The sequence below is a fragment of the Variovorax sp. GW821-FHT09D04 genome, assembly GCF_059416405.1.
The window spans coordinates 458,462-515,571 of record NZ_JBWKPA010000003.1 but is presented as its reverse complement, the minus strand read 5'-3'; the positions used below and the strand labels follow the sequence as shown (position 1 = coordinate 515,571).

The following is a 57,110-nucleotide window of genomic DNA, read 5'->3' as shown; positions in this document are numbered from 1 at the left end:
TCATCGACGGTTTCATGATCCAGGGCGGCGGCTTCACCGCCGACCTGCAGCAAAAGCCCACGCGCCCGCCGATCCCGCTCGAAGCCAACAACGGCCTGAAGAACGACAAGTACACGATCGCGATGGCCCGCACCGGCAACCCCAATTCGGCCACCTCGCAGTTCTTCATCAACGTGAAGAACAACGACTCGCTCAACGCGCCCAACCCCGACGGCTACGGCTACACCGTGTTCGGCAAGGTCATCGCCGGCACCGACGTGGTCGACAAGATCCGCGCCGTGCAGACCGGCAACAAGGGCGGCATGCAGAACGTGCCCGTCGAAACCCTCACCATCAAGTCCGCCACGCTGGCGAAGTAATCCCGTTTCCGAAGAAGGAGCTAACTCATGAGCAACCCCCAAGTCGAACTGCACATCAAGAACTACGGCGTCATCACGCTCGAACTCGACGGCGTGAAGGCACCGAAGTCGACCGCCAACTTCATCGAGTACGTGAAGAAGGGCCACTACGACAACACGGTGTTCCACCGCGTGATCCCCGGCTTCATGGTGCAAGGCGGCGGTTTCGAGCCCGGCATGAAGCAAAAGCCCACCGGCGCCGAGATCGAGAACGAAGCCAACAACGGCCTCAAGAACGCCAACTACACCGTGGCCATGGCCCGCACGAGCGCACCGCACTCGGCCACCGCCCAGTTCTTCATCAACGTGGCCGACAACGGCTTCCTGAACCACACCGCCCCCTCGGCCCAGGGCTGGGGCTACGCGGTGTTCGGCAAGGTCACGGGCGGCACCGATGTCGTCGACAAGATCAAGGCCGTGAAGACGGGCCGCAAGGGCTTCCATGACGACGTGCCCCTCGAGGACGTCGTGATCGAAAAGGCAGTCGTTACTGTCGAGTGATGCACTTCAGGCACGGCGCAGCGGCATGACCCCGGTGGCGAACCCGGCTTTCTCCGAGCTGGTGGCGCCGCCCGCGTGGCGCACCGTCGACCTGATTTCCGACCTGCACCTGCAGGCCAGCGAGCTGGCCACCTTCGAGGCCTGGCAGGGCTACCTGCAGACCACGCCGGCCGATGCGCTGGTGATCCTCGGCGACCTGTTCGAGGTGTGGGTGGGCGACGATGCCGCCGACCAGCCCGGCTTCGAGGCGCAGTGCGTCGAGTTGCTGCAGCGCACGGCGCAGCGCATGCCCGTGTTCTTCATGCACGGCAACCGCGACTTCCTCGTCGGCAAGGCCTTTGCCGCGCAATGCGGCCTGACGCTGCTCGACGACCCCACGGTGCTGGTGCTGCACGGCGAACGCTGGCTGCTGAGCCATGGCGACGCCCTCTGCCTCGAAGACACCGACTACCTCCAGTTTCGCGCCCAGGTGCGCACGCCCGAATGGCAGGCCGCGTTCCTCGCGCGCCCGCTGGAAGAGCGCCGCGCCCTCGCCCGCGCCATCCGCGCACAGAGCGAAGACCGCAAGCGCGATCCCTCGACCCTCTGGGCCGACGTGGACGCCGACGCTGCCCGCCAATGGCTGCAGCACGCGGGCGCCAGCGCGCTGATCCATGGCCACACCCACCGCCCCGCCGTCCACGACCTGGGCCACGGCCTGCGTCGCATCGTGCTGAGCGACTGGGACGCCGCCGCGCACCCGCCGCGCGCGCAGCTGCTGTGCCTGTCGGCCGCCGGCGCGCAGCGCGTCGACCTGCGGTAAGCACACCGAACACCGATGTTCAAGTGGCTGCGCCGGCTGCGCGCCCTGCCCCCGATTCCCGACGCCGCCTGGCGCGCCACGCTCACGCGCTACGCCTTCCTGGGCGAATTGCCGCCCGCGCAGCAGCAACAACTACGCACGCTCGCGGCCGAGTTCCTGCGGGACAAGGAATTCCATGGCACGCAGGGCTTCGTCATCACCGACGAGGTGGCGCTGGCCATCGCGGCGCAGGCCGTGCTGCCGGTGCTGCACCTGAAGGACGGGCTCGACTGGTACGACGATTTCGTCGGCATCGTGGTGCACCCGTCCGAGGTGGTGGCGCCGCGCAAGGTCGTCGATGACGCGCTGGTCGTGCACGAGTACGAAGAGGTCGTCGCCGGCGAGGCGATGGACCAGGGCCCCGTCATGCTCAGCTGGCAGGACGTGCTCGCGAGCAGCGTCAGCAGCGAGGGCGGCTACAACGTCGTGATCCACGAGTTCGCCCACAAGATCGACATGCGCAACGGCATCGCCGACGGCTGCCCGCCGCTGCCGGCCGGCTTCATGGGCCGGCGCAGTGCGCGCGAGGCCCGCGCGGCCTGGATGGCCGTGCTGCAGCCGGCCTACGACGACTTCCGCGAAAAGACCATCCTCGCCGAACGCTTCGGCGCCGAGCCGCCCTGGCTCGACGATTACGGTGCCACCTCGATCAGCGAGTTCTTCGCGGTGGCCTGCGAGGCCTACTTCGTGAACCGGCCGAACTTCGCGCGGGACTTCCCGGCAGTGCTGGTTCTCTTCGATGCGTTCTTTCGGCCTGCGCAGGCCTGACCGCCCCTCACATCTGGTTTCCTTGCTTGCGCGCGCGATCGCGGTCCGCCTACCTCGTCCTGAGTAGGCGCTGATCGGGAGCGCCTTGCCTTTGCAGGCCCCCGGCGTAGCATCGCTGCGGCCATCGCCCTCCACAGCGTCGCTGCGCGCCCGATGACCTGGAGCGTCGCCATCGGGGGCGGCGTTGCTTCATGTGATTCGTCCCCCGCGGATAACAACACAGGAGCAGAAAATGGTGACCTATATCGGCATGCTGAGCTTCACGGACAAGGGCATCCAGAGCGTCAAGGAAACCACCAAACGCGCTGCCGCCGCCAAGGAAACCGCCCAGAAGCTCGGCGTCAACATGCGCGAGATCTTCTGGACCATGGGCGACTGCGATGTGGTCTGCGTGCTGGAGTCCGAGGACGAGCAGGCGCTCTGTGCATTCAGTCTGGCCATCGCCATGCAGGGCAATGTGCGCACGCGCTCCCTGCGCGCCTATACCGCCGGAGAAATGGACAAGATCCTGGCCAAATTGCCTTGAGCCGGGACGGGTCGACACACATGAAAAAGCCCGCACGCGGCGGGCTCCTTCTCATGAACGCGCGCGGACGCCTTACTTGCGCAGCAAGGCCTTCAGTGCGTTCTGCAGACGGCGCGCAGTGGCGGCGTCGTGCGCGGCGGCGAGCACCTTGCCGGCATCCTGACCCCAGGTCTGGGCCGGCGTCGGATCGCCACGCTTCGTCAGCAGCTTGAGCTGCAGCGCGCGACGTGCGTCGAGTTGCTCGGCGGGCGTCGGCACTTCGGCGGCCATCTCCAGGCGCAGCAGTGCTTCGGCGGCATCGCTCGCGCCGGCCGTCGGTGCGGCACCCACGGCCTGCGACCATTGGGTGCGCACGGCCGGCGTCACGGCACGGCCCAGTTCCTGCACGCTGGGCAGGCGGGCGGCATCGCGCTGCTCCCAGGCGCCGAGCACCTGCGTGAGCGCTTCGCCGTGGGCCTGCGCGGCCAGCTTGCGCAGCGCCATGTCGGCACGCTCGAGCGCTTCGCGCTGCGCGCGGAAGGCGGCATCGCCCAGGCGCGGGCCGCGGTCTTCGCGCGGCGGACGGTCGCCGAAACGGCCACCGCCCGGCGCGCCGCGATCGCCACCACGGGCATCAGGACGCGGGCCGCCGCGGTCGTTCGGACGGCCGGGGCCGCCGGCACCGGGACGGCCACCGTCGCGGCGATCACCGAAGCGGCCCGTGCCGCGAGCGGCCGGTGCGGCTTCGGCCTTCTTGCTGCTGGGCCGGTCGTCGCCACGCATGGCGACCACGGGCTTGGGTGCGGGCTTCGGCGGCGCGGCCGGAGCGACGCTCGCAGCCTCGCCGGCTTCGTGCGCGGCGCTGTCGCTGCGGGCCGAAGCATCGGCGCCGTCTGCGGGAGCGACCAGGTCGGGCGCGTCGGCCACTGCTGCCGCGGGTGCGGACGGCGTGGCTTCGGCATCGCTCGAACCCGGCGTCTGCTCGGCGCTTTCGCCGAACTCGGCAGCGGCCTGGCCGGGGGCTTCGACACCGGTCGCGCCGACCGAGGGGCCGTCGCTCGTGGTGGCGGGTGCCGGTGCGGGCACTTCACCGCGCAGTGCAGCTTCGAGGCCGGCGATGGCGGCGCGGATCTTCTGTGCGTCGCCGCCGGCATTGGCCGCGTCGAGCGCCTTGGAGGCTTCGAGCACATGGCGGTCGTGCTCGCTCATGGCGGCCGATGCCTTTTCGCGCTCGACCGTCTTGCGGTTGAAGGCTTCGTCGATGGGTGCGCGGAACGCGTCCCACAGCTTCTGTTCGTGGCGGCGGTCGAGCGGCACGCTCTGCGCCTCGTGCTGCCAGCGCTGTTGCAGCGCCTTCACGGCATCGATGCGCAGCATCGGCTGGGCGCCCAGCTCGGTGGCTTCGGCGATCATGGCCTGGCGACGTTCGACGCTGGCCTTCTGCGCCGTTTCGAACGGGGCACGGGCGGCGCCGAAAGCTTCATTCCACAGCGGCTGCAGCTCGGCGAACACCTTCTCGCCCACGTGGCCGGCATCGCGCCAGCGGTCGGCGAACTGGTGCAGCGCGCGGTTGTGCGCCTTCAGGTCGGTGGCGCCGGCATGCGCGGCGGCCCAGGCCTTGACCTCTTCGATCAGCGCGACACGCAGGGCGCGGTGTTCGGCGGCATCGGCGCGCACCTTCTCGAGCCAGGCCTCGACGACCTTGTGGGCTTCGTTGCAGGCTTCGTCGAAACGCTTCCACAGCGCGTGGTTCGGCACGCCGCCCTGGTCGGCCTGCTTCCACTGGTCGCGCAGGGCGCGCAGGGTTTCCTGCATCTTGCGGCCACCGAGGGCCTGGCCTTCGGGGCGCTTGAGCAGGCCTTCGGCCTTGGCGACGAGGTCTTCGCGCACCTTGTCGGCGCTCCAGCGCTGCCAGCCTTCGAGTTCGCCGGCGGCGACCAGTGCGGCATGCACGCGGGCTTCGAGCGGCGCGTCGACCAGCTTGCCATGTTCCTTGAGCACGGCGCGCAGCGCGGCGGCGGCGCCGGCGCTGGCCTTGCCGTGGCCTTCGGCGGTTTCCTGTTCGAGCTTGGCGAGGGCGGCCTGCACGGCGTCTTGCGCCGCGGCGCGCACGGCCGGGTCGACCTTGGGTGCGGCGGGACGGGCGGGCGCGGCGGGCTTGGGCGCAACCACTTCGCCGCGTGCCGCGCGCAGTTCGTCGGCCCAGACGGGCACCGGCGGCAGCGGCGCGGCGGCATCGGCCGCGGCGGCAACGGCCTGCGCCAGCGCGCCGTGGAACGAATCGGACACCACGAGCAGCTGCGACTTGGAGGCTTCGAGCTGGGGTGCGAACTTGGCGTCGAGGCTGTTCCAGTTGGCATCGGCCACGATGTCGGCGGCTTGCTGCTGCCAGTGGGTCACGTCGGCGCGCAGCGATTCCTCGGCGGCCTGGGCGTCCTTCCAGCCCTTGGTGGACAGCACTTCGAAGCGCTGCGCCAGCAGGACGGCAGCTTCGCGGTGGACCTGCGCACGGTGCTGCAGGTCTTCGATGCCCTTGACGCGCTCGGCCAGCTGGGCCTTCAGCCCGGCCAGCGGTTCGCGCGACAGCGGCGCGCCGGCCTTGGCGGCGTCACGCTGCCAGGCCAGTGCGTCGGCGATGTTGAGCTTGGACTGCGCCAGCAGCGTTTCGGCCTTCTGCGCCCATTCGGCGGCGATGGCTTCCTGGCCCTTGGCGCGTTTGATTTCGTCGAGCTTTTCGCGCAGCAGGCGCGCGGCGCCCTTGTCGCGGCCGCTCAACTCCTTGAAGACCTCTTGCATCTGCTCGGACGAAGGGTTGCCCGCGAGCCAGTCGCGGATGCGCGCGGCGCGCTCGCCCGAGGTCGGCGCGGTGAAGGCGCCGCCGGTGAGCGTGTCGAGGGCCTGGAGGTCGTGTGGCTTGGAAGAAGTAGAGGTCACTGCGCGAAATCGTTGTCTTGGTAGAGAAAGCGAAGGCGCCGGCAAAGGCCGGCGCACATCGACATTTTCACCCAGTTGGCGAACAGCCCGCCGAATTCCGTGTCGGAACTGCGGCGCGCACCGTTCGGCGGGCTGAAAAGGGCCCGCAAGATATATGGCAAGGCGAGGCGAAAAGCCAAGCCCCGCCGGCTATTTCATGGTCAGGCTCAGCTCGGCGCCGGGCTTCCAGTCGCTGCCGCTGGCCGTGGTGCGCACGGCCCCCAGGAACAGGCGCTCGCTCGGCAGCTTCTGCGCCAGCAGGTAGTCGCGCACCACGGCGCCGCGCTCGACGGCGAGCTGGCGCATCGATTCCTCGTCGACCGGCACGCTGGCCAGCAGCAGGTTTTCCATTTCCTTCACCGGCAGGTCCTTGGCCAGGCCGACCATGTTGCGCGGCTTGGTGATGTCGGAGCGCTTGTAGACGGCCGTGAGCAGCTCCGGGTACTCGGCATCGGTCACCGGCGCCACCTCGGTGCCGGTCTGGCCGCCGCGCACCGCGACACGGCGCTTCTCGGCCTGGGTCAGCTGGCGCAGGCGCTGGCGCTGGTAGGCGTCGCGCTCCTTCTCGAGGCTGGAGGTACCCACCACCGTCATCTGCAGCGTCGGCCGCTCGGTCAGGGCCTTCACGACCTTGTCCAGGCTTTCTTTCGCGCCGCTGCTGAGCGTGGAACTGCCAGGCTCGAAGGTGATGGCGCTCGAGTCGCCGCTGCCGCCACCGCCCAGGCCGCCGGTCAGCAGGCTGAACGGCGCGGTCACGGCCTTGACGATCAGGTTGACCACGGCCTTGAAGATCAGCGGGCCGATGCTGAACTGCGGATCGTTGAGCGAGCCGCGCAGCGGCAGGTCGACATCGATCACGCCGTTGCGGTCGGCCAGCAAGGTCACGGCCAGGCGCACGGGCAGGCTGTTGGGCGCGCCGGCCACCTCGTCGCCGAACTTCAGCTGGTTGAGCACCAGCTTGTTGGTGGCGGTGAGCTGGCCGTCGGGCGCGATCTTGTAATTGACGTCCATGCTCATCTTGCCGCGCTCGATGCCGTGGCCCGCGTAACGCACCGAATACGGCGACAGCGGCGCCAGGTCGAGGTCGCGCATCTTGGCGGTGATGTCAAGTTCGAGCGGCTTGGCCAGCGGGTTGAGCTTGCCGGTGATTTCCAGCGCCGCGGTCTGCTGCGCCTTGCCGCGCAGCTCGAGGTCGGCCAGCGCCGGTCGACCGCCCTGCCCGTTCGGCGGGTTCGACGAGAAGGAACTGAGCTTGCCGGTCAGCTCGCTCAGGTCGGCCGAGTAGTTGGGCTTGACGAACAGGTCGGTGAAGTCGATCTTGCCGTTGACCAGGCTCATCGGACCGAAGTTGATGACGGGCGCCGGGCCGCTATCGGCCGCAGGCGCGGCAGCCACGACGGGTGCGGACGCAGCCGGCGCAGGCTCGGGCGCGCCGCCGACCATGGCTTCGGCCGACACCGGCGCACCGCCCGAAGCCCGCTGTGGCGCCGAGGCGGCCGGCGCGCGGGTCGTGGTGGTCGTGCCACCCGGGCCCTTCTTGGTGCTGGCTTCGGTGGCGGCGGCCGCGGCGGCCTTCGAGGCTTCCTCGCCCTTCTTGGTCAGGCTCAGCAGGTTCAGGCGGCCGGTGGGGTCGACGATCACGCGGGCGAAGAAGTCGGTCAGCGTGGTTTCGCGCACGTCCACGGTCGGGGCCGCGTTGGGTGCGAGGCTGACCTGCAGGCCGCGCAGGCTCAGGGTCTTCCAGCTCAGCAGCTGGCTGTTGTTGCGGTCGAAGCCAGGCGACTGGGTCAGCGAGACGCTGTTGGCGCGGAAGTCGTCCAGCGCGGTGTCGCCGGCCAGCTTCAGGCTCATGCCGGCCGGCGCGCTCGCGTAGCGCACCGTCCCGCGGTAGTTCGCGAAGGCGCGGCGGATGTCCACATTGAGCGCGTCGGCGTAGTAGGCCTTGAAGGCATGCGCCGGGAAGGACGCCACCTCGAGCCGCCCCTCGGCCGCCAGCGGCTTGAGCACGATGTTGCCCTTGTAGTCGAAGCGTCCCGGGTCCGCGCGGCGGCCCGCGCCGATGCGGCCCGATACCTGCAGCGGCGAGACGGTGTTGGTGTCGGGTGCGATCTTCTGGGCCAGCAGCTTGAAGGCCGTGACCTCGATCGCCACCGGCGCCGAGCCGGCCTTGTCCGCATAGGACAGGCTGCCGTTGTCGACCGCCAGCGTGCCCAGGGTCAGCGCCCAGGGCTTGGTGTTGGCACTATTCGGGCGCGCCGCGCCGGCGTCGGCCGGCTTGGGCGCCGCCACCTTGGCGCCGCCGGCCGGGGTCTTGAGCCAGCGCTCGAACATCCAGCGCTTCTCGTTGTCGCGCTCGACGCTCACCTTCGGGTTGGTCGCGGTGAACGACGCGATGTTCAAGGTGTGCTTGGTCATGTCGACCTCGGCGTCGACCAGTTCGAAGCGCCCGACGCTGGCCAGCGCGGTCTTGGCCTGGGTCAGCGCCAGGCCGTCGGCCGCCAGGCGGCGCGCCTTGAACTTCAGGTCGGGCTGGGCCCAGGACACATCGATCTGGCCGCTGAGCTTGCCGTCGAGCGTGGGCTCCAGGCTCTGCGCCAGGTACGGCGCGGCCAGCGACAGCGGCAGCGCCTCGACCTCGGTCTGCACGTCAGCGACCTTGTCGGTGGCATTGCCCTTGAACTTCAGCGTGGCGCCCGCGACGGCGGTGCTGCCGTCGAACTGCGCGGGCTTTTCCATGGGCCAGGTGACGGCCGTGAGGTTGATGCCGAGGTCGGTGAGGTCGATGGCCGCGGCGGGCTTGACGGTTTCGTCGCGCCAGCCGACACGGCCGCCGTCGAGCGCGATCTTGTCGACCTGCACCTTGAGCTTGGGCTTCTCGACGGCCGGATTGCCGCCCGGGGCGCTGGCGGCGGGCGCGGGCAGCGGCGCCGCCTTTTCGGCCGCGCCGGTCGCCGGGTCGGTGGCCATCAGGTTGAGCTGGCCGGCGGCGTCGCGCGCCACCACCAGCTGCGGCTTGGTCAGCGCGACCTCGCTCAGGTGGAACACCGACTCCAGCGGTCGCACGTCGGCCAGTGCCAGCTTGAGCGAGTCGAAGCCCAGCAGGTCGCGACCGCGCGCGTCGCCCAGCTTGGCGCCATGGGCCTCGACCGTGCCGGTGATCTTCAGTCCGATGGTGCTGGTCTGCTGGAAATCGATCTTCAGGTCGGCATCCAGGCTGCCGGCCTGCAGCTTCACCGGCAGGCCGCCGGGGATGTAGCCCAGGTAGGGCACGAGGTCGAGCCCCTTGAACTGCACGTGGGCGTCGGTCTTGCGGCTTTGCGCGAACGGGGTCGTGAAGGCGGCCGAGTCGAACTGGCTGCCGTTGAGCGCAAAGGCCAGCTTGGGCTCGGTCGTGATCTCGCGCTTGGAGGCGAGGTTGCTCAGGAACGGCACGTTCAGCATGAAGCCGCGCAGCTCGTGCCGGCGCTTGACGGTCTGGTCGTCAAAGTCGACAGCGCCGTCCTTGATCGAGATGTTGTAGATCGCGAAGCGCGCGGGCTCGGCCTTCGGATCGGGCGGCGGGCCCGAGGCCAGCTTGGCCAGGATGTCGTCGATGTCGTACTTGCCATCGGCCAGGTGCGTGAGCAGCACCGCGGGCGCCTCGACCGTCACCGCGTCGATCACCGGCGCAAGGCGGAACAGCGATTGCAGTTCGGCGTCGGCATAGATGCGCTTGATGGCCACCTGCGGCTGCTTGCCGTCGGCGGTGGCGATGCGCAGGTCATTCAGTGCGAGCTCGAGCGTCCAGGGCTTGAAGTCGATCTTGCCGACGGTGACCTGCCGGCCCAGCTTTTCGCTCGCGATCTTCTGGAGCTGGCTCTTGGCGATCGGCGGCACCGCCAGCCACGCGATGACCCAGAGGGCCAACACCACCAGCAACGCGACAACCCCACGCCGCACCCATTTGTTCTGTTTGATCGAAGCAGCATCCATCCGCAGAAGTGTGCCGCAAACAGACGCCAACAAAGTCTGCGGAAACGTGAATGCGTTCCCTTTTGGCGAGGCATTGCGATGCCCACGCGCCCCTCGACAGGATCGGTAGGCCGAAAGTGTGAGCCCCACAAACAAGAAAGCCCGGTGAGTCAACGAAGTGTCTTGTCACCGGGCTTGATGGCGGGCTCAAAACCCATGCCATCGATTCGCGCGACCGGAAGTAATGGTTCCCGCCGTGCTGGCAGCAAGAGATTGCCGCCGTGGAGTCCTCCATCGTTCGAGTCCTTGACTTGCACCTCGGACTGCCTGACTTCGGAAAAACGCCTGAAACCTCAGGCCCGTCCAGATTAGGCGTCCCACCCTTCCTTTGCAAATCCCTTTTTCCAAGGGATTTCCCGTAGGCCCGCTCCCCTTGGCAGCCCCTCGGACGGGGGGATTCTTCAAGCACTTATTAACATATGAAACCAAATCCTTATGCTTGACCGTGTATTTAGCCACGATAGAATCCCGCCTGCCCTTGCTGCCGGACGCAGCAGGGCCTCCCTGAATCCGCTGCCGAATTCCACCGGCGTGATCAGGCCGCCGCGCTCCCTACCCCACACCCCCTCCATGCGCGGAGCCTGATTCGTACATACCAATCCAAGCGCCGCTGCCTTCATCCACCGCCCTTTCAGGCGCTGCATGCCAGGTGCCGCACAGAAAGGAAAAAAGCGATGAGCAAGGCGTTTGATGCCACAGCCCGCGGGCTACGGACCTTCGTGTCCGATGTGGCAGACGGCTTTTTTGAAATCACCCACAACGGGTTTGCGCTGGTCGGCCTGGCCATCGTGTTCGCGGCCCTCGCCCTCGTGGCGCGTCCCGACCTGCGCAAGACCGGCGAGGAACAACTGATGGGCTGGCTGCAGTCGCGCAAGCCCGCGCCCGAACCCACCGACCTCGAACCGACCGCCATCGAGCGCACCACGGCCGCAAGCCCCGACGAGCTGCCCAAGCAGCAGGCGGCGGTGGCCTACTGGCTCAGCAAGAAGTACCGCGTCGCGGCCGAACCGCTGAGCGTGCTGGTCTCCGAGGCCTACCAGATCGGCAAGCGCACCAAGCTCGACCCCACGCTGATCCTGGCCATCATGGCCATCGAGTCCAGCTTCAATCCGTTCGCGCAAAGCCACGTCGGTGCCCAGGGCCTGATGCAGGTCATGACGCGCGTGCACGGCGACAAGTACGAAAGCGCGGGCGGCACGCTCACCGCCTTCGACCCCGTGACCAACATGCGCGTCGGCGTGAAGGTGCTGCAGGAATGCATCGCCCGCGCCGGCTCGCTCGAAGGCGGCCTGCGCTACTACGTGGGCGCCGCCAACCTCGACGACGACGGCGGCTATGCCGCCAAGGTGCTGGCCGAACACGAGCGCCTGCGCCAGGTCGCCGCCGGCCGTGCGCCCTCGACGATGGTCGTGCCGCCGCCGACCACGGCGCGCGCACAGCCGATCCCGGTCGTGGCACCGGCCAAGCCGGCTGGCGAAGAGCCTGCCACCGGCAGCGAGCCGGCCAAGGTCGCCCTGCTCTCCGCAGTTTCCTGAGGCCTTGCCGGCCCTCCCGGCCCGGATGCGTGCGGGCCTGCGCTACACTCGGCCTGTACGCGACTGGCGATAGGCGCAGCACCCTGAAAAAGGTGCCACGCGCTGACGTGGAATACCACTGGGAAGCGTGCCGCCTGACCACAACAGGCGTTCAGCCGTTCGCCTGGGCAGCCCTTGTTTGGTTGAACAAGGACCTCGTCTTCAAAGGACTGCCATGTACCAACGCAATATCCTGGTCGAACAGACCGATCCCGAAATCTGGGCCGCCATTCAAGCCGAAAACGCGCGCCAGGAACATCACATCGAGCTGATCGCCAGCGAGAACTACGCCTCGCCGGCCGTCATGGCCGCCCAGGGCTCGCAGCTCACTAATAAATACGCCGAAGGCTACCCGGGCAAGCGCTACTACGGCGGCTGCGAGCACGTCGACGTGGCCGAGCAACTGGCCATCGACCGCGTCAAGCAGATCTTCGGTGCCGATGCCGCCAACGTGCAGCCGCATTGCGGCGCCTCGGCGAACGAAGCCGTGATGCTCGCCTTCCTGAAGCCCGGCGACACCATCATGGGCATGAGCCTGGCCGAAGGCGGTCACCTGACCCACGGCATGCCTCTCAACATGAGCGGCAAGTGGTTCAACGTGGTGAGCTACGGCCTGGACGCCAACGAAGCCATCGACTACGACGCGATGGAACGCAAGGCGCATGAGCACATGCCCAAGCTGATCATCGCGGGCGCCTCGGCCTACTCGCTGCACATCGACTTCGAGCGCTTCGCCAAGGTCGCCAAGGACGTCGGCGCGATCTTCATGGTCGACATCGCCCACTACGCCGGCCTCGTGGCTGCGGGCGTGTACCCCAACCCGGTGCCGCACGCCGACATCGTGACCTCGACCACGCACAAGAGCCTGCGCGGCCCGCGCGGCGGCATCATCCTGATGAAGTCGCAGCACGAGAAGGCGATCAACAGCGCCATCTTCCCCGGCCTGCAAGGCGGCCCGCTGATGCACGTGATTGCCGCCAAGGCCGTCGCGTTCAAGGAGGCCCTGACGCCCGAGTTCAAGGCCTACCAGCAACAGGTGGTCAAGAACGCCCAGATCGTGGCCGACACCCTCACCGCGCGCGGCCTGCGCATCGTGAGCGGACGCACCGAAAGCCACGTCATGCTGGTCGACCTGCGCTCCAAGGGCATCACCGGCAAGGAAGCCGAAGCCGTGCTGGGCGCCGCCCACATGACGATCAACAAGAACGCGATCCCCAACGACCCGGAAAAGCCGATGGTCACCAGCGGCGTGCGCATCGGCACCCCCGCCATGACCACGCGCGGCTTCAAGGACGAAGAGGCCCGCATCACGGCGAATCTGGTGGCCGACGTGCTCGAGAACCCGCGCGATGCGGCGAACATCGACGCGGTGCGCGCCAAGGTCCACGCCTTGACGAGCCGCTTCCCTGTCTACCGTTGATTTCGTAAATAGAAGAAGAGAAGCACTGGCCGCATGAAATGCCCTTTTTGCGGTCATCTCGAAACGCAGGTCGTCGAGACCCGCGTTTCGGAAGACGCCGACTTCGTCCGCAGGCGCCGCCAGTGCAGCGCCTGCGACAAGCGCTTCACCACGTATGAGCGCCCGGACGTCAATTTCCCCGTCGTGGTCAAGAAGGACGGCAGCCGCGCCGACTTCGACTCGACCAAGGTCCGCGCCTCGATGATGCTGGCGCTGCGCAAGCGCCCGGTGAGCATCGAGCAGATCGACAACGCCCTGCTGCGCATCGAACAGAAGCTGCTGGCCAGCGGCCTGCGCGAAATCGATTCGACGAAAGTCGGCGAACTCGTGATGCGCGAACTCAAGAAACTCGACAAGGTCGCCTACGTGCGCTTTGCCTCGGTGTACCGCAGCTTCGAGGACGTCGACGAGTTCCGCCAGCTGCTGCGCGACATCTGACCCCCGAGAAGGCGTGAACGAACCCGGCATGTCCTCTTCCCGACACGACGCCTCCCACATCGCCACCGCCCTGCGGCTGGCCACCTCCGCGATCCGCCTGACCGACCCGAACCCGCGCGTCGGCTGCGTGCTGTGCGACGCCAACGGCCGCGTGATCGGCCAGGGCCACACGCAACAGGCCGGCGGCCCGCATGCCGAGGTGATGGCACTGCGCGACGCGCAGGCCCAGGGCCATTCGACCGCGGGTGCCACCGCCTACGTCACGCTCGAACCCTGCTCGCACCATGGCCGTACCGGCCCCTGCTGCGACGCGCTCATCGCCGCCGGCGTGCGCCGCGTCGTGGCCTCGCTGGCCGACCCGAACCCGCTCGTGGCGGGACAGGGCTTCGAGCGCCTGCGTGCGGCGGGCGTCGAGGTCGAAGTCGGACCGGGCGCCGACGAATCCCGCGAACTCAACATCGGCTTCTTCAGCCGCATGATCCGCCAGCAGCCTTGGGTTCGAATGAAGATCGCCGCCTCGATCGACGGCCGCACCGGCCTGCACAACGGCGTGAGCCAGTGGATCACCAGCGAGGCCGCGCGCGCCGACGGCCACGCCTGGCGGGCCCGTACCGGTGCCGTGCTGACCGGCGTCGGCACGCTGCTCGAAGACAACCCGCGCCTGGACGTGCGCCTGGTCGACACGCCGCGCCAGCCCCACCTCGTGGTGGTCGACAGCCATCTCCAGACTTCGCCCGACGCTCACATTTTCATAGCTGGCCGCGCCGTCTGGATCTACGCCGCCAGCCGGCACAACGAAGAAAAGGCGGCCGCACTCGAAGCCCGCGGCGCCACCATCACCTGCCTGCCCAACCTGCACGGCAAGGTCGACCTGCCCGCGATGCTCCAGGACCTCGCGGCGCGCGGCGTCAACGAACTGCACGTCGAATCGGGCCACAAGCTCAACGGCTCGCTGCTGCGCGAAGGCTGCGTGGACGAGCTGCTGGTGTACCTGGCGCCCAAGCTGATCGGCAGCGGACTCGACATCGCCAGCCACCTGCATGCCGAAGGCCCGCTCACGTCGCTGACGGGTGCGTTGCCGCTCGAATTCAAGTCGGTGGACATGCTGGGGCCCGACCTGCGCATCGTCGCGCGCGTCGCCGGCCGCGACCGCTTCTGAGCCGCCGCCCACGCGGCGCGGCACATTCGCAGCCGCAAACCGGCCCTTCGGGCCGAAGACCCCTCGATGTCTGCGAAAATGTGGAAATGTTCACCGGAATCATCACCGGCGTGGGGCGCATCGCCGCCATCCACGACCTCGGCACCTCCTCCTCCTACGGCAAGCGACTCAGCATCGAGGTGCCCGACGGCTACCTCGACGACGTCGGGCTCGGCGACAGCATCGCGCTCAACGGCGCCTGCATGACGGTCACCACGCTCGCACCTGAACGCGGGCAATTCACTATCGACATTTCCGCGGAGTCCCTCGACAAGACGGCCGGCCTGACCGACGAAGGCAGCCGCATCAACCTCGAGAAGGCCCTGCGCGCGAGCGACCGTCTCGGCGGCCACATCGTCTCGGGCCACGTGGACGGCATCGGCCACGTGAGCTTCTTCGCGCCGGTCGGCGAAAGCTGGGAGCTGCGCGTGGTCGCACCGCCTGCCCTCGCCCGCTTCCTGGCCTACAAGGGCTCGATCACCATCAACGGCGTGAGCCTCACGGTCAACAACGTGGCTGACATCGAAGGCGGCGCCGAGATCAGCATCAACCTGATCCCGCACACCGTGGAAAACACCTCCCTCGGCGGCCTGAAGGCCGGCTCGAAGGTCAACCTCGAAATCGACACCGTGGCGCGCTACGTGGAGCGCATGCTTCAGGCCGGCATGCTCACACCCTCTCCTACGTCTCCCAAGGACACTTCGAAATGAACGCCTCCGTCACGCCGATCGGCGCCCCGCGCGCCGACCGTGCACCCGCACCGATCTCCCCGGTCGAAGACATCGTGGCCGAGCTGGCCGCCGGCCGCATGGTCATCCTCGTGGACGAGGAAGACCGCGAGAACGAAGGCGACATCGTCATCGCCGCCGACCACATCACCGCCGAATCCATCAACTTCATGGCCCGCCACGCGCGCGGCCTGATCTGCCTCACGCTCTCGCGCGAGATGTGCGAGCGGCTGCAGCTGCCGCCGATGGTCCAGCGCAACGGCGCCAAGCACTCCACCGCCTTCACCGTCTCCATCGAGGCAGCCGAAGGCGTGACCACCGGCATCTCGGCCGCCGACCGCGCCCGCACCGTGCAGGCCGCCGTGGCACGCAACGCCGTGGCCGCCGACCTGGTGCAGCCCGGCCACATCTTCCCGCTGCAGGCGGTGGACGGCGGCGTGCTCATGCGCGCCGGCCACACCGAAGCCGGCTGCGACCTGGCCGCCATGGCCGGCTGCTCGCCCGCCTCGGTGATCTGCGAAGTGATGAACGAAGACGGCACGATGGCCCGCCTGCCCGACCTGCAGATCTTCGCGGCCGAGCACGGCCTCAAGATCGGCACGATTGCCGCGCTCATCGAGCACCGCAGCCGCGTCGAATCGCTGGTCGAGAAGGTCGGCCGCCGCGAGATCCAGACCAACTGGGGCGCCTTCACGGCCCACGCCTTCATCGACAAGCCCAGCCGCGGCGTGCACCTGGCACTGGTGCGCGGCCAGTGGGCGCCTGAAGACACGGTGTCGGTGCGCGTGCACGAGCCGCTGTCGGTGCTCGACGCGCTCGAAGTCAACCGCCCGATGCACTCTTGGAGCCTGGACGCCAGCCTCTCGCACATCGCGAACGAAGGCAAGGGCGTGGCCGTGCTGCTGAACTGCGGCGAAACCGCGGCCGAGCTGCTCGCGCAGTTCGACGGCACCGCGCGCCCCGCGCAAGCCCCGGAGCGCGGTCGCATGGACCTGCGCAACTACGGCATCGGCGCGCAGATCCTGCGCGAATGCGGCGTGCACAAGATGAACCTGCTCGGCGCGCCGCGTCGCATGCCGAGCATGGCCGCCGGCTTCGGTCTCGAAATCGCCGGTTACCTCACGAAAGACTGAACGACCATGCAAGGTTCCAACAAGGGCGAGATCACGCTCAATGGCAAAGGCCTGCGCATCGGCATCGTGCAGGCGCGCTTCAACGCCGACATCACCGATGCGCTGGCCACGGCCTGCCTGTCGGAGCTCGAAGCGCTCGGCGTGGCCGCCTCCGACATCCATCATGTGCAGGTGCCCGGCGCACTCGAAGTGCCCGTGGCGCTGCAGGCGCTCGCCGAGCGCGGCGGCTACCACGCGCTCGTGGCGCTGGGCTGCATCATCCGCGGCGAGACCTACCACTTCGAACTGGTGGCCAACGAATCGGGCGCGAGCGTGAGCCGCGTCGCGCTCGACTACCGCCTGCCCATCGCCAACGCGATCCTCACGACCGAAAACCTCGAACAGGCCGTCGCCCGCCAGACCGACAAGGGCCGCGACGCAGCCCAGGTGGCGGTCGAGATGGCACAACTGCTGGCCACCCTTTCATGACCGAAGACACCTCCAAGTCCGCCAAGTCCCGCCAGTCGCGCACCGGCCTCACGAGCACGGGCGTTCGCAAGGCCGCGGCCAAGTCGAACCGCAGCCGCGCACGCGAGTTCGCGCTGCAGGCGCTCTACCAGCACCTGGTGGGCCGCAACGACCCGACCGACATCGACCACTTCACGCGCGACCTCGCGGGCTTCCACAAGGCCGACGCGGCGCACTACGACGCGCTGCTGCACGGCTCGATCAACGGTGCCGAACAGCTCGACGCGCTGATCCTGCCGCTGCTGGACCGCAAGTTCGCAGAGATCTCGCCCATCGAGCACGCCGTGATGTGGATCGGCGTGTACGAGTTCCAGAACTGCCCCGATGTGCCCTGGCGCGTGGTGCTCAACGAGTGCATCGAACTTGCCAAGGAATTCGGCGGCACCGACGGCCACAAGTACGTGAACGCCGTGCTCAATGGCCTGGCGCCGCAGCTGCGCCCGCTCGAAGTGGAAGCCGACCGGGCCACCGGCAAGGCGCGCCCATGAGGATCTCGACGCGCGCGCAGCGCATCGAACCGTTCTATGTGATGGAGGTCGCGAAAGCGGCTGGGGTGCTGGCCCGTGAAGTGGCCCACACCGACCGCCCGATGATCTTCCTGAACATCGGCGAGCCCGACTTCACCGCCCCGCCCCTGGTGCAGGAAGCGGCCGCCCGCGCCGTGCGCGCCGGCGCCACGCAGTACACGCAGGCCACCGGCCTGGACCACCTGCGCGAACGCATCAGCGGTTGGTACAAGCAGCGCTTCAACGTCGACGTGCCGGCGCGCCGCATCGTCGTCACGGCCGGTGCCTCGGCCGCGTTGCAGCTGGCCTGCCTCGCGCTGATCGAATCGGGCGACGAGATCCTGATGCCCGACCCGAGCTACCCCTGCAACCGCCACTTCGTGAGCGCTGCGGATGGCAAGGCCGTGCTGGTGCCGACCACGGCCGAGGAGCGCTTCCAGCTCACCGCCGCCAAGGTCGAAGCCGCCTGGACCGACAAGACGCGCGGCGTGCTGCTGGCCTCGCCCTCGAACCCGACCGGCACCTCGATCGCGCCCGACGAGCTGCGCCGCATCCACGAGGTGGTGTCGCAGCGCGGTGGCATCACGCTGATCGACGAGATCTACCTGGGCCTGTCGTACGACGATGCCTTCGGGCAGACGGCGCTGGCCATCGACGACAACGTCATCAGCATCAACAGCTTCAGCAAGTACTTCAACATGACCGGTTGGCGCCTGGGCTGGCTGGTGGTGCCCGAGGTGCTGGTGCCGGTGGTCGAGCGCCTGGCGCAGAACCTCTTCATCTGCGCGAGCACGGTGTCGCAGTACGCCGCGCTGGCCTGCTTCGAGGCCGAGAGCATCGCCGAGTACGAACGCCGCCGCGCCGAGTTCAAGGCGCGCCGCGACTGGTTCATTCCGCAACTGAACGCCCTGGGCCTGAACGTGCCCGTGGTGCCCGACGGCGCCTTCTACGCCTGGGCCGACTGCACGAGCGTGGCCGACAAGCTCGGCATCTCGGGCAGCTGGGACTTCGCCTTCGAGACCATGAAGCGCGCCCACCTGGCCGTGACGCCGGGCCGCGACTTCGGCATCGCCGAGACCGCGAAGTTCGTGCGCTTCTCCACCGCCAGCTCGATGGCGCACCTGCAGGAATCGGTCGAGCGCCTGCGGGCCATGATCGCCCAATGAGCGTAGCGCCGGGCCGCCCCAAGCAAGCTCGCGCCGCAGTGCGAAGCACGGAGGCATGCAAGTGACTTTCGAGTTTCCGATCCGCGTCTACTGGGAGGACACCGATGCCGGCGGCATCGTGTTCTACGCCAACTACCTGAAGTTCATGGAGCGCGGTCGCACCGAGTGGCTGCGCTCCCTGGGCGTCGAGCAGCGCAAGCTCAAGGAAGCCACCGGCGGCCAGTTCGTGGTGAGCGAAACGCAGCTCAAATACCATCGGCCCTCGCGGCTGGACGACGAACTGCTGGTTACAGCCGAGCTGCGGCAACTGGGCACCGCGTCGTTGATAATCGGTCAGCGCGTGCTATCAAAAACAGAGCAAGAACGCACCGGGGCCGCGGCACCGGTCTTGCTTTGCGAAGGCACGATCCGCATCGGCTGGGTGGACGCCGCCACCTTGCGCCCTGCGCGCATTCCGGCCCAAGTTTCGGGAACCCTCGAGCACTCCAGCGGCTCCATGACTCAACCTTTCAAGCCATGAACCAAGATCTCTCCATCATCAATCTCCTGCTCCACGCCAGCTTCGTGGTGCAACTGGTCGTGCTGCTGCTGGTGATCGTGTCGGTCGCCAGCTGGGCCGCCATCATCCGCAAGTACTTTGCCCTCAAGCGCATCCGCGTGCTCAACGACGACTTCGAACGCGAGTTCTGGTCGGGCACCAGCCTGAACGAGCTGTTCGCCTCGGCGGCGCAGAACGCCAAGTTCGCCGGCCCCATGGAGCGCATCTTTGCCTCCGGCATGCGCGAGTACCAGAAGCTGCGCGAGCGCCACGTGACCGACGCGGCCACGCTGCTCGACGGCGCCCGCCGCGCCATGCGTGCGAGCTTCCAGCGCGAACTCGATGCGGCCGAGCAGAACCTGTCGTTCCTGGCCACCGTCGGCTCGGTGTCGCCTTATGTGGGCCTCTTCGGCACGGTCTGGGGGATCATGCATGCCTTCACCGGCCTGGCCGCCCTCACGCAGGTGACGCTGGCCACCGTGGCGCCCGGCATCGCCGAAGCGCTGGTGGCCACGGCCATCGGCCTGTTCGCCGCCATTCCCGCGGTGGTCGGCTACAACCGCTTCGCGCGCGAGATCGACAAGATCGCCATCGCGCTGGAGACCTACATCGAAGAGTTCTCCAACATCCTGCAGCGCAACCTCTCGGCCAACCCCGGCGCCGTGACGCCCGCCGCCTCGGTCACCGCCGCGAACCGCTGAAGAGCGGCGCGCACAAGACAAAGGACGCGACGACATGCCCGCCGTTTCATCCCGGGGCCGCGGCCGCCGCACGATCAACGAGATCAACATGGTCCCGTTCATCGACGTGATGCTGGTGCTGCTGATCATCTTCATGGTCACGGCCCCGCTCATCACGCCGAGCGTGATCAACCTGCCGACGGTCGATCGGGCCAACAAGCAGCCGGACAAGCCCATCGAGATCGTCATCAAGAGCGACGACGAAGTGCAGATCAAGAAAGACCCGTCCACCGGCACCGGCGGCGCGTCGATTCCCATGACGCAGATCGGCTCGGCGGCCAAGGCCGCGCAAGGCGGCGACGCCCAGCGCCCCGTGGTCATCAGCGCCGACAAGTCGGTGAAGTACGAAACCGTCGTGAAGGCGATGAACCAGCTCAAGCGCAGCGGCATCGAGCGCGTGGGGCTGTCGGTCACGACCACGGGCGGCAAGTAAGGCATGTCGCTCGCCCTGGATCGCCCCGAGTTCGCGCCGCCGCCGCAACGCGGCACGCCCCGCGCGGTTGCGCTCGCCCTCATTGCCCACGCGCTGCTGATCGCCGCCCTCACCTGGGGCGTGCGCTGGCGCAGCGAAGCCGACGACGGCGCGGTCGATGCCGAGCTGTGGTCCACCACGGTGATGCAGGCCGCCCCGCGCCTGTCGGTGCCGGAGCCGCCGGCCCCCGTGCCCGCACCGCCGCCGCCTGCGCCCGCACCGCCCCCGCCGCCTCCCCCGGCCGTCAAGCCGCCCGAGCCGGCGCCCGCCCCTGCGCCCGACATCGCGCTGGAGCGCGAGAAGAAGCTCAAGGAGCAGAAGGCGCAGAAGGAGCGCGAGCTCGAGCAGCAGCGCGTGCAGCAGCAAAAGAAGAAAGAGCTCGAGGCCAAGGAGCGCGCCGAGGACGAAGCCGAGCGCAAGAAAGAGCAGCAGAAGAAGCTGGCCGAGCAGAAGAAGCAGCAGGAAGCCGAGGCCAAGCAGGCCGAAGCGAAGAAGGCGGAGGCGGCCGCCAAGCAGGCCGCCGCCGACCGCGCCGCGACGCTCAAGCGCATGCAGGGCCTGGCAGGCGCCAGCGGCAGCGACGATGCCAAGGGCAACGCCCAGCGCTCGTCCGGCCCGTCCAGCGGCTATGCCGGCCGCATTGCCGCCGCCGTGCGCCCGAACATCACCTTCCCCGATGCCGACAGCGTGAACGGCAACCCCGAGGCCGAGTTCGAAGTGCGACTGGCACCCGACGGCACCATCGTCGGCGTCAAGCTCGCCAAGTCCAGCGGCCTTCCGGCCTGGGACGAAGCGGCCGAACGCGGTCTTCGCAAGACCGACAAGCTGCCGCGCGACACGGACGGGCGCATCTTTCCGTCGCTCATCGTCACGCTCAAGCCCAAGCGTTGACACCCCGCAATCACCCACATCGTGGGTGATTGCAAGCGACACCACCCGCTCGTTTAGGATCGTCGGCAACTCATTGTTGCTGGCGCTCCTGACATGGTCGACTCTTTCCCTGCCGTTCGCCTCCAAGACCTGGCGCCGCTGCCCTACCAGCAGGCACTGGCCGCCCACCTCCAGGCGAACGAACCCGAGGCCTGGCGCTGGGCCGCTTCGGCCGAAGCGCGCGAAGAACACACGGCCGCCATGCGCGCCGAGCTGCTGCGCAGCGCCTACCGCCTCGACGCCGACGCGCACCCCGACCTGCACGCGGACGCCACCCTGGCCGCGCAGCGGCTGGGCGTCACGGCGCGCATCACGCTCTACCAGGCCCCGTCCGGCGACGGCGCGGCCATGAACGCCGCGATCTACGTCGTGCCGGGCGAGGCGCACATCGTGCTCTCGGGCCCGCTGCTCGAAAAGCTGCAGCCGCCCGAGCGCCAGGCCGTGCTCGGGCACGAGCTCGCGCACTACCTGCTGTGGGAGCGCGACGGCGGCAAGCACCACGTCGTCGATCGCCTGCTGCACGCCACCGCGGCCGACCCGCGCGCCGACGCGAGCCACCTGCAGGCCGCGCGGCGCCATGCGCTGTACACCGAGGCCTTTGCCGACCGCGGCGGCTGCGTGGCCTGCGGCGCGCTCGAGCCCGCCGTGAGCGCGCTCATCAAGATCGAGACCGGCCTCACGCAGGTCAACGTGGCGAGCTACCTCGCGCAGGCCGAAGAAATCTGCGCCGACCCCAACAACAAGGCGCTGCAGACGCGCGGCGTGAGCCACCCCGAGGTGTTCGTGCGCGCCCGCGCGCTGCGCCTGTGGGCCGGCCGCGAGCACGACGCCGACGAATGGCTGGCCGCCGCGCTCGAAGGTCCGCTCGACCTGGGCACGCTCGACATGCTTGGCCAGCAGCGCGTGAGCGCACTCACGCGCGGCACCCTGGCGCAGCTGCTGCAGCGGCCCGTGCTGCAGTCGGAATCGCTGCTGGCGCATGCGCGCCGCTTTTTCCCCGACTTCGCGCCGCCCACGTCGGCGATGCCGCCGCCCGAGCCCGCGCCCGCCGGCCTGCTCGACTACCTGGCCAGCGTGCTGGTCGACTTCGTCGCCGCCGATCCCGAGATGGACGACGTCACCCTCGCCGCCGCGCTGGGCCTGGCCGATGCACTCGGCTGCGACACGCCCTTCGAACAGCGCGTGCTGAAGGACCTGGGTCTGTCCAAACGCAACTTCACCCGCGTCAAGCGCGACGCCGCCGCCCTGCTCGACAGGGCCGCCACATCTTCTTCGCAGGCCGCCGCCGCATGACCCTCGCTCCCGCCCCGCTCCTGCAACTGCTCGCCACCGGCGAGACCCACGGCGGCCTGCAGACCGACGACGTGCTCAAGCTCGTGCTGCCGCTGCTGCGCGAGGTCTCGGCCCTGCACGAACTCGGCCACGTCGCCGCGCTCGGCAACGCTTTTGCCTACCGCGTGACCGACGCGCCCGCCGAACCCGCGCTGGCGCTGGCCCAGCCCGAAGGCACCGCGCCGCGCCGCCACCCCGAGGCCATCGCGCCGCTCGAACAACCCGCCGCCTCCGTGCTACGCGTGGTCGGCGAAACGCGCCTGACCGTCGATGCCGAAGCCGGCGTCGCGCTCGAGAACCTCGCGGTGATGCCCGAGGCCGGCCCCGACACCGTGCCCACGCGCCCCGTCTACCTGCCCGGCTACGCCGCGTGGGAGCTGCGCCTGGGCCACCACGACGCGCTTGGCGACATCCTGTGCCTGGGCCAGGTGCTGGCCAGCCTGTCGTGCGGGCTCGACTTCACCGACGGCGACGACCTGACCCGCTTTGCCACGCACCGCGGCAACCTGTTCGAGCTGAACCGCCGGCTGCACCCGGTGGTGGCCGCGGTGATCTTCGAGATGACCGCGCTCGACCGCCACGAGCGCGCACGCGACCTGCCCTCGGTCATCCGCCGCCTCGAGACCTACCGCGACCAGCCCGTCGATCTCGGCCTGGACCGCATCGCACCCGCAAGAGACGGCGCGGGCCAGCGCCGCCAGGCGATCCAGCTGCACCTGCGCGACCGGCTGTTCGACCTGTCGCGGCGCAACCGCCTGCTGTACTTCAAGCCGACGCAGGCGCATGTGAACCTCACCATCGCCAGCGTGCCGCTGGTGGTCGACCTCAACAGCATCCGCACCGACCAGCTGTGCGTGTGGGACGGCCGCTTCGCCGCCGACATCGCCAGTTGCGACCCCGTGCCGCTCGCGCGCTGGCTGCGCTTCGAAGACCAGCCCTACCTGCCCGGCGCGCTCGACCGCATCCTGCAGGAGGCGCGGCGCGACCGGGCCGAGTACGGCTTCTCGCAGCTGTCGCTGGTGATCGCCTTCCTGCGCTGGCACAACCTCAAGGAGGGCGAGGCCGAACGCGCCGAGCGCATCGCCTCGCCGCTGCTGATGCTTCCGGTGGAGCTCACGCGCAAGAAAGGCGTGCGCGACCAGTACCTGCTCGAAGCCTCGGCCAGCGAGGCGCAGGTGAACCCCACGCTGCGCCATCACCTGCGCCAGCTCTACGGCATCGCACTGCCCGAGACGGTCGACCTGCGCGAGACCTCGCTCGAGCAGTTCCACGCCCAGCTGTCGGCGCAGATCGCGCAGAGCGAACCCGGCGTGCAGCTGCGGCTCGTGAAGCAGCCCGAGATCGCCGTGATGCACCAGCGCGCGCGCCAGCGGCTCGAACAGTTCAAGCGCCGCACCCGCGTGCGCTCGCCCTCGGCGGTGCCGGTGGCCGCGCAAGACTTCAGCTACGCGCAGGACGACTTCCGCCCGCGCGGGCTGCAGCTGTTCCATGCGCGCGTGCGCCCCGTGCCGCTGCCGGTGCGCGAGGCCGTCGGCGGTGCGCCGCAGCCGCGCGCGCCGCAGATGGCGGCCACGGCCACGACCGCCACCAGCGACACCGAGCGCAAGACCTTCGCGCTGCGCGAGAGCAGCGGCAACCCCTATCAGTGGGACATCGACCTCACGGCCGTGACGCTGGGCAACTTCAACCACCGCAAGATGTCGCTGGTGCGCGACTACTCGGGGCTGGCCGAATCCGACCTGGCGAGCGAGGCCTTCGACCGCGTGTTCTCGCTGCAGCCGCGCCGCGTCGACGGCGAGACGCCGCCCGCCCTGCCGCTGGCCGACCAGTGGCCCGTGGTGCAGGCCGACGCGACGCAGACCGCCGCGGTAGCGCTGGCGCGCACCGGCACCAGCTACATCATCCAGGGCCCGCCGGGCACGGGGAAGTCGCAGACCATCACCAACCTGATCGCCGACTACGTGGGCCGCGGCCAGCGCGTGCTGTTCGTCTGCGAGAAGCGCGCCGCCATCGACGTCGTGTTCCACCGCCTGCGCCAGCAGGGGCTGGACGAGCTGTGCTGCATGATCCACGACTCGCAGGGCGACAAGAAGGCCTTCGTGCAGAACCTGCGCAAGACCTACGAGCTGTGGCTCGAGGCGCCCGGCACGCTGGCGCAGGAAAGCGCCGAGCGCACGCAGGTGCTCGACGCGATGGACCTCGACCTGCGCGCGCTCGAACGCTTCGATGCCGCCATGCACGACGTGCCCGACCACATCGCCGTGACGCTGCGCGAGCTGCTGTCGCGGCTGGTGACGCTCAAGGCCAGCGACCCGTCGCTCACGCCGCTGCAGGCCGAGGCGCTGCCCGCCTTCGCGGCCTGGCGCCGGCATGCGGAGCTGGTGTCGCGCCTGCACCTTGCCGTGACCGAAAGCCTGGGCGCGCCCAACTTCGCGCAGCATGTGTTCGCGCAGCTCTCGCCCTCGCTGCTGGCGCAAGAGAAACCGCTGGCGCGGCTGGTCGAGCGCAGCGAACGCGCCATCGACCTGAGCGCCCCCTGCCGCGATGCGCTGGTCGATGCCTGGCCGCCGCTGGCCGAGGCCGGCGTGCTATGGCGCGATGCGCTGGCCGTAGTGGCCGATGCGCGCAGCGTCGCCGCGCTGGCCGCGCGTGGCCAGCTGGCGCTGCTTGACGCGGCGCACCCGAGCAGCCTCGCGCTCGGCAACGCCCTGAACGAAAGACGCACCCTGCAGCAGGCGCTCGACGCGCAGCTGCAGCGCACCGCCCACTGGCGCGACAAGCTCTCGCCCGGCGACACCGAAGCCGCGCTGGCGCAGGCCCGCGCGCAGCAGGGCTCGCTGCTGCGCTGGCTGCAGCCCTCGTGGTGGCGCCTGTCGGGCGAACTCAAGCGCCGCTATGACTTCGCCGCGCATGCCGTGCGTCCGCAGCCCAGCCAGATCCTCGACGACCTGCGCGCCGAACAGGCCGCGCGCACCGCGCTCGACCAGCAGGCGGCGCGCCTCGAGGCCGACTACGGCTGCACCGACGCCGAGGCCTTCGCGCAGCAGCTGCAGGCGATGCGCGGCATCGACGCCGGCGCCGGCCTGCGCGCGGCGTTCCAGGCCCACCTGCGCACCGACGCGGGCCGCCGCAGCGTCGAGCAGCTCGTCGCCGCCGCGCCGCGCGTCGACACGCTCGACGCCCTCTGGCACGACCTGCTGCACGACGCCGGCGCGCAACCGCTGGACGCGCTCGACGCCCTGGCCCGCACGCTGCGCGACCAGGCCGACGCGCTGCCGTCGGTGCTCCAGCCGCTGCAGGAGCTGGCCGACGCCGACCCGGCCGTGGCCGCCGCGCTGCGCACCCTGCCGCTGCCGCCCGAGGCCATCGAGTACGCCGTCGCGCGCGAAGGGCTGGAACGCGTGTACCGCACCGAGCGCTGGCTGCCGCGCTTCGACGGCGCTGCGCTGGCACGCCATGCGCAGCGCCTGGGCGAAGGCGAACGCAAGCTGCTCGAACGCAATGCGCGCACGCTCGCCGCCGCGGTGCGTCAGCGTTTCCGCGACCATGTGCAAAAGAGCGCCCTGCCCGCCAGCCAGCTCGACGCCGACGGCAAGGTCTTCAAGAAGAGCTACAACGCGGGCCGCCGCGAGCTCGAACACGAGTTCGGCAAGACCATGCGCTACAAGGCGATCCGCGAACTCGCCAGCGGCGACACCGGCCGCGTGGTGCGCGACATGAAGCCCATCTGGCTCATGAGCCCGCTGTCGGTGTCCGACACGCTGCCGCTCGCGGCCGACCTGTTCGACGTGGTGATCTTCGACGAGGCGAGCCAGATCCCGGTCGAAGAAGCCGTGCCCGCGCTGTACCGCGCGCCGCAGATCATCGTGGTGGGCGACGAGATGCAGCTGCCGCCCACGAGCTTCTTCTCGTCGGGCCGCGACGCCGAGGAAGACACCGTGTCGGTCGCAGGCGACGACGCGGAGAACGGCGAGGAAGGCGAACGCATCGCCGTCGTGCTCGACGCCGACAGCCTGCTGAACCAGGGCGCGCGCAACCTGCCGGCCACGCTGCTGGCCTGGCACTACCGCAGCCGCTACGAATCGCTCATCGGTTTTTCGAACGCGGCCTTCTACGCGGGCAACCTGTACACCATTCCCGACCGCAGCCTGCCCGCGCCCGAACGCGGCGAGATCGTGGCGCAGTCGCGCAGCCCGACGGACGAGTCCGTGAAGGCGCAGGTCGACGCCCTGCTCTCGCGCGCCATCAGCTTCCACCGCGTGGCCGATGCGGTGTACGAGAACCGCATCAACGATGGCGAAGCGCGCCACATCGCGCAGCTGGTGCGCGAGCTGCTGCGGCGCGAGACCGGGCGCAGCCTGGGCATCGTGGCGTTCTCCGAGGCGCAACAGGGCGAGATCGAGGAGGAGCTGAACGCGCTCGGCGCGGTCGATGCCGACTTCGCGGCACGGCTGGAGGCCGAGTACGTGCGCGAGGAAGACGACCAGTTCTGCGGCCTCTTCATCAAGAACCTGGAGAACGTGCAGGGCGACGAGCGCGACATCATCATCCTCAGCATCTGCTACGGCCCCAACCCCGAGGGCCGCATGCTGATGAACTTCGGCCCCATCAACCAGCGCGGTGGCGAGAAGCGGCTGAACGTGATCTTCAGCCGCGCCAAGCACCACATGGCGGTGGTCTCGACCATCCGCCACGAGGCGATCACCAACGACCACAACGAGGGCGCGGCGGCGTTGAAGAACTTCCTGCGCTATGCCGAGTGCCTGTCACGCGGCGACGAGGACACGGCGCGGCGCGTGCTCGAAGGCATGAACCCGCTGGCGCGCGGCCATGTGACGCGGCAGGCGCGCACGGACGAGGTCACGGCGCAGATCGCGCAGGCGCTGCGCGCACGCGGCCATGCGGTGGACGAACAGGTGGGTCAGTCGCGTTTTCGCTGCGACCTCGCGGTGCGCGCCTCGGGCCAGGGCCACTATGCGCTGGGCCTCCTCGTGGACGGCGCGGCGCAGGAAGGCACGCGCCACAACGTGCTGGAACGCTACGTCTCGCGTCCGCGCATCCTCGACGCGTTCGGCTGGCAGGTGATGCAGGTGCTGGCCAAGGACTGGCTGCACGCCCCCGAGGCCGTGCTCGACCAGGTCGAACAGGCGCTCGGGAAAAAGGCCGGGGTCAGCGCAGGACGGTGATGACGCGCTTGACGTCGAGTTCGGTCTTGCCGGTGAGCCGGTCCTTGTCGAACTCGCCGCTGAGTTCGACGCGCACCTTGTCGTCGATCTTCACGCCCGGCGGGAAGTACTTGGCGTCGATCTCGACCTTCAGGCGGCCCGTGTCGTCGGCAAAGGTGTAGTGCTCGCCGCCGTCGTGCGAGACGATGAAGCCGCGCACCGTGGCGTGCTGGTCGTCCTGGCCGGTCTCGATCAGCTGCTTGACCGTCAGGTTCGGCACCGAGCTCGGGCCGGCGTACTGGGCCCAGGCCGCGGCCATGGGCAGCGCCACGCCGAACGTCAACGCGGTGGTCTTGAGAATCTTCTTGAAATGCATGCGGTCATTCCTCCTGTGAGTGGCCCAAGGCCAGGTTGCAACAGACTGATGGACCGCGCGCAGGCCCCGAGGTTCCCCGGGGCCGCGCGATCCGATCAATCGTAGATGACCTGCGCCTTGCCCGCTTCGGCCTGCGCGGTCCAGCTCGCGAGCGCCGCATCGGTCGGGAAGAACTTGGCGCGCTCGCCCAGCTGCAACTCGACCTGCGCCCCGCCCCGCGCCATCGACAGACGCACGGGCAGGCCGTGCACCAGGTCGCCGACCTCGGTCTGCTCGGTGCGCGCCGGAAAGTCTTTCAGCAGGCGCGCGATCTCCGGCACCTTGCCATTGACCGCCACGCGCAGGAACTTGCCGAAGCGGCAGCGCGCCGAGGCCAGGTCCCACACCTGCTGCACCTGGAAGCGCGCCTCGAAGCCGCCGCGCGCGGGCTGCAGCTTGCCGCTCACGATGACGAGCTCGTCGTCCTTCAGCGTGTTGCGGTTGGCGTTGATGAGCGCCTCGTCGGCCGTGGCGTCGATGGACTCCGACTTGTCGTCCAGCTTGAAGATCGCCAGCCGGCCGCGCTGGCCGTTGATGACGCGGAAGTCGCTCACGATGCCGGCGATGACCTGCGGGTCGCGGCTGTCGAGCAGGTCGCCGATCTCGCGCTTGCAGAAGCGCCGCACCTCGTGCGAAACCTCGTCGAACAGGTGGCCCGACAGGTAGAAGCCCACGGCGGTCTTCTCGAAGGTCAGCCGCTCCTTCACGCCCCAGGGCGTAGCGTCGACCAGGTCGGGTTCCTGCGTGGCCGAGCCGTGCTCGCAGTCGCCGAAGATGTCGGCCTGCGAGGCATTGGCCGCCGTGGAAATGGCGAACTCGAAGGCGCGGTCGACCGAGGCGATGAGCGAGGCGCGGTTCTGCTGGATCGCGTCGAACGCGCCGGCCTTGATGAGCGCCTCGACCGTGCGCTTGTTGATGCGCTGGCGGTCGATGCGCACGCAGAAGTCGTACAGGCTCTTGAACGGCCCGCCCTCTTCGCGCGCCCGCACCACGGCCTCGACCGCGAGCTGGCCCGTGCCCTTCACGGCGCCCAGGCCGTAGCGGATGATCCGGTTGGTGACGGGCTCGAAGCGGTAGTTGCCGCGGTTCACGTCCGGCGGCTCGAAGGTGATGTTGAAATTCTTCTGGGCGTCTTCGAACAGCAGCTTGAGCTTGTCCGTGTCGTCCATTTCCACGGTCATGTTGGCGCAGAAGAACTCGGCCGTGTAGTGGACCTTGAGCCAGCCCGTGTGGTACGCCAGCAGCGAGTAGGCGGCGGCGTGCGACTTGTTGAAGCCGTAGCCCGCGAACTTCTCCATCAAGTCGAAGATTTCGTCGGCCTTGTCCTGCACGATGCCGTGCGTGGCCAGGGCGCCCGCGCGGAACTTCTCGCGGTGCTCGGCCATTTCCTCGAGCTTCTTCTTGCCCATCGCGCGGCGCAGCAAGTCGGCGCCGCCCAGCGAGTAGCCGCCCAGGATCTGCGCGGTCTGCATCACCTGCTCCTGGTAGACCATGATCCCGTAGGTCTCGGAGAGCATTTCGGCCACGGCCGGGTGCGGGTACTCCACGTCTTCGCGGCCGTGCTTGCGCGCCACGAAGCTGGGAATCAGGTCCATCGGGCCCGGGCGGTACAGCGCGTTCAGCGCGATCAGGTCTTCCAGGCGCGTGGGCCGCGCGTCCTTCAGCATGCCCTGCATGCCGCGGGATTCAAACTGGAACACGGCCTCGGTCTTGCCGTCGGAGAACAGGCGGTAGGTCGGCCCGTCGTTCAGCGGGATGTTCTCGAACGCGAAGTTCTCCTGGCCCTTGTGGCGCTTCATGATGAACTCGCGCGCGATCTCCAGGATCGTGAGCGTGGCCAGGCCCAAGAAGTCGAACTTCACGAGGCCGATGGCTTCGACGTCGTCCTTGTCGTACTGGCTCACGGCCGATTCGCTGCCGGGTTGCTGGTACAGCGGGCAGAAGTCGGTGAGCTTGCCTGGCGCAATGAGCACGCCGCCGGCATGCATGCCGATGTTGCGGGTCATGCCTTCGAGCTTCTGCGCGAGCTCGACCAGCATGCGCACTTCTTCTTCCTTCTCGATGCGCTCCGCCAGCTGCGGCTCCATCTCGATGGCGTAGTTGTTCTTGTCGCCTTCGATCTTGGTCGCGGGCGGGTACTGCAGCGTCACCGACATGCCCGGCTTGTTCGGAATCAGCTTGCTGATGCCGTCGCAGAACATGTAGCTCATGTCGAGCACGCGGCCCACGTCGCGGATGGCCGCGCGCGCGGCCATGGTGCCGAAGGTGGCGATCTGGCTCACGGCGTTGCGGCCGTACTTGTCCTTCACGTAGTCGATCACGCGATCCCGGTTGCCCTGGCAGAAGTCGATGTCGAAGTCGGGCATCGAGACGCGTTCGGGGTTCAGGAAACGTTCGAACAGCAGCTTGTATTCGAGCGGGTCGAGGTCGGTGATCTTCAGCGCGTAGGCCACGAGCGAGCCGGCACCCGAGCCCCGGCCCGGGCCCACGGGGCAGCCGTTTTCCTTGGCCCACTTGATGAAGTCGCCCACGATCAGGAAGTAGCCGGGGAAGCCCATGTTCAGGATCGTGTTGATCTCGAACTCCAGGCGCTCCACGTAGCGCGGCCGCTCGGCCTCGCGCTTGGCTTCGTCGGGGTACAGGTGCTTCAGCCGCACCTCCAGGCCCTCGAACGACTCCTGGCGGAAGAACTCGCCGATCGGCATGCGCACGCCTTCGCTGATGAAGGGCGTGGGAAAGTCGGGCAGTTGCGGCTTGCCGAGCACCAGCGTGAGGTTGCAGCGCTTGGCGATCTCGACCGTGTTGGCCAGCGCGCTGGGCACGTCGGCAAAGAGCGCCTGCATCTCGGCGCTCGACTTGAAGTACTGCTCTTCGGTGAACTTGCGCACGCGGCGCGGGTTGCCAAGAATTTCGCCTTCGGAAATGCACACGCGCGCCTCGTGCGCCTCGTAGTCCTGGCGTTCGGCGAACTGCACCGGGTGCGTGGCCACCACCGGCAGCTTCAGGCGGGCGGCGAGCTTCACGGCGGCGATCACGTGCGGCTCGTCCTCGGGACGGCCGGCGCGCTGCAGCTCGATGTAGAAGCGGTGCGGGAACATACCCGCAAGTTGCAGCGCCAGTTCGGCGGCGCGCTCTTCCTGGCCCTGCAACAGCGGCTGGCCCAGCGGCCCGGCCTGCGCGCCCGACAGCGCGATCAGCCCGCCCTGCAGTTCCTGCAGCCATTCGAGCTTGCAGGCCGCCTGCGACTGGCCGCGGCTCACGTTCTGCGTCCAGGCGCGGGCCAGCAGCTCCGACAGGTTGAGGTAGCCCTCCATGTTCTGCACCAGCAGAATGAGGCGGGTCAGCGCGCCGGGCTCCTTGCCCAGCCCGTCGATGAAGATTTCAGCGCCGATGACGGGCTTGACGCCCTTGCCCCGGCCCTGTTTGTAGAACTTGACCGTCCCGAACAGGTTGTTCAGGTCGGTGATGGCCAGCGCAGGCTGCTTGTCGGCAGCGGCGGCCTTGATGACTTCGTCGATTCGATTCGTGCCATCGACGACGGAAAACTCGGTGTGCAGACGCAGGTGAACAAACATCCGTCGATTGTAGGAAGCGCCACCCCACGATGTGGTGCGGTGATCCCTACAATCCCGCCCCGTGCAAGAGATTTTGAATATCGCCGCCTACAAGTTCGTGGGCATCAACGACAGCCCCGTGCTGCGTGAGACCCTGCGCGAGCGCGCGCAGGCCCTGGGCCTGATGGGCACGGTCCTGCTGGCGCCCGAAGGTATCAACCTGTTTCTGGCGGGGACGGCGCAGGCCATCCACGCCTTCCTGGCCGACCTGCGCGCCGACGCGCGCTTTGCCGACCTCGAAACCAAGGAAAGCTGGTCGGCCACGCAGCCCTTCCGGCGCATGCTGGTGAAGCTCAAGCGCGAGATCATCCGCATGGATCATCCCGCGATCCAGCCCGCCGCCGGCCGCGCGCCTGGCGTGGACGCGCCCACGCTCAAGCGCTGGCTCGACCAGGGCCACGACGACGAGGGCCGCGAGATCGTGATGCTGGACACGCGCAACGACTTCGAAGTCGACGAAGGCACCTTCGACGGCGCGATCGACTGGCGCATCACCAAGTTCACCGAGTTCCCGCCCGCCCTGAAGGCGCATCGCGCCGACTTCGAGGGCAAGACGGTGGTGAGCTTCTGCACCGGCGGCATCCGCTGCGAGAAGGCCGCCATCCTCATGCGCGAGGAAGGCGTGGAGCACGTGCTGCAGCTCGAAGGCGGCATCCTCAAGTACTTCGAGGACGTCGGCGGCGCGCACTACCACGGCGACTGCTTCGTGTTCGACGGTCGCCGGGCCTTGGCGCCCGACCTCAGCGCGCGCGCGTCGGACGCCAGCGCCCGGGCCTCGGAAGACCCGGACATCGGCATCAAGCAATAAACCGAAGGCTCAGGTCGGCGTCGTGCCCGTGTCGGGCTCGCGCACGCCGAAGGGCTTGCCCGGCAGCGGAATGAACTCGGTCTCGCCGGGCACCTGGCCCATGCGCTGCGCGGCCCAATCGGCACCGGCTTCGAGGATGCGTTCGCGCCGGCTCGAGACGAAATTCCAGGTGATGTAGCGCGGGCCGTCGAGCGGCTCGCCGCCGATCACCATCAGGCGCACGGCGGCGTCGGCCGTGAACACCGCGCCCTGCCCGTCGGGCAGCACCGCCATCGTGTGGGCGGGGGCCGGCTCGCCATTCACGTTCGCATCGCCGTCGACCATGTAGACCGCCAGTTCGGGCGCCAGCGCGGGCAGCTCGAAACGCCCGCCAGCCGGCAGCGCGATGTCCAGGTAGACCGTCTGCGCCAGCGTCTTCACCGGCGAGCGCACGCCGAAGGCCTCGCCCACCAACACGCGCACCGGCACGCCCTGCACCGTCAGTTCGGGAATGGCGTCGGCCGGCGTGTGCTCGAAGCTGGGTTCGACCTCTTCATGGGCCTGCGGCAACGCGGCCCACAGCTGCAGGCCGTGGTTCACGAAAGTGTCGGCCAGCAGGCGCTCGGGCTTGCGCTCGGAGTGCACGATGCCGCGTCCCGCGGTCATCCAGTTGATGGCGCCGGGCTGGATCTCCTGCACGCTGCCCAGGCTGTCGCGGTGCATCATCGCGCCCTCGAACAGGTAGGTGACCGTCGACAGGCCGATGTGCGGGTGCGGCCGCACGTCGTGCGCGTTGCCGGGCTGCTCGGTGGCCGGGCCGAAATGGTCGAAGAACACGAAGGGCCCGACCGAGCGGCGCTGCGCCGCCGGCAGCACGCGCCGCACGTTGAAGCCACCGCCCAGATCCTTGTCGTGGGGCCGCAGCAATTGGATTTCGGGGATGGTGTCGGTCATCGTGGTGTCCTTGTGGGCGAAGTTCGGTGGGGCGTTATGCGCGTGATCTTGCCACCGCGCCCACGCGCTCGCCGAAGGCACGCGCGGTTTCCAGGTCGCCCTTGGGCATCTCGGCCGGGCTCGCGTCCGAGGGCGACTGCGTGAGCAGGCCGCCGTAGCCGCCGACGTAGTTCATGGCGTCGCGCGTGGCCGCCTTGTTGTTGGTCGGCAGGATGCCCATGCTGACCCAGATGCCGCTGTGCTGCATGGCCAGCGTCCACAGGTAGGTCATGGTCGTGACCTTGTCGCCGTTCATCGTGGCGCTGTTGGTGAAGCCGGCGAAGAGCTTGTCTTTCCAGCCTTGCGTGTACCAGACCTTGGACGACGCATCGGCGAATTTCTTGAACTGCCAGCTCACGCCGCCCATGTAGGTCGGCGAGCCGAAGATGATCGCGTCGGCCGCGGCCAGCGTCTCCCAGCCACCGGCCGGCAGGTTGCCGTCGGCGTCGATGGCGAGCAACTGCGCGCCCGCCCCGTCGGCCACGGCCTGGGCCACGCGCTGGGTGTGGCCGTAGCCGGAATGGAAGACAACGACGATGTTTGCCATGAAACGGATTTCCTCAAGGAAGCGATGAAGTCGGCAGGCCGCGCCCACGAGGTGTGCGCGGCCTGGGGGGAGCGAGCTTACTTTTTATCGATGCTGAAACGGCCGGCGCCGAAGGCGGCGAAAGCCAGCAGGCCGCCTGCGATGGCGATGTTCTTGAAGAACATCAGCTGGTTCACGAAGGCCTTGTCGGCGGGCATGGCCCAGTAGTTGTGGAACATCACGGCCGCAGCCACGGTGAAGATCGCCAGCACGATCGCCGACACGCGCGTCTTGAAGCCGACCAGCAGCAGCAGGCCGAGCCCCAGCTCCACGACGATCGCGATCACCGCCGCGACCTGCGGCAGCGGTGCGCCCACCGAGGAGATGTACCCCACGGTGCCGGCGAAGCCCATGAGCTTGCCGAAGCCGGCGGGCACGAACAGCGCTGCAAGCAGCACGCGGCCGATGAGTGCCAGGGTGTCCTGGGCAGCGTTGGGGGCGGTGGTTGTGGTGGTAATGGCCATGGTGGAACTCCTCGTTGGTTGTTGAAGCGAAAGGAACAAAAAAAAGAAAAAAGACGCCGTCTCAGGCCGTCAGGTCGAACACCAGCACTTCGGCATCCTTGCCGGCGCCGAGCGTGAGTTGCGATTCGCCTTCGAGCATCGCGGCGTCGCCGCCCACGAGCTTCTGGCCGTTGACTTCGAGCTCGCCGCGCACCAGGTGCACGTAGCTCTTGCGTTGCGGGTCGAGCGCCAGGCTGGCGGTCTCGCTGCCGTCGAACAGGCCGGCGAACAGGCGCGCGTCGGCGTTCACCGTCACCGAGCCGTCGCGGCCGTCGGGCGAGGCCACCAGGCGCAGGGTGCCGCGCTTTTCGGCGTCGCTGAACTGCTTCTGCTCGTAGCCGGGGGTGATGCCGCGTTCCTTGGGCTCGATCCAGATCTGCAGGAAGTGCGTGGTCTGGTCGGCCTTGTGGTTGAACTCGCTGTGCATCACGCCGCGGCCGGCGCTCATGCGCTGCACGTCGCCCGGCGGAATGGATTCGATGTTGCCCATGCTGTCCTTGTGCGCGAGTTCGCCCGAGAGCACGTAGCTGATGATCTCCATGTCCCGGTGGCCGTGGGTGCCGAAGCCGGCGCCCGCCGCCACGCGGTCTTCGTTGATCACCCGCAGGTTGCCGAAGCCCATGTAGGCCGGATCGTAGTACCCCGCGAAGGAAAAGCTGTGGAACGAGCGCAGCCAGCCATGGTCGGCATAACCGCGTTCCTGGGATTTACGCACTTGCAACATATCGAACTCCTTGCTGCCCCACCCGGTTCGGGCGCCTGGGCTTTCGTCGTGGGCCGCGCCGGATGCGCAGCGGATGAGAAGAATTCTGGACCTCCATCCCCCTCTGAAAGACGCCCGGTTTTGATGGCATCATTCAAATTATTTGAATGATGGAGCCCGCCCCATGACGAGCGCCCGAGACGTCCTCACCCCCGACGCGCTGGCCATGCTGCAGACGGTGGCCACCACCGGCAGCTTCGCCGCCGCCGCGCGCGCGCTCGGCCTGGTGCCCAGCGCGCTGAGCTACCGCGTGCGCCAGATCGAGGACGCCCTGGACGTGCTGCTGTTCGACCGCAGCGCGCGCCAGGCCCGCATCACCGAGGCCGGCGCCGAACTGCTGCGCGAGGCCGCGCGCCTGCTCGGCGAGATCGACGCCGTGGCCAACCGTGTGAAGCGCGTGGCCACCGGCTGGGAGCCGATGCTGACCATCGCGGTCGACAGCGTGATCGCACGCGACCCGCTGCTCGACCTGTGCACCGCCTTCTTCGCGCTCGAGCCGCCCACGCGCCTGAAGCTGCGCGACGAAACCCTGCTCGGCACCATCGAGGCGCTGACCAGCGGCGAGGCCGACCTGGCGATCGGCGCGGTGCTCGATGCCGCGAGCCTGGCCTTCACCGCCACCGGCATCCGCAGCCGGCCGATCGGCGAACTGCGCTTCGTGTTCGCCGTGGCGCCGCACCATCCGCTCGCGCGCCTGCCGCAGCCGCTGAGCGACGCGGTGCTGCGCCAGCACCGCGCGGTGGCCGCTGCCGACTCGGTGCGCAGCGGGCCGAGCATGACGGTGAACCTCGTCGGCGGGCAGGACGTGCTCACCGTGCCCAGCATGCAGGCCAAGATCGCGGCGCAGCTGCACGGCCTGGGCGGCGGCTTTCTGCCCGAGCCGATGGCGCGGCCCTACATCGAGGCCGGCCACCTCGTCGAACTGCAGACCGAACGCCAGCCGCCGCTGGGCACCATGCACTGCGCGTGGCGCGTGCGCAGCGCGGGCAAGCCGGGGCGCGCGCTCGAATGGTGGCTCGCGCAGTTCGAGCACGAGGGCACGCGCAAGGCGCTGCTCGAACGGCACCGGGGCCGCTGAACGCCGCGCGATGACGGCGTCATAAGGGTCGCCCCCAGCCCGGCGACGCGCGCAGACCGAGGTAGAGTGTGCACGGCCTCCTCAGTCATCACCCTGTCAAAAGAAAAGAGTCCGCCATGCCCAAAGCCAAAGCCCGCGCCACCGCCGACCGCCACCGAACTCCCGCCGCCGCCCGCCATTTCGCCGTGATCGGCGCCGGCATTGCCGGCGTGGCCTGCGCCCGCACGCTGATGCAGGCCGGGCACCGTGTCACGGTGTTCGAACGCGAGGCCACGCCGGGCGGGCGGATGGCGAGCATCGACACCGCCTTCGGCCGCTTCGACAGCGGCGCCCAATACTTCACCGTGCGCGACCCGCGCTTTGCACAGGTGCTGGCCACCACGCCCGCGCTGTGCCGCCCCTGGAGCGCCAACCTCGTGCGCGTGCTCGACGCCCACGGCCGCGTGGCCGAGGCGGCGTTGCCTTCGCTGGAGCCACACTGGGTCGCCCAGCCCGGCATGGACGCGCTCGTGGCCCACTGGGCCGCGCCGCTGGGCGAGCACCTCGTCACCGGCACCCAGGTCACCCGCATCGAGCCCGACGCGCTCGACGCCACCCGCTGGCAGCTGCGCACCGCCGGCGCGGACGATTCGCAGCACGTGTACTCCGGCTTCGACGCCGTGCTGCTGGCCGTGCCGCCCGCACGCACCCGCGAACTGCTCGCCGGCGGCGACCGCTCGGCCACGCTGAGCCGCAAGATCGAACCCGTGCGCATCGCGCCCTGCTGGACGCTGATGATCGCCTTCCCCCAGGCCAACCAGGCCAACATGTCACACCTCGGCCCGCAATGGAACGTGGCGCGCAGCACCCACCACCGCGTGGCATGGCTGGCGCGCGAATCGTCCAAGCCCGGCCGCGAGCGCGTCGAGCGCTGGACCCTGCAGGCCAGCGCCACCTGGTCGGAAGAACACCTGCGCGACACGCCCGCGCGCATCGAGGCCAAGCTGCTGCGCGCCTTCTCGGAGATCACCGGCATCCACGCCACGCCCAGCCACGCCAAGGCGCGCTGCTGGCCCGAAGCGCAGACGCAGGTGCCCGTGGGCCAGACCCACCTGTGGGACGCCAAGGCGCGCATCGGCATCGCCGGTGACTGGTGCATCGGCCACCGCGTGGAAGACGGTTTCGTTTCGGGCCTCTCGCTGGCCCTGGCCGTTCTCTAGGTCCTCCAAGAAAGGATGCGGGCCACCGGCCGCTTCGCCCCCTCGCCCACCGGCCCGCTGCACGCCGGCTCGCTGGTGGCCGCGCTCGCGAGCTGGCTCGACGTGCGTGCGCGCGGCGACAGTGCGCGCTGGCTGGTCCGCATCGAGGACGCCGACACCGAGCGCTGCCTGCCCGGCATGGGCGAGCACATCCTGCGCCAGCTCGCCGACTGCGCGCTGCTTCCCGACGAACCGCCCGAGTGGCAGACGCAGCGCACCGCGCACTACGAGGCGGCGCTGGCCGCGCTGCAGGCGTGCGGCCTCACCTACCCCTGCGGCTGCTCGCGCAAGGACATCGACCTGGCCCTGGCCCGGCTCGGCCATGCGCACGAGCGCCATGGCGAGCGCGTCTACCCCGGCACCTGCCGCGACGGCCTGCACGGCAAGCCCGCTCGCGCCTGGCGCTTTGCCGCGCACCGCATGCCGGCCGGCGACCTGCACTGGCACGACCGCCGCCTCGGCCCGCAGCGGCAGGACGTGCAGCGCGAGGTCGGCGACTTCGTGCTGCGCCGCGCCGACGGCCCCTGGGCCTACCAGCTGGCCGTGGTGGTCGACGACGCCGAACAGGGCGTGACCGACGTGGTGCGCGGCGAAGACCTGGCCGACAACACGGCGCGCCAGATCCTGCTGCAGCAGGCGCTCGGCCTGCCCACGCCGAGCTACCTGCACACGCCGCTGGTGCGCGGCGCCGACGGCGACAAGCTCTCCAAGCAGAACGGCGCCACGGCCATCGACACCGCGACGCCGCACGCCGCGCTGGCCGCGCTCGATGCCGCCGCGCGCGCGCTCGGCCTGCGCCCCGCGGCCGCCGGCCATTGCACCGCCGCCCTGGCCGGCTGGGTGCCCGAATGGCGCGATCTCTACAATTCGCGGCCCTCATGAACATTCCCGACACCGTGTCCAACGACCTCCCGCCCGGCGACGACCTGCCCGCATCCCCCGAAGACGACGCCACCGACGGCAAGCCGCACCCGCTGCACCGCCGCCTCAAGAGCTTCGTGAAGCGCGCCGGCCGCACCACCGACGGCCAGGCCCGCGCCTTCGCCGAGCTGGGCCCGCTGTTCCTCGTGCCCTACACGCCCGAGCGGCTCGACCTCACGGCGGCCTTCGGCGGCCGCGCGGGCCCGACGGTGCTGGAGATCGGCTTCGGCATGGGCGAGGCCACGGCCCACATCGCCACGGTGCTGCCCGAGACCAATTTCCTGTGCTGCGAAGTGCACGAGCCCGGCGTGGGCGCGCTGCTCAAGCGCATCGGCGAGCAGTCGATCTCGAACATCCGCATCTGCGCGCACGACGCGGTCGACGTGATCGACCACATGCTGCAGCCCGACACGCTGGCCGGCGTGCACGTGTTCTTTCCCGACCCCTGGCACAAGAAGCGCCACAACAAGCGCCGCCTGATCCAGCCCGAGTTCGTGACCAAGCTGGCGCAGCACCTGCGCCCCGGCGGCTACATCCACTGCGCCACCGACTGGCAGCCCTACGCCGAGCAGATGCTCGAAGTGCTGGGCGCCGAGCCGCTGCTGCGCAACACTGCGCCGGACACCGGCTACGCGCCCAAGCCGGCATACCGCCCGCTCACCAAGTTCGAGAACCGCGGCCTCAAGCTGGGCCACGGCGTGTGGGACCTGGTGTTCGAAAAACGCGCCTGAGCGCGCGTCACCTTCCCCCGCTCACTCGACGAGCTTGAAGCGGAACGGCAACCGCATGCGGGCGCGCACCGCACGCCCGTCCGCCGTGCGCGCCGGGTCGAAGTGCCATCCCTTGAGCGAATCGGTCGCCGCCTGCGACAGCAGCGGGTGCGGCGAGCGTTCGACGCGGATGTCTTCGGGCTTGCCGTCCACGCCGACGAAGAAGGCCGTGACCACCAGGCCCTCGATGCCCTCTTCCACCAACGCGGACGGATAGCTGGGATAGCGGCGCTGGCGGATCACCGGCTCCGTCACGACAGCGTCCGCCGCAACGCGCGGATCGGCGCGCGGCGCCGCCATGAGGGTCGGCCCCGGCGGCAATGCCATCGGCGGCCCCGCCAGTGGCAGCGGTGGCGGCTCGATCGTCGATGGCGGCGGCAGGGGTGGCGGCTCGATCATCGGTTGCGGCGGCTGCGGCGCAGCCACGGGCACGAAGACCTCCGGCGCGGGCAGCGCCTTTTCCACCACCTTCGATGGGGGCGACACGACGCAACCGGCGAGCGCCGCGCACATCCCTCCCAGAACCCAGGACACAGTTGTTTTCATCAGGGCAATTCTGGAGCACCCGCGCCTTCCGCCCTGGCCTCGAAATTGCTACACTTTTTTACTATTGTTAGCAAAAGGTAGCCAATGAACGCGTCTCGCAGGACATGGCTGGGAAAAGCCTCCGCAGCGCTGCTTCTGGGAAGCGGCCTCGGCATCACCCGTCCCTTGCTGGCACAGACGCCACGCCCGGCCGCCGCCGGGGCCCGCGTCGTCCTGCTCGGCCAGTCGGTGCCGCTCACCGGCAGCGCCAACGAGATCGGCAACGCCTTCGCGGCCGGCAGCCGGCTCGCCGTGAGCGACTTCAACACGCGCAACGCCGCCACCGGCCTGCAGCTGAAGCTGCTGCAGCTCGACGACGGCTACGACGCCGCGCGCGCCACCACCAACGCGCGCACGCTGCTGGGCGCGAACAAGGCCGACATGCTGTTCGGCTTTGTCGGCACCGCCAGCAGCGAGGCCGGCGCCAAGGTCGCCACGCAGCAGGGCAGCCTGCTCTTTGCGCCCTTCGCCGCCTCCGACACGCTGCGCGGCCCCGAGCATCCGAACGTGTTCCATGTGCGCCCCGGCATGATCGACGAGGCCCTCAAGATCGTGCGCCAGTGCGCCACCGTGGGGCAAAAGCGCATCGCGCTGGTGGGCGACGACGACGCCATGGGCCGCGCCGGCCTGGCCGCCGTGCAGCAGGCCGTCACCGAACTCAAGCTGCCGCCGCTGGTCGCCAGCGCGCTGGTGCCCGCCGGCGCCGACAAGCTCGACGCCGCGCTGAAGACCGTGCAGCAGCAGATGCCCCAGGCCATCGTGCTGGTGTCGCTCTCGGGCACCACGGCCGGTGCCATCCGCAAGCTGCGCAAGAGCGGCTACACGGGCAACTTCATGGCCTTCTCGATCGTGGGCATCGACCCGCTCTACGCCGAGCTGGGCAAGGACATCGGCGGCATCGTGATCTCGCAGGTGGTGCCCTCGCCGCGGCCCTCGGCCATTCCGATCGTCAAGGAGTACCTCGCGGCGGTCGACAACTCCGACCAGACCGCGTCGTACGAAGGGCTCGAGGGCTTCATCGCCGCCAAGGCCGCGGGCGAGGCGGTGCGCCGCGCGGGCCGCGGCTTCAGCACCGCCACCCTGCAACGCACGATGACGGCGATGACCGACTACGACGTGGGCGGCTTCCGCATCAACCTGCGCCCCGGCCTGCGCGACAACGTGCGCAGCATCGACCTCATCAGCATCTCCGCCGACGGTCGCGTCCTGCGCTGACGCGCCTCACACGGCGCTGTCGCGCAGCAGCTCGGTGAAGCGCTGCTGCACGTACAGCGCCGTCGCGCCGAGCGGGCGTCCCTGCAGCCACAGCATGCGCACCGACAAGCGAGGCAAGGCCAGCGACGGGCAAGGCACTTCCTTCAGCGCCTTGCTGAAGCCCTCGTAGCGCGCGATGTTGATGGGCAACACGGCCCAGCCCAGGTTGTCGGCCACCATCTCGGCCGTGCTGTAGAAGCTGTCGGAGCGCCACACGCGCGGGCTGTAGGCCACCTCGTGCACGTCGTCCGCGTGCATCAGCAGCTGGCGTTGCCGGGCCAGGTCCTGGCGCCGCACCGTGCGGCCGTCGGCCAGCGGGTGGTCGCTGGCCACGAACACGCCCTGGCGCACGCTGCCGATGTGGCGCTGGTCGAAGCTCGCGCGCACCGGGCCGCGGTCGAAGTGAAAGGCCACGCTGGCACGCTCCTGCTCGACGTAGTCGGCCACCTCGGTCGCGGTGCCGTTCAAGAGCGTGAGTTCGAGGCTCGGAAACTTCACCGACAGCTCGCGCATCAGCGTGCCGATGGCGGTGTACGGCAGGGCCTCGTCCAGCGCCAGCGACAGCGCGGCCTCGTCGCCTTCGTGCAGCGAGCGGGCGCGCTGGTCCAGCTGCTCGGCCTGCCGCAGCAGTTCGCGCGCCTCCAGCAGCAGCACCCGGCCCGCGTCCGACAGCTGCGCGTTGCGGCGCGAGCGATCGAACAGCGCCACGCCGAGGTCGACCTCGAGCAGCCCGATGGCGGTGCTCACGGCCGACTGGGCCTTGCCCAGGTGGCGCGCCGCGGCCGAAAACGAGCCGCACTCGGCGGTCGTCACGAACTGGCGCAATTGGTCAATGGTCCATTCCATTTCGGTCATCCATCTATTTTTTAGATTAATTCAATATTTATTCATTCATTTCAATGACGCAAGATGGCGCCATGACGAATGTGAACAACAAGACGACACCGGTGTTCGAACTCAGCTGGTGCAGCGATCCTTCCCAGGCACAGGCGATGACCGCCCTGTTCCTGCAGCAACTTTCCCCTTCCTACATCTCGCACTCCGAGTTGCAGGAGCAGCGCGCCGTGGCCCCCGGCGAATGGCGCGCCGACCTGCCCGCCGTCTTCATGGCGCAAGTGCGCGAGACCCTGGCGCTGGACCCGGCCACCGCCCACGCACGCGTGGCCATCGCGCGAGCCGACGGTGCACTGGCCGGCTTCGCGCTGGTGTCCATCGACGACACCCGCCGCGCCACGCGCAGCTTCGCGACGCTCGACGACCTCGTCGTCGATGCGCGCTTCCAGGGCCTGGGCCTGGGTGGCCGGCTCTTCGACTGGGTCTGCGCCGAGCTGCAACGCCACGGCGTCCAGCGCCTCTTTCTCGAAAGCGGCGTCGGCAACGCGCGTGCGCACGACTTCTTCCACGCTCGCGGCTGCGAGACGGTCTCTGTGACGATGCTCAAGGAACTGGACGGCACCACCGCACAGCCGCACGACCGGAGGGCCACGCCATGAACGGCTTGAACCCCACCGCCAAGAAATGGATCACGCTCGGCATCGTCTCGATGGCGCTGCTGCTGATCGTGGTCGACATGACCGTGCTCTACACGGCGCTGCCCACGCTCACGCACGACCTGGCCGCGTCGGCCACCGAGAAGCTCTGGATCCTCAACGCCTACACCGTGGTCGTCTCCGGCTTCCTGCTGGGCATGGGCGCGCTGGGCGACCGCGTGGGCTACCGGCGCATGTTCGTCGCGGGTCTTTCCGTGTTCGGCATCGCCTCGCTGTGCGCGGCCTACGCGCCGAACCCGGCCGTACTGATCGCCGCGCGGGCTCTGCTGGGCGTGGGCGCGTCGATGATGATGCCGGCCACGCTGGCGATCCTGCGGCTGGTGTTCACCGACGAGCGCGAGCGCGCCGTGGCCATCGGCGTGTGGGCCTCGGTGGCCTCGGGCGGCGCGGCGCTCGGGCCGGTCGTGGGCGGCGTGCTGCTCGAGTACTTCTCGTGGGGTTCGGTGTTCCTCATCAACGTGCCCGTGGTGGTGCTCGCGCTGGTGCTGGCCCTGTGGCTGCTGCCGACGCAGAAGAACACCGGCACGCGCCCGTGGGACTTCATCGGCTCGGTGCAGGTGCTGGCGGGGCTGGTCTTCCTGGTGCTGACCATCAAGGAGCTCACGAAGTTCGCGCCCTCGGTCACGACAGCCGCCATCACCGGCGCACTCGCCGCGGCGGCCATGGCCCTGTTCGTGCGGCGCCAGCGGCGCAGCAGCGCACCACTGATCGACTTCCGCCTGTTCCGCAACGCCTACTTCTCGGGCGGCGTGATCGCGGCCATCGTGGCCTCGGTGGCGCTGATCGGTGTCGAGCTGGTGTTCAGCCAGCGGCTGCAGCTGGTGGTCGGCCTCACGCCGCTGCAAGCCGGTCTCACCCTGCTGCCGCTGCCGTTGGCGGCCTTCGTGGCGGGGCCGCTCGCGGGCCTGCTGCTGGCACGCACCGGCTCGCGCCCCGTCATCCTGGGCGGCCTCGTGACCACGGCGCTGGCGCTGTGCGCGCTGGCACTGGCGGTCGATGCCGGGGGCCTGCTCAAGCCGGCCATCCTGGTGCTGCTGGGGCTGGGCGTGGGCGCGACCATCACGGCGGCGTCCAACGCGGTCATGAACAACGCGCCCGTGGAACACGCCGGCATGGCGGCGTCGATCGAAGAGGTGTCGTACGAACTCGGCGGCGTGCTAGGCATCGCGCTGCTGGGCAGCGTGCTCTCGGCGAGCTACACCGCCGCGCTGGTGATTCCCGACGGCCTGGCCGTGCCGGCCTCGGCCGGCGACAGCATCGACGCCGCGCTGCTGGCCGCCGAGACGCTGCCCGCGCCCGTCGCCTCGCAGCTCGTGGCACTCGCGCACACGGCCTTCGACCAGGCCTTCTTCTCGGTGATGGGCGTGGCCGTGGCGATCGTGATTGCAGCGGCCTGCGCCGTGGCGTTCCTCGGCTGGCGGGCCCGCCCGACGGGTGCGCAGCGCACGGAGCGCTGCGCGTAACCGGCCTCAGGCAGCGCTCGCGGCTTCGTCGATGAGCGCCGCCACGGCCTGCGGCTGCGAGGCCAGCGAGGCGTGGCTGGCCGCCAGCGTGATGACCTTCTTCGCGCCCAGGCGCGCCGACATGCGCTCCTGGTTCACGGGCGAGATCATGCGGTCCTCGCTCGAGATCTGGTACCACGACGGCTTCTTCTTCCAGGCCGGCGCCGTGATGGTGTCGCCGAAGGTGCTGGCCAGCGGTGCCTTCTGCGTGAGGCCCATCACCAGGCCTTCTTCGGCGCTCAGGTCCTGGCAGAAGCTCTCGTGGTACTTCTCGGGTATCACCCACAGGTAACCATCGCTGTCGGGCGCCAGGTTGGGCACGGCCACGGGCGGATGCTCCTGCGTGATGCCGCCGGGGCTTTCGCCCGCGTCGGGTGCGAAGGCGGCGATGTAGACCAGCCCCACCACGTTGGGCAGGTCGCCGGCCTGCGTGATCACCGCGCCGCCATACGAGTGGCCGACCAGCAGCACCGGCCCCTGCACCTGCGCCACCATCTTGCGCGTGCGTTCGGCGTCGTCGGCCAGCGAAGTCAGCGGCAGCTCGACCGCGCGGATGGCCGTGTGGCCCTTGCGCAGCAGCTCCACGATGACGTTGTGCCAGTGCGCCGCACCACCCCAGAAACCATGGACCAGGACGACCGTCGGTTTGTTGTTGCTCATGATTCGCCACCTTCCAGTGAAGAAATAAGACACCGGGCCGCCGGAATGACGGGCCGGGAAAGTCTTATACGCCTGCGCCCTGCCCGCGCTGTGACAAGACCCTCAGCCCGTGCGCACCAGCCCCTGCAGCGCCTCGAGCGACAGCAGCACGATGCGCCCGTAGCCCAGCGACACCACGCCTTCGGTGGCCAGCGCATTGAGCTCCTTGGACAGCGTCTGGCGTGTCACGCCGAGCATCATGGCCAGCGCCTCCTGCGACAGCATGAGTTCGTGCCGCAGGTGCACCGACTGCGTGGCGTCGCCGCGCGCCAGCACCAGCAGCCGGTGCGCCACGCGCGCGCGCAGGCTGCGCAAGGTCGCGTCTTCGGCCAGGCCGTAGAGCATGCGCACGCGCGCGGCCAGCATGGCCGCGATGGCGTTGGAAAACACCACGTCGCGCATCTGCCGCACGAAGGCCTCGGGCGGCACCACCAGCAGGTCGAGCGCTTCGAGCGCGGTGGCGTCGTGCGTGCGCGGCGAGCCGTCGATGAGCGTGATCTCGCCGAACCAGTTGCCCGGCTCCAGCACCGCCAGGATGGCCTCGCGCCCGTCCTGGCGCAGCGACGAGATCTTGATCGTGCCCGCCACCAGCCCGTAGAAGCCGCCGCCCGCCGCATGGATCGGGTCGCCCTGGCGGAACACCATGGTGCCGCGCCGCACATGCAGCAGCTCGGCCGCGCCCAGCAGCGCGTCGCGCTGTGCGCGCGGCATGCTGGTGAACCAGGGGTTGCCGTCGAGCGCGGCGCGGTGCGCGGCCGACAGGCGCGGCTTGGTCGAGGTGGCCATAGAGGGAAAAAAGGCGCCTGAGGCGGGTTTACCAGAACCTCGCATTGTCAAATTCTTGACAGTTGAAGGTCAAGCGCAGGTCTACAGTGGCCGCCATCCCCCAAGAACGGAGACCCCACACGATGAACGCACGGGCAAGTTTCAAGCGCATGCAGGACAGCACGCGCGAAGACTGGCAACTGATCGGCGGCGAGTTCATGCAGTTCGCGGGCGGCCTGCCCGCGCGCGTGATCAAGCACCTGCAGATCCTCGAAGGCGACTACGGCGGCTTTCCGGTCGACCGCTACACGCACTCGCTGCAGACCGCCACGCGCGCGCTGCGCGACGGCCGCGACGAGGAGTACGTGGTGTGCGCGCTGCTGCACGACATCGGCGACACGCTGGGCAGCTTCAACCACCCCGACATCGCCGCCGCCATCCTCAAGCCCTTCGTGAGCGAGGCCAACCACTGGATGGTGCAGAACCACGGCATCTTCCAGGGCCACTACTTCTTCCACCACATCGGGCTGGACCGCGACATGCGCGACAGCTTCAAGGACCACCCGCACTACGAGCGCACGGCCGAGTTCTGCGCGCTCTACGACAACCCGGCCTTCGACCCCAAGGCCGAGACCCTGCCCATCAGCGAGTTCGAGCCCATGCTGCGCCGCCTGATGGCGCAGCCCAAGCAGAGCGTCTACAAGACGGTGCTGCAAGAGCCGACCACCGCTTGATCAAGACAAAGGACACCCGATGAACGCCACCTCCGCCTCCGAAATCCAGAAGCTCGTCTCCGCCGAAGAATGGCAGCTGCGCGTCGACCTCGCCGCCTGCTACCGCCTGGTGGCGCTGTACGGCTGGAGCGACCTCGTCTTCACGCACATCAGCGCGCGCGTGCCCGGCCCCGAGCACCACTTCCTGATCAACCCCTACGGCCTGATGTTCGACGAGATCACGGCCTCCAGCCTGGTCAAGGTCGACCAGCAGTGCAACAAGATCATCGACTCGCCCTACCCCGTGAACCCGGCCGGCTTCGTGATCCACAGTGCCGTGCATGCCGCGCGCGAAGACATCCAGTGCGTGCTGCACACCCATACCCGGGCCGGCATCGCCGTGAGCGCGCAGAAGAACGGCGTGCTGCCCATCAGCCAGCAGTCGACCTTCGTGCTGGCCTCGCTGGCCTACCACGACTACGAGGGCGTGGCCTTCCGCGACGACGAAAAGCCGCGCCTGCAGGCCGACATGGGCCACGCCAACTTCCTCATGCTGCGCAACCACGGCCTGCTGACCTGCGGCAAGACCATTGCCGACGCCTTCCTTTCGATGTACACCTTCGAGAACACCTGCCAGATCCAGATCGCCGCGCAGGCCGGCGGCGGTGAACTCACGCACGTGGACCCGAGGATCATCGACGGCGTGGGCCAGGCCATGAAGGTGCAAAGCGGCGGCTTGGGCGGCATGTTCGTCTGGCCTTCGCTGATCCGCAAACTCGACCGCATCGACGACAGCTACAAACAATAAGACGCGTCGACCCCGGTTTTGTACGGCTGCCAGCGCCCGCGCGACGGGTGCCGGCAGCCATTTTTTTAAGCGCGTTCAAGAAGAACGACAGAGGAGACAACACCCCATGGACACCACGCTCATCGTGACCCGGTTCCTGTTCGGCGCGCTCGCGCTCGTGATGTTCGGGCTGGGGCTGTCGCTCTCGCTCGAAGATTTCCGGCGCCTGTTCAAGCACCCGAAGGCCGTGACCATCGCGCTCGTGCTGCAGGTCATCGGCCTGCCGCTGGCCTGCTACGCGATCATCGTGGGCTTCGGCCTGTCGCCGGTGTTCGCCATCGGGCTGATGCTGCTGGCGGCCTCGCCGGGCGGCATCTCGGCCAACCTGTTCTCGCACCTGTTCGGCGGCAACGTGGCGATGAACATCTCGCTCACGGCCGTGAACACGCTGCTGTCGATCGTCACGCTGCCGCTCATCGCCAACTGGGCCATCGGCCATTTCGCGCAAAGCGGCCAGGTGGTGCCGCTGCAGACGCGCAAGCTGGTCGAAGTGATCGCCATCGTGCTGGTGCCGGTGGCCATCGGCATGGTGGTCGCGTCGCGAAAGCCCGGCTTCGCGGCGCGCATGGAAAAGCCGACCAAGATCTTCAGCGCCGTGGTGCTCGCGGTGGTCACGGTGCTGGCCATCGCCAACGAGTGGAAGAACATCACCACCACCTTCGCCGAGATCGGCGTGCCGGTGCTGCTGTTCAACCTCGTGAGCCTGCTGGCGGGCTACTACCTGAGCCGCGCCGCCGGCCTGGACAAGCCGCTGGCCACCGCCATCAGCTACGAGATCGGCATCCACAACTCCACGCTGGCCATCTTCATCGCGGTGAGCGTGCTCGGGAGCTTTCCGCTCGCGCTGCCGGCCGCCATCTACTCGGTCGTGATGTACATCACCGCCCCACTGTTCGGATGGCTGTTGCTGCGGCGCGGCCAGCCCGCCGCCGTGCCTGCGCCATGATGCGCGCATGGAACTGAGACAACTGCGCTACTTCGTCAAGGTCTGCGAGCTGCGCAGCATGGGCCGCGCGGCGGTGGAGCTGGGGGTGGTCACCTCGGCGCTGAGCCAGCAGATCAGCCGGCTCGAAAGCGAACTCTCGACCCGGCTGCTGCGCCGCCATTCGACGGGCGTCATGCCCACCGACGCGGGCCTGGCCTTCCTGCACCAGGCGCAGCTCACCTTGCGCCACGCCGACGACGCCGTGCGCGCGGCGCAGCAGGCGCGGCTGTCGGGCCATGTGAGCGTGGGCCTGGCGCCCACCACCGCCACCGTGCTGGGCGTGCCGCTCATGCAGGCCATGCAGGCGCGCTACCCCGAGGTGCGGCTGCACATGGTCGAGGCGCTGTCGGGCCACCTCACGACCATGCTGCACGCGCGCCAGCTCGACCTGGCCGTGCTGTTCCAGACCGACACGCCGCGGCGCTGGAGCGTGTCGCCGCTGCTGGCCGAAAAGCTCTTCGTGATCGCGTCGCCCACCCTCACGCCGCGCCCCACGGGCAAGAAGGTGCGCCTGTCGCAACTGGCCGAGGTGCCGCTGATCCTGCCCAGCGGCAGCCACGGCCTGCGCGCCACGCTGATGGCCGCCTTTGCGCGGGCGCGCGTGGCGCCGCGCATCGTGGCCGAGGTCGACGGCCTGGCGCTGCTGATGGACGCGGTGCGCGCCGGCCACGGTGCCACCATCCAGCCCGGCGCCGCCACGGCGCGACACGACCGCGACGACCTCGAACTCACGCAGATTTCGGACGCGCACGTGGGGCGCCGCAACCTGCTCGTGAGCCTGTCGGACGACGAGCTCTCGCCCGCCGCGTTGGCCGCGCGCGTGGTGGTGGCCGAAACGGCGCGCACGCTGGTCAGCGAAGGCCGCTGGGCCGGTGCAAGTCTTCTCGAAAACTGAACACCTGTTGCCTCTTTCGGCCTTTCGCGTGAAGGCCTCGCTCCCTAAAGTCTCCTGCATTCCAAGGAGACCCACGAGTGATAGACGTACTGGTTGTCGGTGGCGGCAATGCCGCGCTGTGCGCCGCGCTGATGGCGCGCGAAGCTGGCGCTTCGGTGCTGCTGCTGGAGGCCTCGCCCAAAGAATGGCGTGGCGGCAATTCGCAGCACACCCGCAACCTGCGCTGCATGCACGACGCACCGCAGGACGTGCTGGTCGAGGCCTACCCTGAAGAGGAGTACTGGCAAGACCTGCTGAAGGTGACCGGCGGCCTCACCGACGAGCGCCTCGCCCGCCTCGTGATTCGCGCCTCGTCCAACTGCCGCGACTGGATGCGCCGCCACGGCGTGCGCTTCCAGCCGCCGCTGTCGGGTGCACTGCATGTGGCGCGCACCAACGCCTTCTTCATGGGCGGCGGCAAGGCGCTCGTCAACGCCTACTACCGCAGCGCCGAAGCGCTCGGCGTGCAGATCCGCTACGACACGCCCGTGGCCTCGGTCGAACTCGACGGCGAGCGCTTCGTGGCCGTGCGCACCGAGGCCGGCGAGCGCATCGCAGCCAGGAGCTGCGTGCTGGCCTCGGGCGGTTTCGAATCGAACCGCGACTGGCTGCGCGAGGCGTGGGGCCGGAACGAGCGCGGCGAATGGCCGGCCGACAACTTCCTCATCCGCGGCACGCGCTTCAACCAGGGCGTGCTGCTCAGGCACATGATCGACGCGGGCGCCGACAGCATCGGCGATCCGTCGCAGGGCCACATGGTCGCCATCGACGCGCGCGCGCCGCTGTACGACGGCGGCATCTGCACGCGCATCGACTGCGTGTCGCTCGGCGTGGTGGTCAACCGCGACGCGCAGCGCTTCTACGACGAGGGCGAGGACTTCTGGCCCAAGCGCTATGCGATCTGGGGCCGGCTCGTGGCGCAGCAGCCGGGGCAGATCGCCTGGTCGGTCATCGACCAGCAGGCGGTCGGCCGCTTCATGCCGCCGGTGTTCCCCGGCACGCAGGCGAACACGCTCGGCGAACTGGCGCAGAAGATCGGCCTGGACGAAGCCACCTTCGTGCGCACCGTGCAGGACTACAACGCCGCCTGCCGCGTCGGCCGCTTCGACCACACGGCGCTGGACGACTGCCACACCGAAGGCCTCGCGCCCGCCAAGACGCACTGGGCGCGCCCGATCGACACAGTGCCCTTCCATGCGTATCCGCTGCGCCCCGGCATCACCTTCACGTACCTCGGCCTGAAAGTGGACGAGACCGCCGCCGTGCGCTTCGGTGGACGCCCGAGCCCCAACCTCTTCGTGGCCGGCGAAATGATGGCCGGCAACGTGCTGGGCAAGGGCTACACGGCCGGCGTGGGCATGAGCATCGGCACGGCCTTCGGGCGCATCGCCGGCACGCAGGCGGCGAAGGCCGCCAAGAACGTTTCGAAGAATTCCCCGGAGACCGCCCTTGCAGCAGCTCACTGACCTCGTCGCACGCGCCCGTGCGGATGCCGATGGCATCGGCAGCACCCCGTCGCCATCGCAGCGCGTGATCCCGATCCAGCCCGCCCTGCCGCTGACTGCTTCCGAGGGCGAGGTCGCGCGCATCCTGCAGATCTGCAACGCCTGTCGCTACTGCGAAGGCTTCTGCGCCGTGTTCCCCGCCATGACGCGCCGGCTCGAGTTCGGCAAGGCCGACACGCACTACCTCGCCAACCTGTGCCACAACTGCGGCGCCTGCCTGCATGCCTGCCAGTACGCGCCGCCGCACGAGTTCGCCGTGAACGTGCCGCAGGCGATGGCGCAGGTGCGCCTGCAGACCTACCACGACTACGCCTGGCCGCCTGCGATGGGTGCGCTCTACAAGCGGGCCGGGCTCACCGTCGCATTGGCGCTGGCAGGCGGGCTCGCGCTGTTCCTCGTGCTGGCCGTGGCGATGGCTGGTTCGCTCGTGCACGCGCCGCTCGCGGGCAACTTCTACGCGATCTTTCCGCACAACTTCCTGGCACTGGTGTTCGGCGCGGTGTTCCTGTTCGTGATGTTCGCGCTGGCCATGGGCACGCGCCGCTTCTGGCGCGAGGTCTCGCCCGCGAACGACCCGGGCAACGCGCCCGACCTACCGGGCGTGCGCCGCGCAGCCAGCGCCGAAGCCGCCCACGACGCGCTGCGCCTGAAGTACCTCGATGGCGGCCATGGCGAAGGCTGCAACAACGCCGACGACCGCTTCACGCTCTGGCGCCGGCGCTTCCATCACTTCACCTTCTACGGCTTCATGCTGTGCTTCGCCTCCACCTGCGTGGCGACGCTGTACCACTACCTGTTCGACCTGCACGCGCCCTATGCGCTCACGAGCCTGCCCGTGCTGCTGGGCACCACGGGCGGCATCGGCCTCGTGATCGGACCCGTCGGCCTGTTGTGGCTCAACCTGCGGCGCCACGCCGCGCACGGCGACGTGGCGCAGCGGCCGATGGACCGCGGCTTCATCGCGCTGCTGTTGCTCACGAGCCTCACGGGCCTGGCCCTGCTCGCGTGGCGCGACACGCGCTTCATGGCGCTGCTGCTGGCGGTGCACCTGGGCGTGGTGATGGCGCTCTTTCTCACGCTGCCCTACGGCAAGTTCGCGCACGGCATCTTCCGCTGCGCGGCGCTCCTGAAGTTCGCGATCGAGAAGCGCCTGCCCAGCCGATTGCGGCTGGGTGCAGACTGACCGACATGGCCTGAAGCGGCCGGGGTCGGACAAGGCCCTACGCCCAAGGCGGAAACCCGCTGGCCGGGGCGGGCGGGGGTTGTCTGCAGAATAGGCGGCCATGCATGTTCGAAAAGCCGCCGTTCTCGCCCTCGTCCTGTCCGCCCTCTCCCTCCCCGCCATCGCGGCGTCCGTTCCGAAAAACCTCCAGCCCTCCGACGCCGCCGAAGCCCGCATCGAATCGCTGATCGCGCGCATGACGCTGCAGGAAAAGGCCGGCCAGCTCAGCCTCTACGGCCCGGCCGACATCAACATCCCGAACAACCCGCAGGCCGGCTGGCGCAACGGGCAGCAGGAGACCGAGGACGTGCGCAACGGGCGCCTCACGGGCCTGTTCAACAACGCCGGCCTCGAAGGCAAGCGGCGGCTGCAGCAGGTGGCGGTGCGCGAGTCGCGGCTGGGCATTCCGCTGATCTTCGGCGCCGACGTGATCCACGGCTTTCGCACGATCTTCCCGATGCCGCTGGCCGAGGCCTCGAGCTGGGAACCCGCGCTGGCCGAGCGCACCGCGCGCGCGGCGGCGGTCGAGGCCACGGCCGACGGCTTTCGCTGGACCTTCGCGCCCATGGTCGACATCGCGCGCGATGCGCGCTGGGGCCGTGGCCTCGAAGGCGTGGGCGAAGACCCGTACCTGGCGCGCCAGTTCGCGGCGGCGCGCGTGCGCGGCTTCCAGGGCAGCAACCTCGCGAACGCCGATTCGATGCTGGCCACGCCTAAGCACTTCGCGGCCTACGGCGCGGCCGAGGGCGGGCTCGACTACAACACGAGCGAAATCTCCGAGCGCACGCTGCGCGAGGTCTACCTGCCGCCGTTCCGTGCGGCGATCGATGCGGGCGCGCTGTCGGTCATGAGCGCCTTCAACGAGATCGGCGGCGTGCCCTCGACCGCCAACCCCGCGCTGCTCACCGGCGTGCTGCGCGACGAGTGGAAGTTCAAGGGCTTCGTGGTGTCCGACTACACGGCCGACGAGGAGCTCATCGAACACGGTCACGCTGCCAACGGCCGCGAGGCCGCCAAGCTGGCCTTCATGGCCGGCACCGACGTGAGCATGCAAAGCGGCCTGTACATCCGCCACCTGCCCGACCTCGTGGCCTCGGGCGAGGTGCCGATGGCGCGGCTCGACGAGGCCGTGCGGCGCGTGCTGCGGGTCAAGCTCAAGCTCGGCCTCTTCGACGACCCGATGCGCGGCCTCGACGGCCCGCCGGCCGCGCAGCGCGTGGAGAACCCCGAGTTCATCGCGCTGGCCCGCGAGAGCGCGCGCCGTTCCATCGTGATGCTGAAGAACGAGGGCCAGCTGCTGCCGCTCGCGAAAACCGGCCCGCAGAAGATCGCGCTGATCGGCCCCTTCGCCGAGGGCACGAAGGACCTGATGGGCTCCTGGAGCCTGTTCCCGGGTCAGTCCGCGCCCGTGGGCATCGACGAAGGCCTGCACGCTGCGCTTGGCACCGAGGCCTCGCGATTGACCGTCACGCGCGGTGCGAACGTCGAATCGCCGCTGCCCGGCGGCATCGAGGCCGCCGTGGCCGCCGCGCGCGAGGCCGACGTGGTGGTGCTGGCCATCGGCGAGAGCCAGAAGATGTCGGGCGAGTCGCGCTCGCGCAGCGACATCGGCCTGCCGCAGGCCCAGCAGGACCTGGCCGAGGCCGTGGCCGCCACGGGCAAGCCGGTGGTCGTGCTGCTGAGCAACGGCCGCGCGATGGCGCTCAAGGGGGCCGTGCGCAATGCGCGCGCCATTCTCGTGACCTGGTTCCTCGGCGTGCAGACCGGCCACGCGATCGCCGACGTGGTGTTCGGCGACGCCAACCCCTCGGGCCGCCTGCCCGTGAGCTTTCCGCAGACTGCGGGCCAGGTGCCCTACTACTACGCCCACAAACGCACCGGCCGCCCCTCGCCCGAAAGCGCGCCGGGCACGGCCTTCAAGACCCGCTACCTGGACGCGACGAACGAGGCGCTGTACCCCTTCGGTTTCGGCATCGGCTATGCGCCGGTGCGCTACGACCAGGTCGAGCTGAGCACGGACCGCCTCGCCATTGGCAATACCCTGCGCGTGCGCGCGACCGTCACCAACACGGGGACGCGCGAGGCGGAAGAAGTGGTGCAGCTGTACCTGGCGCAGCGCGCTGCGAGCGTGACGCGGCCGGTGCGCGAGCTGAAGAATTTCCGCAAGGTGCGGATTGCGCCGGGGGCATCGGAGGTGGTCGAGTTCACTGTCGGCAATGACGACCTGCAGTTTCTGGGGCGGGACATGAAGCCTGTGATCGAGCCGGGCGAGTTCGACTTGTGGGTCGCGCCTTCTGCGGCTGGCGGGATTCAGAAGCGCTTCGTGTTGACGCGGGAGTGAGTTTTTTTCAGGGCACGTGCACAGGCCACCGGGTACTTCCCTCCGCGAATGTCCCCCGGGCTTCGCCCTCCTCCTTGATTTCGCTGCGGGAAGCACCCAGTGTCCTGCGCACGGGAAGCGGCGGTGGTGTGCTGGCCAATCAACGACCCCACTGATGACGATCACGTCGATGGGGTGCCTTGCGCAGCGAAATCAAGGAGGAGGCCGAAGGCCGGGGGACATTCGCGGAGCAAGGTACCCCGTCGGCGGGATCGTCGCCCTGAACAAGCTCAGTCGAACACCCCCGTGAACGCCACCCGGCTCACCACGCCCGAGCTGCTCGCGCCGACACCCAGCGTCACGCTGTAGCGCCCATCCTGCGAGGTGCGGCGGATCGATCCGCCCATGGCACTTTCACTGCGGAAGTTGCCCAGCCCCACGGCATAGCTGATCTTCCCAGGCACGACCGGCGCAGCCTCCATGGCGGCAACGCCTGCAATACCGGCATAAGCACGCCGCGCGTTCTCGTCCATCTGGCTTTGCAGTCGCGCAGCAGTGAAGTCGGTGTAGGCCTTGCCCAGCGGCAGTCCTTGCGCAGCGACGCTGTCGGTGTAGGCGTTGGCAGTGCTCACGCCCTGCTGCACCATGCCTTGCACCTGGCCCACGTTGGTCGCGTCATCGGGCGCGCTACCGGGCGCCACGCCGGTGAGCTGGCGGTTGCCCAGCGCCACTTCGCCGGTCGACGACTGCAGCCCGCTCATGCCCACGGCCACGTAGTTCGACTGCGCGCCGCGCGTGGTCGTGCTGCCCGCGCCGAGCGCCACGCTGTTGGCATGCGAGGCCGATGCGTTGCTGCCGAGGGCAATGGCGTTGTCGGCGCTCGCGCGCGCGGCGCTGCCCAGCGAGATCGCCTGGTTCGCGTTCACGTACACGCCGGCGTCGGCACCGATCGCGATGTTGCCGCTGCCCATGACGTTCTGGCCTGCGCCGCTGCCCTGCGCGATGTTGTGGCTGCCCACCACGCCCTGGCCGGCCGCCGTGCCGAGCGCCAGGTTCTGGTTGCCCTGCACGCCGCCGCCCGCGGCCTGGCCCATGGCCACGTTGTTGCTGCCCGCCACCTGCGCGCCGGCCATCTGCCCCGAGGCCTGGTTGCCCGAGCCGGTGACGCCACTGCCCGCGCCCTGCCCCGTGGCCAGGTTGTTGCTGCCGGTCACGTTGCGACCCGCATCGCCGCCGTAGGCCTGGTTGGCGTTGCCGGTCACGTTGCGCCCGGCGTTGCTGCCGTAGGCCTCGTTGCCGTTGCCCTTCACGTCGGTGCCGGCCCAGAAGCCGACGGCGTTGTTGTAGTCGCCGGTCACGTTCTGGCCCGCGCTGCGGCCCATCGACTGGTTCCAGCCGCCGACCACGTTGGTGCCCGCGTAGTAGCCGATGGCCTGGTTGGCGTTCTTGCCCGACACGCCGGTGCCGGCGCCCTCGCCGATGGCCAGGTTCCAGTTGGTGCTGACGTTGTTGCCCGCGCCCTTGCCGAAGGCCAGGTCGTTGCTGCCCGTGACACCGGTCGTGCCGGCCTTGTCGCCGATGCCCAGGTTGCCCTTGGCCGGGTCCCAGGTGATCGGCTGGGCCGAGGCGATGCCCATGCCGGCCACCGAGCCGAGGGCCACGGCCAGCCCGAGCAGGGTGTGCGTGCTGTTCTTGCGCTTCATGACGTTCAGGCCTTCAGGTGCAGGGCCATGGCCGGATCGCTCACGCCGGGCTTGCCGGTCTCGACGCGGCCCGCGAAGCGGCGCTCGGTGTGCCCGGCGCTGACGGTGAAGTCGTACCAGTAGCCGCTCTTGTCCAGGCTCCAGTGCAGCATGCCGGTGGAGCCCGGTGCGACCTCGAGCGTCCAGGGGCCGTCGTTGCGGTACGCGTTGGCCGTCACCGTGACCTTGCCGGCCGCCTTGCCGTTGTTGTGCACCTTCAGGTAGACCTGCCCGTCGACCGGCTCGTAGCAGACCTGCACCTCGGGCTTGAAGCCGGCGGTGTCGAAGGCCAGTGCGTCGCCCTGGAAACTGCGCACGTAGCCGTTGGTGCTGTAGACCCACAGGTCGTACTTGCCGCTGTCGCTGGCGCCGGTGTTCCAGTAGTCGGCCAGCTGCTTGCCGGCCTCGACCGTGTAGCGGCGCGGGATGCGGTCCAGGTGCAGCTTGTCGTAGACATGGAACACGGCGCCCTGCGTGCCGGAGTTCACGAACACCAGTTGCACGAGGCCGCGCGGCTCGACGCGTGCGCTGGTGTGCAGCTCGTAGGGCAACGCGCGCGAGAAACGCGTGCCGGTCTCCTGGTACAGCGGCTGCGGCGTGGCGGGGGCGTTCCTCACGGGGGCCGTGGGCAGCAGCCGCTGCGCCGCATTGATCGCGGGGAAGTTGCTCGTGTCGGGCAGCTTGGGAACGACCGGATCGTTCGGGCTCACGAAGTCGAAGCAGGTCGTGAGGTCGCCGCACACGGCGCGGTGCCATGGGCTGATCGCATCCACCGTGATGTCGAAGCGCTTCTCGAGGAAGCGGCCCACCGAGGTGTGGTCGAACACCTGCGAGTTGACCCAGCCGCCCTTGCTCCACGGCGACACCACGTACATCGGCACGCGCGAGCTCAGGCCCCAGGGGCGGATCTTGCCGGTGGTGGTGTTGTCGGCGGCG

At 69.1% G+C, this 57,110-nt stretch carries 50 protein-coding genes and 1 riboswitch (2 of these 51 running past the window's edge); of the genes, 35 read left to right on the top strand and 15 right to left on the bottom strand.

The features are described 5' to 3' along the window. From AC07O4_RS12675 to AC07O4_RS12655, 5 genes are all read left to right on the top strand, one after another. Positions 1-359 carry the 3' portion of a peptidylprolyl isomerase gene (locus AC07O4_RS12675; protein ID WP_492726337.1) on the top strand. Its footprint begins 238 nt before the window's first position, so the window shows 359 of its 597 coding nt (coding positions 239-597); its start codon lies off the left edge, out of view; its stop codon occupies positions 357-359. A 27-nt stretch (positions 360-386) separates the two neighbouring features. Then, the gene (locus AC07O4_RS12670; protein WP_070060416.1) at positions 387-899 is read left to right on the top strand and encodes a peptidylprolyl isomerase; all 513 of its coding nucleotides are present in this window, start codon (positions 387-389) and stop codon (positions 897-899) included. A gap of 25 nt (positions 900-924) precedes the next feature. Further along, a complete protein-coding gene (locus tag AC07O4_RS12665) occupies positions 925-1,701 on the top strand; it encodes a UDP-2,3-diacylglucosamine diphosphatase (RefSeq protein ID WP_489057031.1) in 777 nt (258 codons plus the stop codon). A 15-nt stretch (positions 1,702-1,716) separates the two neighbouring features. Next, a complete protein-coding gene (locus AC07O4_RS12660; protein ID WP_492745565.1) occupies positions 1,717-2,508 on the top strand; it encodes a M90 family metallopeptidase in 792 nt (263 codons plus the stop codon). A 232-nt stretch (positions 2,509-2,740) separates the two neighbouring features. Continuing rightward, positions 2,741-3,034, top strand: a complete 294-nt coding sequence (locus AC07O4_RS12655) for a GYD domain-containing protein (protein ID WP_095745032.1) — start codon at positions 2,741-2,743, stop codon at positions 3,032-3,034. Positions 3,035-3,106: 72 nt separating this feature from the next. Here the strand turns inward: AC07O4_RS12655 and AC07O4_RS12650 are convergent, their stop codons facing one another. From AC07O4_RS12650 to AC07O4_RS12640, 3 genes are read right to left on the bottom strand one after another with little or no spacing between them, the layout of a single operon-like run. After that, positions 3,107-5,947, bottom strand: a complete 2,841-nt coding sequence (locus AC07O4_RS12650) for a DUF349 domain-containing protein (protein WP_491513767.1) — start codon at positions 5,945-5,947, stop codon at positions 3,107-3,109. After that, positions 5,944-6,126 carry a hypothetical protein gene (locus AC07O4_RS12645; RefSeq protein WP_492745561.1) on the bottom strand — a complete coding sequence of 61 codons (183 nt, stop codon included), beginning with the start codon at positions 6,124-6,126 and terminating at the stop codon, positions 5,944-5,946. Before AC07O4_RS12645 ends, AC07O4_RS12650 begins: the two co-directional genes overlap by 4 nt. A gap of 10 nt (positions 6,127-6,136) precedes the next feature. Then, positions 6,137-9,958 carry a DUF748 domain-containing protein gene (locus tag AC07O4_RS12640; protein ID WP_495304714.1) on the bottom strand — a complete coding sequence of 1,274 codons (3,822 nt, stop codon included), beginning with the start codon at positions 9,956-9,958 and terminating at the stop codon, positions 6,137-6,139. Positions 9,959-10,671: 713 nt separating this feature from the next. Here AC07O4_RS12640 and AC07O4_RS12635 point away from each other — a divergent pair. From AC07O4_RS12635 to AC07O4_RS12565, 15 genes are all read left to right on the top strand, one after another. Beyond that, a complete protein-coding gene (locus AC07O4_RS12635; protein WP_062481551.1) occupies positions 10,672-11,532 on the top strand; it encodes a lytic transglycosylase domain-containing protein in 861 nt (286 codons plus the stop codon). A gap of 49 nt (positions 11,533-11,581) precedes the next feature. After that, positions 11,582-11,708, top strand: a riboswitch (ZMP/ZTP riboswitch). A gap of 38 nt (positions 11,709-11,746) precedes the next feature. Beyond that, on the top strand, positions 11,747-12,991 hold the full coding sequence (gene glyA, locus AC07O4_RS12630) for a serine hydroxymethyltransferase (protein ID WP_139705484.1): 1,245 nt from the start codon (positions 11,747-11,749) through the stop codon (positions 12,989-12,991). A gap of 33 nt (positions 12,992-13,024) precedes the next feature. Continuing rightward, positions 13,025-13,468: a transcriptional regulator NrdR gene (gene nrdR / locus AC07O4_RS12625; RefSeq protein WP_007836918.1), complete on the top strand. Its 444-nt coding sequence runs from the start codon at positions 13,025-13,027 to the stop codon at positions 13,466-13,468. Between the two features lie 28 nt (positions 13,469-13,496). Further along, the gene (ribD, locus tag AC07O4_RS12620) at positions 13,497-14,627 is read left to right on the top strand and encodes a bifunctional diaminohydroxyphosphoribosylaminopyrimidine deaminase/5-amino-6-(5-phosphoribosylamino)uracil reductase RibD (protein ID WP_495304713.1); all 1,131 of its coding nucleotides are present in this window, start codon (positions 13,497-13,499) and stop codon (positions 14,625-14,627) included. An 86-nt stretch (positions 14,628-14,713) separates the two neighbouring features. Beyond that, complete coding sequence (locus tag AC07O4_RS12615) at positions 14,714-15,376, top strand: riboflavin synthase (RefSeq protein WP_495304712.1); 663 nt, start codon at positions 14,714-14,716, stop codon at positions 15,374-15,376. Next, complete coding sequence (gene ribBA, locus AC07O4_RS12610; protein ID WP_495304711.1) at positions 15,373-16,527, top strand: bifunctional 3,4-dihydroxy-2-butanone-4-phosphate synthase/GTP cyclohydrolase II; 1,155 nt, start codon at positions 15,373-15,375, stop codon at positions 16,525-16,527. The genes AC07O4_RS12615 and ribBA overlap by 4 nt, the downstream gene beginning before the upstream one ends. A gap of 6 nt (positions 16,528-16,533) precedes the next feature. Next, positions 16,534-16,995, top strand: coding sequence for a 6,7-dimethyl-8-ribityllumazine synthase (gene ribH, locus AC07O4_RS12605; protein WP_070060391.1), 462 nt, complete (start codon positions 16,534-16,536; stop codon positions 16,993-16,995). Next, entirely contained in the window at positions 16,992-17,522 is a 531-nt protein-coding gene (gene nusB, locus AC07O4_RS12600) for a transcription antitermination factor NusB (RefSeq protein WP_070060390.1), read from the top strand. Before ribH ends, nusB begins: the two co-directional genes overlap by 4 nt. Continuing rightward, a complete protein-coding gene (locus AC07O4_RS12595; RefSeq protein WP_495304710.1) occupies positions 17,519-18,706 on the top strand; it encodes a pyridoxal phosphate-dependent aminotransferase in 1,188 nt (395 codons plus the stop codon). Before nusB ends, AC07O4_RS12595 begins: the two co-directional genes overlap by 4 nt. A gap of 61 nt (positions 18,707-18,767) precedes the next feature. After that, positions 18,768-19,226 (top strand): tol-pal system-associated acyl-CoA thioesterase, encoded by a 459-nt coding sequence (ybgC, locus tag AC07O4_RS12590; protein WP_062481580.1) that lies wholly within the window; start codon positions 18,768-18,770, stop codon positions 19,224-19,226. After that, on the top strand, positions 19,223-19,945 hold the full coding sequence (gene tolQ, locus AC07O4_RS12585; protein WP_070060387.1) for a protein TolQ: 723 nt from the start codon (positions 19,223-19,225) through the stop codon (positions 19,943-19,945). Before ybgC ends, tolQ begins: the two co-directional genes overlap by 4 nt. Before the next feature lie 34 nt (positions 19,946-19,979). Beyond that, positions 19,980-20,417: an ExbD/TolR family protein gene (locus AC07O4_RS12580; RefSeq protein ID WP_070060386.1), complete on the top strand. Its 438-nt coding sequence runs from the start codon at positions 19,980-19,982 to the stop codon at positions 20,415-20,417. Positions 20,418-20,420: 3 nt separating this feature from the next. Then, entirely contained in the window at positions 20,421-21,347 is a 927-nt protein-coding gene (gene tolA, locus AC07O4_RS12575) for a cell envelope integrity protein TolA (RefSeq protein ID WP_159277190.1), read from the top strand. Positions 21,348-21,440: 93 nt separating this feature from the next. Beyond that, positions 21,441-22,679: a M48 family metalloprotease gene (locus AC07O4_RS12570; RefSeq protein ID WP_495304709.1), complete on the top strand. Its 1,239-nt coding sequence runs from the start codon at positions 21,441-21,443 to the stop codon at positions 22,677-22,679. Next, entirely contained in the window at positions 22,676-27,904 is a 5,229-nt protein-coding gene (locus AC07O4_RS12565) for a PDDEXK-like endonuclease domain-containing protein (protein ID WP_495304708.1), read from the top strand. Before AC07O4_RS12570 ends, AC07O4_RS12565 begins: the two co-directional genes overlap by 4 nt. Here AC07O4_RS12565 and AC07O4_RS12560 read toward each other — a convergent pair. Both AC07O4_RS12560 and dnaE read right to left on the bottom strand, forming a co-directional pair. Continuing rightward, entirely contained in the window at positions 27,888-28,259 is a 372-nt protein-coding gene (locus AC07O4_RS12560) for a YgiW/YdeI family stress tolerance OB fold protein (RefSeq protein WP_083259096.1), read from the bottom strand. The genes AC07O4_RS12565 and AC07O4_RS12560 overlap by 17 nt on opposite strands. Before the next feature lie 95 nt (positions 28,260-28,354). Beyond that, positions 28,355-31,873 (bottom strand): DNA polymerase III subunit alpha, encoded by a 3,519-nt coding sequence (dnaE, locus tag AC07O4_RS12555; RefSeq protein WP_495304707.1) that lies wholly within the window; start codon positions 31,871-31,873, stop codon positions 28,355-28,357. A gap of 61 nt (positions 31,874-31,934) precedes the next feature. Between dnaE and AC07O4_RS12550 the strand changes: the two genes are divergently transcribed. Continuing rightward, on the top strand, positions 31,935-32,720 hold the full coding sequence (locus AC07O4_RS12550) for a sulfurtransferase (RefSeq protein WP_495304706.1): 786 nt from the start codon (positions 31,935-31,937) through the stop codon (positions 32,718-32,720). Positions 32,721-32,729: 9 nt separating this feature from the next. Here the strand turns inward: AC07O4_RS12550 and AC07O4_RS12545 are convergent, their stop codons facing one another. From AC07O4_RS12545 to AC07O4_RS12530, 4 genes are all read right to left on the bottom strand, one after another. Next, positions 32,730-33,653: a pirin family protein gene (locus tag AC07O4_RS12545; RefSeq protein ID WP_495304705.1), complete on the bottom strand. Its 924-nt coding sequence runs from the start codon at positions 33,651-33,653 to the stop codon at positions 32,730-32,732. A 34-nt stretch (positions 33,654-33,687) separates the two neighbouring features. Continuing rightward, positions 33,688-34,239, bottom strand: coding sequence for a flavodoxin family protein (locus AC07O4_RS12540; protein ID WP_070060379.1), 552 nt, complete (start codon positions 34,237-34,239; stop codon positions 33,688-33,690). A gap of 77 nt (positions 34,240-34,316) precedes the next feature. Then, on the bottom strand, positions 34,317-34,742 hold the full coding sequence (locus AC07O4_RS12535) for a DoxX family protein (RefSeq protein ID WP_174254368.1): 426 nt from the start codon (positions 34,740-34,742) through the stop codon (positions 34,317-34,319). Between the two features lie 61 nt (positions 34,743-34,803). Then, the gene (locus tag AC07O4_RS12530; RefSeq protein ID WP_492685477.1) at positions 34,804-35,505 is read right to left on the bottom strand and encodes a pirin family protein; all 702 of its coding nucleotides are present in this window, start codon (positions 35,503-35,505) and stop codon (positions 34,804-34,806) included. Positions 35,506-35,668: 163 nt separating this feature from the next. Here AC07O4_RS12530 and AC07O4_RS12525 point away from each other — a divergent pair, with 163 nt between their 5' ends. From AC07O4_RS12525 to trmB, 4 genes are all read left to right on the top strand, one after another. Then, entirely contained in the window at positions 35,669-36,622 is a 954-nt protein-coding gene (locus AC07O4_RS12525) for a LysR family transcriptional regulator (protein WP_095947849.1), read from the top strand. A 116-nt stretch (positions 36,623-36,738) separates the two neighbouring features. Then, positions 36,739-37,821, top strand: coding sequence for an NAD(P)/FAD-dependent oxidoreductase (locus AC07O4_RS12520; protein ID WP_495304704.1), 1,083 nt, complete (start codon positions 36,739-36,741; stop codon positions 37,819-37,821). Between the two features lie 15 nt (positions 37,822-37,836). Beyond that, positions 37,837-38,742, top strand: a complete 906-nt coding sequence (gluQRS, locus tag AC07O4_RS12515) for a tRNA glutamyl-Q(34) synthetase GluQRS (RefSeq protein WP_495304703.1) — start codon at positions 37,837-37,839, stop codon at positions 38,740-38,742. Continuing rightward, positions 38,739-39,512, top strand: coding sequence for a tRNA (guanosine(46)-N7)-methyltransferase TrmB (trmB, locus tag AC07O4_RS12510; protein WP_495304702.1), 774 nt, complete (start codon positions 38,739-38,741; stop codon positions 39,510-39,512). The genes gluQRS and trmB overlap by 4 nt, the downstream gene beginning before the upstream one ends. Before the next feature lie 21 nt (positions 39,513-39,533). Here trmB and AC07O4_RS12505 read toward each other — a convergent pair whose 3' ends face one another. Next, a complete protein-coding gene (locus AC07O4_RS12505) occupies positions 39,534-40,037 on the bottom strand; it encodes an energy transducer TonB (protein ID WP_495304701.1) in 504 nt (167 codons plus the stop codon). A gap of 144 nt (positions 40,038-40,181) precedes the next feature. On the opposite strand from AC07O4_RS12505, the gene AC07O4_RS12500 reads away from it, so the two are divergent. After that, positions 40,182-41,351, top strand: a complete 1,170-nt coding sequence (locus AC07O4_RS12500; RefSeq protein WP_495304700.1) for an ABC transporter substrate-binding protein — start codon at positions 40,182-40,184, stop codon at positions 41,349-41,351. Positions 41,352-41,357: 6 nt separating this feature from the next. Here the strand turns inward: AC07O4_RS12500 and AC07O4_RS12495 are convergent, their stop codons facing one another. After that, on the bottom strand, positions 41,358-42,236 hold the full coding sequence (locus AC07O4_RS12495; RefSeq protein WP_495304699.1) for a LysR family transcriptional regulator: 879 nt from the start codon (positions 42,234-42,236) through the stop codon (positions 41,358-41,360). 71 nt (positions 42,237-42,307) lie between these two features. Between AC07O4_RS12495 and AC07O4_RS12490 the strand changes: the two genes are divergently transcribed. Together AC07O4_RS12490 and AC07O4_RS12485 are read left to right on the top strand one after the other, a co-directional pair. Next, positions 42,308-42,883: a GNAT family N-acetyltransferase gene (locus AC07O4_RS12490; protein WP_495304698.1), complete on the top strand. Its 576-nt coding sequence runs from the start codon at positions 42,308-42,310 to the stop codon at positions 42,881-42,883. Then, positions 42,880-44,403, top strand: a complete 1,524-nt coding sequence (locus AC07O4_RS12485; RefSeq protein WP_495304697.1) for an MFS transporter — start codon at positions 42,880-42,882, stop codon at positions 44,401-44,403. The genes AC07O4_RS12490 and AC07O4_RS12485 overlap by 4 nt, the downstream gene beginning before the upstream one ends. Positions 44,404-44,409: 6 nt before the next feature. On the opposite strand, the gene AC07O4_RS12480 is transcribed toward AC07O4_RS12485, so the two are convergent. Together AC07O4_RS12480 and AC07O4_RS12475 are read right to left on the bottom strand one after the other, a co-directional pair. Beyond that, positions 44,410-45,102: an alpha/beta hydrolase gene (locus tag AC07O4_RS12480; protein WP_062478359.1), complete on the bottom strand. Its 693-nt coding sequence runs from the start codon at positions 45,100-45,102 to the stop codon at positions 44,410-44,412. 102 nt (positions 45,103-45,204) lie between these two features. Continuing rightward, positions 45,205-45,927 (bottom strand): Crp/Fnr family transcriptional regulator, encoded by a 723-nt coding sequence (locus AC07O4_RS12475; protein WP_070060370.1) that lies wholly within the window; start codon positions 45,925-45,927, stop codon positions 45,205-45,207. Positions 45,928-46,049: 122 nt separating this feature from the next. Here AC07O4_RS12475 and AC07O4_RS12470 point away from each other — a divergent pair, with 122 nt between their 5' ends. The 7 genes from AC07O4_RS12470 to AC07O4_RS12440 all read left to right on the top strand — a co-directional run bounded on the left by AC07O4_RS12470 (position 46,050) and on the right by AC07O4_RS12440 (position 54,453). Continuing rightward, positions 46,050-46,640, top strand: coding sequence for an HD domain-containing protein (locus tag AC07O4_RS12470; RefSeq protein WP_139706971.1), 591 nt, complete (start codon positions 46,050-46,052; stop codon positions 46,638-46,640). A 19-nt stretch (positions 46,641-46,659) separates the two neighbouring features. Further along, complete coding sequence (locus AC07O4_RS12465; RefSeq protein ID WP_070060369.1) at positions 46,660-47,427, top strand: class II aldolase/adducin family protein; 768 nt, start codon at positions 46,660-46,662, stop codon at positions 47,425-47,427. A gap of 106 nt (positions 47,428-47,533) precedes the next feature. Further along, complete coding sequence (locus AC07O4_RS12460; protein ID WP_070060368.1) at positions 47,534-48,412, top strand: bile acid:sodium symporter family protein; 879 nt, start codon at positions 47,534-47,536, stop codon at positions 48,410-48,412. A 7-nt stretch (positions 48,413-48,419) separates the two neighbouring features. Further along, complete coding sequence (locus tag AC07O4_RS12455; protein ID WP_495304696.1) at positions 48,420-49,346, top strand: LysR family transcriptional regulator; 927 nt, start codon at positions 48,420-48,422, stop codon at positions 49,344-49,346. 77 nt (positions 49,347-49,423) lie between these two features. Further along, on the top strand, positions 49,424-50,851 hold the full coding sequence (gene tcuA / locus AC07O4_RS12450) for an FAD-dependent tricarballylate dehydrogenase TcuA (protein ID WP_495304695.1): 1,428 nt from the start codon (positions 49,424-49,426) through the stop codon (positions 50,849-50,851). After that, positions 50,835-52,073: a tricarballylate utilization 4Fe-4S protein TcuB gene (gene tcuB / locus AC07O4_RS12445; RefSeq protein WP_495304694.1), complete on the top strand. Its 1,239-nt coding sequence runs from the start codon at positions 50,835-50,837 to the stop codon at positions 52,071-52,073. The genes tcuA and tcuB overlap by 17 nt, the downstream gene beginning before the upstream one ends. Positions 52,074-52,173: 100 nt before the next feature. Next, complete coding sequence (locus AC07O4_RS12440; RefSeq protein ID WP_495304693.1) at positions 52,174-54,453, top strand: glycoside hydrolase family 3 N-terminal domain-containing protein; 2,280 nt, start codon at positions 52,174-52,176, stop codon at positions 54,451-54,453. Between the two features lie 269 nt (positions 54,454-54,722). On the opposite strand, the gene AC07O4_RS12435 is transcribed toward AC07O4_RS12440, so the two are convergent. Beyond that, positions 54,723-56,135, bottom strand: a complete 1,413-nt coding sequence (locus AC07O4_RS12435) for a YadA family autotransporter adhesin (protein WP_307584085.1) — start codon at positions 56,133-56,135, stop codon at positions 54,723-54,725. A gap of 5 nt (positions 56,136-56,140) precedes the next feature. Continuing rightward, positions 56,141-57,110, bottom strand: partial view of a phosphocholine-specific phospholipase C gene (locus tag AC07O4_RS12430; protein ID WP_095947864.1) — the 3' portion only. Its footprint extends 1,283 nt past the window's final position; the window shows 970 of its 2,253 coding nt (coding positions 1,284-2,253); the start codon falls outside the window, past its right edge; it ends in the stop codon at positions 56,141-56,143.

Coding starts and splice junctions, on each gene's coding strand:
- AC07O4_RS12670 (WP_070060416.1), top strand. CDS start 387: ATGAGCAACCCCCAAGTCGAACTGCACATCAAGAACTACGGCGTCATC.
- AC07O4_RS12665 (WP_489057031.1), top strand. CDS start 925: ATGACCCCGGTGGCGAACCCGGCTTTCTCCGAGCTGGTGGCGCCGCCC.
- AC07O4_RS12660 (WP_492745565.1), top strand. CDS start 1,717: ATGTTCAAGTGGCTGCGCCGGCTGCGCGCCCTGCCCCCGATTCCCGAC.
- AC07O4_RS12655 (WP_095745032.1), top strand. CDS start 2,741: ATGGTGACCTATATCGGCATGCTGAGCTTCACGGACAAGGGCATCCAG.
- AC07O4_RS12640 (WP_495304714.1), bottom strand. CDS start 9,958: ATGGATGCTGCTTCGATCAAACAGAACAAATGGGTGCGGCGTGGGGTT.
- AC07O4_RS12635 (WP_062481551.1), top strand. CDS start 10,672: ATGAGCAAGGCGTTTGATGCCACAGCCCGCGGGCTACGGACCTTCGTG.
- glyA (WP_139705484.1), top strand. CDS start 11,747: ATGTACCAACGCAATATCCTGGTCGAACAGACCGATCCCGAAATCTGG.
- nrdR (WP_007836918.1), top strand. CDS start 13,025: ATGAAATGCCCTTTTTGCGGTCATCTCGAAACGCAGGTCGTCGAGACC.
- ribD (WP_495304713.1), top strand. CDS start 13,497: ATGTCCTCTTCCCGACACGACGCCTCCCACATCGCCACCGCCCTGCGG.
- AC07O4_RS12615 (WP_495304712.1), top strand. CDS start 14,714: ATGTTCACCGGAATCATCACCGGCGTGGGGCGCATCGCCGCCATCCAC.
- ribBA (WP_495304711.1), top strand. CDS start 15,373: ATGAACGCCTCCGTCACGCCGATCGGCGCCCCGCGCGCCGACCGTGCA.
- ribH (WP_070060391.1), top strand. CDS start 16,534: ATGCAAGGTTCCAACAAGGGCGAGATCACGCTCAATGGCAAAGGCCTG.
- nusB (WP_070060390.1), top strand. CDS start 16,992: ATGACCGAAGACACCTCCAAGTCCGCCAAGTCCCGCCAGTCGCGCACC.
- AC07O4_RS12595 (WP_495304710.1), top strand. CDS start 17,519: ATGAGGATCTCGACGCGCGCGCAGCGCATCGAACCGTTCTATGTGATG.
- tolQ (WP_070060387.1), top strand. CDS start 19,223: ATGAACCAAGATCTCTCCATCATCAATCTCCTGCTCCACGCCAGCTTC.
- AC07O4_RS12580 (WP_070060386.1), top strand. CDS start 19,980: ATGCCCGCCGTTTCATCCCGGGGCCGCGGCCGCCGCACGATCAACGAG.
- tolA (WP_159277190.1), top strand. CDS start 20,421: ATGTCGCTCGCCCTGGATCGCCCCGAGTTCGCGCCGCCGCCGCAACGC.
- AC07O4_RS12570 (WP_495304709.1), top strand. CDS start 21,441: ATGGTCGACTCTTTCCCTGCCGTTCGCCTCCAAGACCTGGCGCCGCTG.
- AC07O4_RS12565 (WP_495304708.1), top strand. CDS start 22,676: ATGACCCTCGCTCCCGCCCCGCTCCTGCAACTGCTCGCCACCGGCGAG.
- AC07O4_RS12560 (WP_083259096.1), bottom strand. CDS start 28,259: ATGCATTTCAAGAAGATTCTCAAGACCACCGCGTTGACGTTCGGCGTG.
- dnaE (WP_495304707.1), bottom strand. CDS start 31,873: ATGTTTGTTCACCTGCGTCTGCACACCGAGTTTTCCGTCGTCGATGGC.
- AC07O4_RS12545 (WP_495304705.1), bottom strand. CDS start 33,653: ATGACCGACACCATCCCCGAAATCCAATTGCTGCGGCCCCACGACAAG.
- AC07O4_RS12540 (WP_070060379.1), bottom strand. CDS start 34,239: ATGGCAAACATCGTCGTTGTCTTCCATTCCGGCTACGGCCACACCCAG.
- AC07O4_RS12535 (WP_174254368.1), bottom strand. CDS start 34,742: ATGGCCATTACCACCACAACCACCGCCCCCAACGCTGCCCAGGACACC.
- AC07O4_RS12530 (WP_492685477.1), bottom strand. CDS start 35,505: ATGTTGCAAGTGCGTAAATCCCAGGAACGCGGTTATGCCGACCATGGC.
- AC07O4_RS12525 (WP_095947849.1), top strand. CDS start 35,669: ATGACGAGCGCCCGAGACGTCCTCACCCCCGACGCGCTGGCCATGCTG.
- AC07O4_RS12520 (WP_495304704.1), top strand. CDS start 36,739: ATGCCCAAAGCCAAAGCCCGCGCCACCGCCGACCGCCACCGAACTCCC.
- gluQRS (WP_495304703.1), top strand. CDS start 37,837: ATGCGGGCCACCGGCCGCTTCGCCCCCTCGCCCACCGGCCCGCTGCAC.
- trmB (WP_495304702.1), top strand. CDS start 38,739: ATGAACATTCCCGACACCGTGTCCAACGACCTCCCGCCCGGCGACGAC.
- AC07O4_RS12500 (WP_495304700.1), top strand. CDS start 40,182: ATGAACGCGTCTCGCAGGACATGGCTGGGAAAAGCCTCCGCAGCGCTG.
- AC07O4_RS12495 (WP_495304699.1), bottom strand. CDS start 42,236: ATGGAATGGACCATTGACCAATTGCGCCAGTTCGTGACGACCGCCGAG.
- AC07O4_RS12490 (WP_495304698.1), top strand. CDS start 42,308: ATGACGAATGTGAACAACAAGACGACACCGGTGTTCGAACTCAGCTGG.
- AC07O4_RS12485 (WP_495304697.1), top strand. CDS start 42,880: ATGAACGGCTTGAACCCCACCGCCAAGAAATGGATCACGCTCGGCATC.
- AC07O4_RS12480 (WP_062478359.1), bottom strand. CDS start 45,102: ATGAGCAACAACAAACCGACGGTCGTCCTGGTCCATGGTTTCTGGGGT.
- AC07O4_RS12475 (WP_070060370.1), bottom strand. CDS start 45,927: ATGGCCACCTCGACCAAGCCGCGCCTGTCGGCCGCGCACCGCGCCGCG.
- AC07O4_RS12470 (WP_139706971.1), top strand. CDS start 46,050: ATGAACGCACGGGCAAGTTTCAAGCGCATGCAGGACAGCACGCGCGAA.
- AC07O4_RS12465 (WP_070060369.1), top strand. CDS start 46,660: ATGAACGCCACCTCCGCCTCCGAAATCCAGAAGCTCGTCTCCGCCGAA.
- AC07O4_RS12460 (WP_070060368.1), top strand. CDS start 47,534: ATGGACACCACGCTCATCGTGACCCGGTTCCTGTTCGGCGCGCTCGCG.
- AC07O4_RS12455 (WP_495304696.1), top strand. CDS start 48,420: ATGGAACTGAGACAACTGCGCTACTTCGTCAAGGTCTGCGAGCTGCGC.
- AC07O4_RS12440 (WP_495304693.1), top strand. CDS start 52,174: ATGCATGTTCGAAAAGCCGCCGTTCTCGCCCTCGTCCTGTCCGCCCTC.
- AC07O4_RS12435 (WP_307584085.1), bottom strand. CDS start 56,135: ATGAAGCGCAAGAACAGCACGCACACCCTGCTCGGGCTGGCCGTGGCC.